48 protein-coding genes (1 of these 48 only partly in view) are annotated in these 54,878 nt (G+C 71.3%); 24 read left to right on the top strand and 24 right to left on the bottom strand.

What is annotated here, in order from left to right; genetic code table 11:
- Positions 1 to 307 precede the first annotated feature (307 nt).
- Genes VFW71_07950 through VFW71_07940 form a run of 3 tightly spaced genes read left to right on the top strand, consistent with a single transcriptional unit; the run spans position 308 to position 1,813 of the window.
- Positions 308 to 1,228 carry a type IV toxin-antitoxin system AbiEi family antitoxin domain-containing protein gene (locus VFW71_07950; GenBank protein ID HEU5002695.1) on the top strand — a complete coding sequence of 307 codons (921 nt, stop codon included), beginning with the start codon at positions 308 to 310 and terminating at the stop codon, positions 1,226 to 1,228.
- A gap of 22 nt (positions 1,229 to 1,250) precedes the next feature.
- A complete protein-coding gene (locus VFW71_07945; protein HEU5002694.1) occupies positions 1,251 to 1,496 on the top strand; it encodes a CopG family transcriptional regulator in 246 nt (81 codons plus the stop codon).
- Positions 1,490 to 1,813 carry a type II toxin-antitoxin system PemK/MazF family toxin gene (locus VFW71_07940; protein ID HEU5002693.1) on the top strand — a complete coding sequence of 108 codons (324 nt, stop codon included), beginning with the start codon at positions 1,490 to 1,492 and terminating at the stop codon, positions 1,811 to 1,813. The genes VFW71_07945 and VFW71_07940 overlap by 7 nt, the downstream gene beginning before the upstream one ends.
- A gap of 117 nt (positions 1,814 to 1,930) precedes the next feature.
- Here VFW71_07940 and VFW71_07935 read toward each other — a convergent pair whose 3' ends face one another.
- The 10 genes from VFW71_07935 to VFW71_07890 all read right to left on the bottom strand — a co-directional run bounded on the left by VFW71_07935 (position 1,931) and on the right by VFW71_07890 (position 13,072).
- Positions 1,931 to 2,830 carry a phosphoribosylaminoimidazolesuccinocarboxamide synthase gene (locus tag VFW71_07935; protein ID HEU5002692.1) on the bottom strand — a complete coding sequence of 300 codons (900 nt, stop codon included), beginning with the start codon at positions 2,828 to 2,830 and terminating at the stop codon, positions 1,931 to 1,933.
- 24 nt (positions 2,831 to 2,854) lie between these two features.
- A complete protein-coding gene (gene purB / locus VFW71_07930; protein HEU5002691.1) occupies positions 2,855 to 4,159 on the bottom strand; it encodes an adenylosuccinate lyase in 1,305 nt (434 codons plus the stop codon).
- Between the two features lie 31 nt (positions 4,160 to 4,190).
- Positions 4,191 to 4,673, bottom strand: coding sequence for a 5-(carboxyamino)imidazole ribonucleotide mutase (purE, locus tag VFW71_07925; protein ID HEU5002690.1), 483 nt, complete (start codon positions 4,671 to 4,673; stop codon positions 4,191 to 4,193).
- A complete protein-coding gene (gene purD / locus VFW71_07920) occupies positions 4,670 to 6,001 on the bottom strand; it encodes a phosphoribosylamine--glycine ligase (GenBank protein ID HEU5002689.1) in 1,332 nt (443 codons plus the stop codon). The genes purE and purD overlap by 4 nt, the downstream gene beginning before the upstream one ends.
- The gene (locus VFW71_07915; GenBank protein ID HEU5002688.1) at positions 5,998 to 7,299 is read right to left on the bottom strand and encodes an adenylosuccinate synthase; all 1,302 of its coding nucleotides are present in this window, start codon (positions 7,297 to 7,299) and stop codon (positions 5,998 to 6,000) included. The genes purD and VFW71_07915 overlap by 4 nt, the downstream gene beginning before the upstream one ends.
- 75 nt (positions 7,300 to 7,374) lie before the next feature.
- The gene (locus VFW71_07910) at positions 7,375 to 7,569 is read right to left on the bottom strand and encodes a dodecin family protein (protein HEU5002687.1); all 195 of its coding nucleotides are present in this window, start codon (positions 7,567 to 7,569) and stop codon (positions 7,375 to 7,377) included.
- A gap of 124 nt (positions 7,570 to 7,693) precedes the next feature.
- A complete protein-coding gene (locus VFW71_07905) occupies positions 7,694 to 8,683 on the bottom strand; it encodes a hypothetical protein (GenBank protein HEU5002686.1) in 990 nt (329 codons plus the stop codon).
- A 14-nt stretch (positions 8,684 to 8,697) separates the two neighbouring features.
- A complete protein-coding gene (locus VFW71_07900) occupies positions 8,698 to 9,300 on the bottom strand; it encodes a sigma-70 family RNA polymerase sigma factor (GenBank protein HEU5002685.1) in 603 nt (200 codons plus the stop codon).
- Between the two features lie 24 nt (positions 9,301 to 9,324).
- Entirely contained in the window at positions 9,325 to 10,803 is a 1,479-nt protein-coding gene (locus VFW71_07895; GenBank protein ID HEU5002684.1) for a protein kinase, read from the bottom strand.
- 19 nt (positions 10,804 to 10,822) lie between these two features.
- Positions 10,823 to 13,072, bottom strand: coding sequence for a DUF6049 family protein (locus tag VFW71_07890; GenBank protein ID HEU5002683.1), 2,250 nt, complete (start codon positions 13,070 to 13,072; stop codon positions 10,823 to 10,825).
- Between the two features lie 65 nt (positions 13,073 to 13,137).
- Between VFW71_07890 and VFW71_07885 the strand changes: the two genes are divergently transcribed.
- The 3 genes from VFW71_07885 (at position 13,138) to VFW71_07875 (ending at position 15,271) form a co-directional block, all read left to right on the top strand.
- The gene (locus VFW71_07885) at positions 13,138 to 13,788 is read left to right on the top strand and encodes a hypothetical protein (protein ID HEU5002682.1); all 651 of its coding nucleotides are present in this window, start codon (positions 13,138 to 13,140) and stop codon (positions 13,786 to 13,788) included.
- Entirely contained in the window at positions 13,785 to 14,558 is a 774-nt protein-coding gene (locus VFW71_07880) for a Type 1 glutamine amidotransferase-like domain-containing protein (protein HEU5002681.1), read from the top strand. The genes VFW71_07885 and VFW71_07880 overlap by 4 nt, the downstream gene beginning before the upstream one ends.
- Before the next feature lie 116 nt (positions 14,559 to 14,674).
- Positions 14,675 to 15,271, top strand: coding sequence for a hypothetical protein (locus VFW71_07875; GenBank protein HEU5002680.1), 597 nt, complete (start codon positions 14,675 to 14,677; stop codon positions 15,269 to 15,271).
- A 51-nt stretch (positions 15,272 to 15,322) separates the two neighbouring features.
- Here the strand turns inward: VFW71_07875 and VFW71_07870 are convergent, their stop codons facing one another.
- The gene (locus VFW71_07870; GenBank protein HEU5002679.1) at positions 15,323 to 16,315 is read right to left on the bottom strand and encodes a uroporphyrinogen decarboxylase family protein; all 993 of its coding nucleotides are present in this window, start codon (positions 16,313 to 16,315) and stop codon (positions 15,323 to 15,325) included.
- Between the two features lie 460 nt (positions 16,316 to 16,775).
- Between VFW71_07870 and VFW71_07865 the strand changes: the two genes are divergently transcribed.
- The 9 genes from VFW71_07865 to VFW71_07825 all read left to right on the top strand — a co-directional run bounded on the left by VFW71_07865 (position 16,776) and on the right by VFW71_07825 (position 25,867).
- On the top strand, positions 16,776 to 18,068 hold the full coding sequence (locus VFW71_07865) for a glycine/sarcosine/betaine reductase component B subunit (protein ID HEU5002678.1): 1,293 nt from the start codon (positions 16,776 to 16,778) through the stop codon (positions 18,066 to 18,068).
- Entirely contained in the window at positions 18,065 to 19,399 is a 1,335-nt protein-coding gene (locus VFW71_07860; protein ID HEU5002677.1) for a glycine/betaine/sarcosine/D-proline family reductase selenoprotein B, read from the top strand. The genes VFW71_07865 and VFW71_07860 overlap by 4 nt, the downstream gene beginning before the upstream one ends.
- A gap of 4 nt (positions 19,400 to 19,403) precedes the next feature.
- A complete protein-coding gene (gene grdC / locus VFW71_07855; GenBank protein ID HEU5002676.1) occupies positions 19,404 to 20,834 on the top strand; it encodes a glycine/sarcosine/betaine reductase complex component C subunit beta in 1,431 nt (476 codons plus the stop codon).
- Positions 20,835 to 20,907: 73 nt separating this feature from the next.
- Positions 20,908 to 21,372 carry a glycine/sarcosine/betaine reductase complex selenoprotein A gene (gene grdA / locus VFW71_07850; GenBank protein ID HEU5002675.1) on the top strand — a complete coding sequence of 155 codons (465 nt, stop codon included), beginning with the start codon at positions 20,908 to 20,910 and terminating at the stop codon, positions 21,370 to 21,372.
- Positions 21,373 to 21,403: 31 nt separating this feature from the next.
- A complete protein-coding gene (locus VFW71_07845; protein HEU5002674.1) occupies positions 21,404 to 22,084 on the top strand; it encodes an FxLYD domain-containing protein in 681 nt (226 codons plus the stop codon).
- Entirely contained in the window at positions 22,065 to 22,808 is a 744-nt protein-coding gene (locus VFW71_07840; protein HEU5002673.1) for a hypothetical protein, read from the top strand. Before VFW71_07845 ends, VFW71_07840 begins: the two co-directional genes overlap by 20 nt.
- 132 nt (positions 22,809 to 22,940) lie before the next feature.
- Positions 22,941 to 23,198: a hypothetical protein gene (locus tag VFW71_07835; GenBank protein ID HEU5002672.1), complete on the top strand. Its 258-nt coding sequence runs from the start codon at positions 22,941 to 22,943 to the stop codon at positions 23,196 to 23,198.
- A 41-nt stretch (positions 23,199 to 23,239) separates the two neighbouring features.
- The gene (locus VFW71_07830) at positions 23,240 to 24,793 is read left to right on the top strand and encodes an AAA family ATPase (GenBank protein ID HEU5002671.1); all 1,554 of its coding nucleotides are present in this window, start codon (positions 23,240 to 23,242) and stop codon (positions 24,791 to 24,793) included.
- A gap of 111 nt (positions 24,794 to 24,904) precedes the next feature.
- Complete coding sequence (locus VFW71_07825) at positions 24,905 to 25,867, top strand: type IV toxin-antitoxin system AbiEi family antitoxin domain-containing protein (GenBank protein HEU5002670.1); 963 nt, start codon at positions 24,905 to 24,907, stop codon at positions 25,865 to 25,867.
- Positions 25,868 to 25,931: 64 nt separating this feature from the next.
- Here the strand turns inward: VFW71_07825 and VFW71_07820 are convergent, their stop codons facing one another.
- Together VFW71_07820 and glgA are read right to left on the bottom strand one after the other, a co-directional pair.
- Positions 25,932 to 26,186 (bottom strand): hypothetical protein, encoded by a 255-nt coding sequence (locus VFW71_07820; protein ID HEU5002669.1) that lies wholly within the window; start codon positions 26,184 to 26,186, stop codon positions 25,932 to 25,934.
- Positions 26,187 to 26,285: 99 nt separating this feature from the next.
- Complete coding sequence (gene glgA / locus VFW71_07815) at positions 26,286 to 27,494, bottom strand: glycogen synthase (protein HEU5002668.1); 1,209 nt, start codon at positions 27,492 to 27,494, stop codon at positions 26,286 to 26,288.
- 302 nt (positions 27,495 to 27,796) lie between these two features.
- Here glgA and VFW71_07810 point away from each other — a divergent pair, with 302 nt between their 5' ends.
- From VFW71_07810 to glgB, 4 genes are read left to right on the top strand one after another with little or no spacing between them, the layout of a single operon-like run.
- A complete protein-coding gene (locus tag VFW71_07810) occupies positions 27,797 to 29,845 on the top strand; it encodes a maltotransferase domain-containing protein (GenBank protein ID HEU5002667.1) in 2,049 nt (682 codons plus the stop codon).
- 26 nt (positions 29,846 to 29,871) lie between these two features.
- Complete coding sequence (gene treS / locus VFW71_07805; protein ID HEU5002666.1) at positions 29,872 to 33,300, top strand: maltose alpha-D-glucosyltransferase; 3,429 nt, start codon at positions 29,872 to 29,874, stop codon at positions 33,298 to 33,300.
- Positions 33,301 to 35,439, top strand: a complete 2,139-nt coding sequence (gene malQ / locus VFW71_07800; protein ID HEU5002665.1) for a 4-alpha-glucanotransferase — start codon at positions 33,301 to 33,303, stop codon at positions 35,437 to 35,439.
- The gene (gene glgB, locus VFW71_07795) at positions 35,436 to 37,358 is read left to right on the top strand and encodes a 1,4-alpha-glucan branching protein GlgB (protein ID HEU5002664.1); all 1,923 of its coding nucleotides are present in this window, start codon (positions 35,436 to 35,438) and stop codon (positions 37,356 to 37,358) included. Before malQ ends, glgB begins: the two co-directional genes overlap by 4 nt.
- 242 nt (positions 37,359 to 37,600) lie before the next feature.
- Here glgB and VFW71_07790 read toward each other — a convergent pair whose 3' ends face one another.
- The 11 genes from VFW71_07790 to VFW71_07740 form a co-directional block, all read right to left on the bottom strand.
- Positions 37,601 to 37,981: a cupin domain-containing protein gene (locus tag VFW71_07790; GenBank protein ID HEU5002663.1), complete on the bottom strand. Its 381-nt coding sequence runs from the start codon at positions 37,979 to 37,981 to the stop codon at positions 37,601 to 37,603.
- 32 nt (positions 37,982 to 38,013) lie between these two features.
- Positions 38,014 to 38,724, bottom strand: coding sequence for an ABC transporter ATP-binding protein (locus VFW71_07785; protein ID HEU5002662.1), 711 nt, complete (start codon positions 38,722 to 38,724; stop codon positions 38,014 to 38,016).
- A complete protein-coding gene (locus VFW71_07780) occupies positions 38,725 to 39,495 on the bottom strand; it encodes an ABC transporter ATP-binding protein (GenBank protein ID HEU5002661.1) in 771 nt (256 codons plus the stop codon).
- A complete protein-coding gene (locus VFW71_07775; GenBank protein HEU5002660.1) occupies positions 39,492 to 40,391 on the bottom strand; it encodes a branched-chain amino acid ABC transporter permease in 900 nt (299 codons plus the stop codon). Before VFW71_07775 ends, VFW71_07780 begins: the two co-directional genes overlap by 4 nt.
- A gap of 20 nt (positions 40,392 to 40,411) precedes the next feature.
- Positions 40,412 to 41,320: a branched-chain amino acid ABC transporter permease gene (locus VFW71_07770; protein HEU5002659.1), complete on the bottom strand. Its 909-nt coding sequence runs from the start codon at positions 41,318 to 41,320 to the stop codon at positions 40,412 to 40,414.
- Positions 41,321 to 41,326: 6 nt separating this feature from the next.
- Entirely contained in the window at positions 41,327 to 42,583 is a 1,257-nt protein-coding gene (locus VFW71_07765; protein ID HEU5002658.1) for an ABC transporter substrate-binding protein, read from the bottom strand.
- 271 nt (positions 42,584 to 42,854) lie between these two features.
- A complete protein-coding gene (locus VFW71_07760; protein ID HEU5002657.1) occupies positions 42,855 to 43,163 on the bottom strand; it encodes a type II toxin-antitoxin system PemK/MazF family toxin in 309 nt (102 codons plus the stop codon).
- A complete protein-coding gene (locus VFW71_07755; protein ID HEU5002656.1) occupies positions 43,150 to 43,410 on the bottom strand; it encodes a ribbon-helix-helix protein, CopG family in 261 nt (86 codons plus the stop codon). Before VFW71_07755 ends, VFW71_07760 begins: the two co-directional genes overlap by 14 nt.
- A 35-nt stretch (positions 43,411 to 43,445) precedes the next feature.
- Complete coding sequence (locus VFW71_07750; protein ID HEU5002655.1) at positions 43,446 to 44,282, bottom strand: ABC transporter permease; 837 nt, start codon at positions 44,280 to 44,282, stop codon at positions 43,446 to 43,448.
- Between the two features lie 53 nt (positions 44,283 to 44,335).
- On the bottom strand, positions 44,336 to 45,388 hold the full coding sequence (locus VFW71_07745) for an ATP-binding cassette domain-containing protein (GenBank protein HEU5002654.1): 1,053 nt from the start codon (positions 45,386 to 45,388) through the stop codon (positions 44,336 to 44,338).
- A 72-nt stretch (positions 45,389 to 45,460) separates the two neighbouring features.
- Positions 45,461 to 46,120: a PadR family transcriptional regulator gene (locus VFW71_07740; GenBank protein ID HEU5002653.1), complete on the bottom strand. Its 660-nt coding sequence runs from the start codon at positions 46,118 to 46,120 to the stop codon at positions 45,461 to 45,463.
- A gap of 125 nt (positions 46,121 to 46,245) precedes the next feature.
- Here VFW71_07740 and glgX point away from each other — a divergent pair, with 125 nt between their 5' ends.
- The 5 genes from glgX to VFW71_07715 all read left to right on the top strand — a co-directional run.
- Complete coding sequence (gene glgX / locus VFW71_07735) at positions 46,246 to 48,447, top strand: glycogen debranching protein GlgX (protein ID HEU5002652.1); 2,202 nt, start codon at positions 46,246 to 46,248, stop codon at positions 48,445 to 48,447.
- Positions 48,448 to 48,567: 120 nt separating this feature from the next.
- The gene (glgP, locus tag VFW71_07730) at positions 48,568 to 51,147 is read left to right on the top strand and encodes an alpha-glucan family phosphorylase (protein ID HEU5002651.1); all 2,580 of its coding nucleotides are present in this window, start codon (positions 48,568 to 48,570) and stop codon (positions 51,145 to 51,147) included.
- 11 nt (positions 51,148 to 51,158) lie between these two features.
- On the top strand, positions 51,159 to 52,637 hold the full coding sequence (locus tag VFW71_07725; protein HEU5002650.1) for a SagB/ThcOx family dehydrogenase: 1,479 nt from the start codon (positions 51,159 to 51,161) through the stop codon (positions 52,635 to 52,637).
- Between the two features lie 107 nt (positions 52,638 to 52,744).
- Entirely contained in the window at positions 52,745 to 53,818 is a 1,074-nt protein-coding gene (locus VFW71_07720) for an ABC transporter substrate-binding protein (protein ID HEU5002649.1), read from the top strand.
- Positions 53,819 to 54,666: 848 nt separating this feature from the next.
- A protein-coding gene (locus VFW71_07715; GenBank protein ID HEU5002648.1) for a hypothetical protein crosses the window boundary here: on the top strand, positions 54,667 to 54,878 show its 5' portion. 607 nt of this gene lie beyond the right edge of the window; only the first 212 of its 819 coding nucleotides appear in the window; its start codon is at positions 54,667 to 54,669; its stop codon lies beyond the right edge, outside the window.

Raw genomic sequence — 54,878 nt, 5'->3', positions numbered from 1 at the left:
GACAGCTTGCCAGGGGGCCTTCTCACCCGTCAAGGGCCTTCGGTCTGCTTCGCAGACGGCCCTCGGTTGGTCCGGGAGGGGAAAGGCAAAGGCGAAGCAAACCGCCGCTTGACAGCCCGACCCTCATAGGTGTCCCACTGGGCGGGACGGATGTCCCCCAGTTGGTGCGCCGAGCCGGAGGTTGGCCCAAGGGCGTCGACGGACACAGGTGCTTATTAAGGGACGCCACTTTTTGTAGCGCACCGAATTCATAGCCTTTCTTGTCATACCCCCCTGCTTTACTGTCTCCATGGGCGCAGATCGAGACTTGGCGAAGCTAGCGGCGGAGCAGAACGGGCTCATCACTCGGGGACAGGCGCTGAGCCGAGGCCTCTCGGTCTCCGCCTTCTACCGGAGGGTGGCTGCCGGCGAATGGGTGACCATGTACCCGGGCGTGTTCCGGGCCGGGAGCTCGCCGACCGACTGGCTCCAGAGCCTGAAGGCAGCCACGATGGCGGTCCCGAACTCGCTGGCCTACGGCCTCAGTGCGGCTCGGCTTCTCGACCTGTCGGTCCCGACGGCCAAACTGGAGCTCGCCGTCCCGGTCCAACAGAGGCCCATGCGGGAGGTCACCCTTCACCGCACCGGCGAATTGGCCTGGACCGACCAGGACACGCATCTCGGGATCCCCACGATGTCGGTTGCCCGAACCCTCATAGCCCTGGCGGGCGTGGTACCCGAGGAGACCCTGGAGGCAATGCTCGACGCCGTCCTCGCCCGGCGGCTCGTGCCGCTTCCCTATCTGGTCCAGCGGTTCGAAGCCCTCGGCGCACGGGGTCGGAGAGGGGCTCGGGTGCTGGGCGATCTGCTCGCCGAGCGGGCGGGACAGACCCGCTTCGCCGATAGCCGGCCTCAGCGTGTGCTCTGGGCCCTCATCAACGAACGGGGCTGGACGGGGTGGTTCCAGGAGTACCGCATCGTGCTCGAAGACGGCCGGGTGATTTTTGTCGATGCTGCCTGCCCCGCGGTCCGCTTCGGCGTCGAGGTCGACAGCTTCGCCTGGCACTCGCAGATGAGCCAGTGGGGCTCGGACCACGAGCGGAACGCCGCCGCCATCGCCGAGGGATGGGACCTGCTGCCGGTGACGCCCTACCGCCTCTACAAGGAGCCCGAAAAGGTTGGAGACCTGATCGAGTTGGGGCTCCAGCGGCGAGGCTACCCGGCGACCGCGGTACCGACGCATGGTTGAGCATATGGAATACCATATGGCAATGGGGAGGCGGGAGGTGCTGGTTCAGCTCGACGACGAGCTTGTTGCCCGCCTCGACGCCTTAGCCCGTGAGAGGGGCGTGAGCCGGTCGATGCTCCTCCGGGAGGGCGCCCTAGCGGTTCTGGCGGTAAGCGAACTGGCCGCCGCCGACGCGCAGCTCCAGGAGGCCTATCGCCGCCAACCCCAGGACCCGGCGCTCATTGAGAGCGCTGGGCGGCTGGCGAGGGAGACGGCGCCGCCGTGGTAGCCAGGGGTGAGGTCTACTGGGCCGAGCTGGGACCACCTGTCGGCCGCAGACCCGTCTGCGTCCTGACACGGGATGCCGCCATCGCCGTGCTGCAGGCAGTCACCTGCGCGCCGGTCACGACCACCCTGCGGGGTATCCGCTCCGAACTGCAGATCGGTCCCACTGAAGGCATGACGCAGACGTGCGCGATCTCCTGCGACAACCTCCTCACCATCCCGAAGGCCTTGCTCGACGCAAGACCGGTGGGCAGGTTGGACGAGGCCCGCCGTGCTCATTTGGACCGGGCTCTCCGCTATGCCCTCGATATCCGTTATTGAGCTCGGGCACTCAGCGGGGGCCTCAACAGAGAACTAGGGGACATCCGTCCCGGGCTGCGGGACGAAAGTCCCCCGCCTCGGTTGGCCGGGGCCGGCGCCGGCGCCGGGGCCGGCGGGCTACGCGTCGAAGGTCCGGCCCGTGAGGCGCTCGTAGGCCTCCACGTAGCCCGCCCGGGTGCGCTCCACCACGTCCGGCGGCAGGTCGGGCGCCGGCGGGCTGTGGTCCCAGTCGGCAGCGTCCAGCCAGTCCCGCAGGTACTGCTTGTCGAGCGACGGCGGGTTCGAGCCCGGCTCCCACCGGTCGGCGGGCCAGAAGCGGGAGGAGTCGGGGGTCAGGACCTCGTCGGCCAGGGTCACCTCACCGGATGCCGGGTCCACCCCGAACTCGAACTTGGTGTCGGCCAGGATGATGCCCCGGTTGCGGGCATAGTCCGCCGCCCGGCGGTAGACCCCGACGGCGTAGTCCCGGGCGATCTTCAGGGTGCCGGGCGGGCAGAGGTCGGCGGCCTGGGCCTCGCTGATGTTCTCGTCGTGGCCGACGGTCGCCTTGGTGGCCGGCGTGAAGATGGGCTCGGGGAGCTGCTCGGCCTCCCGCATGCCGGGGGGCAGGGCGATGCCGCACACCGCACCGGTGCGTTTGTAGTCCTTCCAGCCCGAGCCGACAAGGTAGCCCCGCACGACGAACTCGACCGGCAGCATCTCGAGCCGGCGCACCACCATGTGGCGGCCGCCCAGGGCGGCGAGGTCCTCGCGCGCCGCCCGGGGGAGGTCCTCGAGCGGGGTGGGGACGTAGTGGTTGGGGCAGATGTCGGAGGTCGCCCCGAACCAGAAGATGCTCATGCCGGTCAGCAGGCGGCCCTTGTCCGGGATGCCCTGCGGCATGACGACGTCGTAGGCCGAGATGCGGTCGGAGGCGACGAAGAGGAGGTGGTCGGCGTCGAGGTCGAACAGCTCACGGACCTTGCCGGTGGCGAGGTGGGGCAGCGGCAGCGAGACGGAGGTGATGGCGGCGTTCATGACGGGACTCCCTTGACGAGATGACTAGGTTCCATCGAAGCTCTCCAGCCGGTCGATGACCGGTCCGGCGTGGCGCAGGTAGCGGGACGGGTCGAAGCAGGCATCGATCTGCTCGGGGGTGAGCAGCTCGCCGGCGGCGGAGGTGCGCAGGACGTCGCGCAGGTGGGTGCCCTCCCGCCAGGCCGCCATCGCCGACTCCTGCACGATGCGGTAGGCATGGTCGCGGCTGAGCCCGGCGTCGATGAGGGCCAGGAGCACCGACTGCGAGAACACCACGCCGCCCGAGGCCTCCAGGTTGGCCAGCATGCGCTCGGGGAAGACGCCCAGCGTCGCCAGGAGCTCGGTGGCCTCGGCCAGCATGAAGTCCAGCGCCATGCAGGCGTCAGGCAGGAACACGCGCTCCACCGAGGAGTGTGAGATGTCGCGCTCGTGCCACAGGGCGACGTTCTCATAGGCGGGGACGACCCCGGCCCGCACCACCCGGGCCAGGCCGCACAGGCGCTCCGCCCGCCAGGGGTTGCGCTTGTGGGGCATGGCGGACGAGCCCTTCTGGGCGCCCTCGGCAAACGACTCCTCCACCTCCCGGACCTCGGTGCGGGCCAGGTGGCGGATCTCGGTGAAGATGCGCTCGATCGAGGCGGCGACCCCGGCGAGGGCGGCGGCGTACTCGGCGTGGCGGTCCCGGGAGATCACCTGGGTGGAGACCGGGTCGGGCGCGAGGCCGAGGCGCTCGCAGACGTACTCCTCGATGTCGGGCGGGAGCTGGCTGTAGGTGCCGACCACGCCGGAGAGCTTGCCCACCGCCACGGTCTCCCGGGCACGGATCAGGCGCTCCCGGCCCCGGTCCAGCTCGAACGCCCAGCCGGCGGCCTTCAGGCCGAAGCTGGTGGGCTCGGCGTGGATCCCGTGGGTGCGGGCCACCATCGGGACGCCGGCGTAGCGCCGGGCGAGGGCGGCGGCGGTGTCGCGCGCCGCCCGGACGCCGGCCAGGAGGAGATCGGCAGCGGCCACCAGCTGGAGGGCGAGCCCGGTGTCGAGGACATCGGACGAGGTCATCCCGTAGTGCAGGTGGCGGGCGGCGGGGCCCACGTTCTCGGCGACATTGTCCAAGAAGGCGGCGACGTCGTGGCGGGTGACCCGCTCGATCTCGGCTACCCGGGTGAGATCGAACGCCGCCCGCGCTTTGATCTCGGCGAGGTCCCCGGCCGGGACCTCGCCCTTGATGACCCGGGCCTCCACCGCCAGGATCTCGATGCGCAGCCAGTGCCCGAGCTTGGCGTCCTCACTCCAGACCGCGGCCATCTCCGGGCGTGTGTAGCGCTCGATCAAATGAGGGACCCGATCAGCTCCGCAAGCCCGATCAAATCTTGAGCCCCTGGCTGAGCTCTTTCTTGAAGTTGCGCAGCTGCTTGCGCAGCTCGGGCCGGGCGAGGGCCAGCATCTGCACCGCCAGGATGGCGGCGTTGGTGGCGTTGGACAGCCCGACGGTGGCCACCGGGACCCCGGAGGGCATCTGGACGGTGGAGTACAGCGAGTCGGCACCGCCCAGCTGCTCGGTGAAGATCGGCACGCCGATGACCGGCAGGATGGTGTTGGCGGCCATGACCCCCGCCAGGTGGGCGGCCCGCCCGGCGGCGGCGATGATGATCTCGAGGCCCCGCTCCTCGGCGAGCTTGGCGTACTCGTGGGCCTGGTCGGGCGTCCGGTGGGCGCTGATCACATTGGATTCGTAGGGCACGCCGAAGCGTTCCAGGATCACGTTGGCCGCCTGCATCTTCGGCTGGTCGGAGAAGCTGCCCATCACGATGCCAACCAGGACGTCGCCGTCCTCCCCGTCTGTCATTGCTCTCCCGTCTCTCCCAATGGGGGGGCTCCGGGCCCCCTCTCCCCGCACCGGCCGATGTCCGACCGGTACCACATCCCCTCAAACCTGACGTGCGCCATGCCATCGTATGCCCGGTGGCATGCGATCTCCGAATCTTTCCCCAGCGCCGCCACCGCAAGCACGCGGCCGCCGTTGGTGACCAGCTCGCCGGCCGGCGTGCGGGTGGTGCCGGCCTGGAACACGGGCAGCCCGGTGACCGCGCTGGCTTCCGCCAACCCCTCGATGGGGCAGCCGCCCCGCACCGGGCCCGGGTAGCCCTCGGAGGCCGCCACGACCGCGACGCAGGTCTCCGGCCTCCAGTGCAGGGTCACCGCATCGAGGGTGCCCTCGGTGCACGCCAGGATGGGCTCCAGCAGGTCGGTCTCCAGCCGGGGCAGGAGGGCCTGGGTCTCGGGGTCGCCGAAGCGGCAGTTGAACTCGAGGACCTTCGGGCCGTCGCCGGTCAGCATGATCCCGGCGTAGATCATGCCGACGTAGGGCTCGCCGGCGCCGTGCCCGGGATGGGCGAGGGCGGCCACCACGGGCTCGAGGATCCCGGCGGCCACCGCCGAGGCCACCGCCGGCGTGCAGGCCGGCACCGGCGAGTGCGACCCCATGCCCCCGGTGTTCGGCCCCGTGTCGCCGTCGTGCGCCCGCTTGAAGTCCTGCGCCGCCTCCATCGGGAGGATGGTGCGCCCGTCGCAGAACGCCAGGACCGACAGCTCCACGCCGTCCAGCCGCTCCTCGATCAGCACCGAGGCACCGGCGTCGCCGAAGACGCCCCGCTCGAGGGCGTCGGAGATGGCCTCCGAGGCGGTGAAGAGGTCCTCGCACACCGTGACGCCCTTCCCGGCGGCCAGGCCGTCGGCCTTGACCACCACGCCGCCGCTGCGCTCCAGCAGCCCCCGGGCGAAGCTGACCGCTTCGGGCGGACGGGTGAACGAGGAGGCGGCCGCCGTCGGGATGCGTGCGGCCGCCATCAGGGCCTTCGCCCACGCCTTCGACCCCTCCAGGCGGGCACCCGCCGCCCCGGGACCGAACACCCGGATCCCCTCGGCCCGCAGGGTATCGGCCAGCCCGGCGACCAGGGGGGCCTCGGGGCCGACCACCACGAGATCGACCGCCGCCGAGGTCGCCAGGCCCACCAGGCCCTCGAGGTCCCCGACGCCGATGTTGAACACGTCGGCCATGCCGGCGATGCCCGGGTTCCCGGGGGCGCAGAACAGCGAGTCGACCAGCGGGCTGCGGGCAAGGCTCCAGGCGAGGGCGTGTTCCCGGCCCCCGCCGCCGACGAGCAGGACCCTCACGCCGGGACGGCGGACGGCGCCGGGCTCAGCCGGGAGATCGTCTCGGTGGCCTCGGGGCCGACGGAGATCTGGGTGATCGGGACCTGGCCCAGCTCCTCGAGGCGCTCGACGTAGGCCCGGGCCTCGGCGGGAAGGTCGGCGAAGGTCCTGACGTCCCCGATCTCGTTCTTCCACCCGGGGGCGTACTCGTAGACCGGCACCGCCTTGTGGAAGATCGTCTGGTGGGGCGGGAAGGAGTGGTAGGTGGTGCCCTCGTACTCGTAGCCGACGCAGATCGGGATGCGGTCGAAGGCGGAGAGGACGTCGAGCTTGGTGAGGAAGACCTCGGTCAGCGAGTTGAGCCGGGCGGCGTAACGGGCAATCACCGCGTCGTACCAGCCGCAGCGGCGCTTGCGCCCGGTGGTGGCGCCGTACTCGACCCCCCGATCCACCAGGAGCTCACCGTCGGGGCCGTGGTCCTCGCTCGGGAAGGGGCCTTCGCCCACCCGGGTGATGTACGCCTTGGTCACGCCGATGATGCGGTCAATGGCGAGGGGGCCGATCCCCGCCCCGGCGCACACCCCGCCGGCGACCGGGTTCGACGAGGTGACGAAGGGATAGGTCCCGTGGTCGAGGTCGAGCAGCGTCCCCTGGGCGCCCTCGAACAGCACGTTGAGCCCGGCGTCGAGGGCGGCGTGCACCTCGGCGACCGTGTCGGTGATGTGGGGCTTCAGGCGCTCGGCGTAGCCCAGGTACTCCTCGAGGATCTCGTCCTCCTTCATCGGCAGGCGGCCGAAGATCTTGGTGAGCACCAGGTTCTTCTCCCGCAGGGCCAGGCTGAGCTTCTCGGCGAAGATCTTGCGGTCCGAGAGGTCCTGGACCCGGATGCCGATGCGGCTGGCCTTGTCGGCGTAGGCCGGGCCGATGCCCCGGCGGGTGGTGCCCAGCTTGAGCTTGCCCAGGCGGCGCTCGGTCAGGCGGTCCAGCTCCCGGTGGTAGGGCATGATCAGGTGGGCGCTGCCCGAGATCCGCACCTTCTCGGAGGAGATCCCCCGGGCGGTGAGGGCGTCCATCTCCCCGACCAGCACCGACGGGTCGATGACCACCCCGGGACCGATGACCGGCGTGATGTGGGAGTACAGGACCCCGGCGGGCAGCAGGTGGAGCTTGAAGGTCTCCGAGCCGACGATGACCGTGTGGCCGGCGTTGTTGCCGCCCTGGTAGCGGACCACCATGTTCATCCGGTCGGCCATGAGGTGCGTGACCTTGCCTTTGCCCTCGTCCCCCCACTGGGTCCCGAGCAGGACGATCCCCGGCATGTCTCCTCCCTCGTTCTCGTTCGCCCCGCGCGGCCTCGTTTGGTGGTCAGTCGCAGGCGGGGGCGGCCCTGGGCGTCAGCGTTCGATGCGGAACTTGATGCGGACGTGCGCCAGGTATTCCGTGATCTCGTTGTTGGCGATAGTGCAGGAGGTACCGAGGATGTCCATCTCCTCGATGTTGCGCAGGGTCTTGGAGGCTTCAGCCAGCGCCTCCTGGGCAGCTTGGCGCCAGCTGTCGGCGGAGACGCCGACCAGTTCTATGGTCTTCACCACTGCCACCTGCATCACCTCCCGTCCGCTCCAACCCCGGATTGTACGTCGGGCGCTCCGGTTTAACCTCCGCTGTCGGCGGGACCGGGCGGGAGGGCCCGGTGCGGAGTCCGGCGGTCTTGTCTCAGGGCGCCAGCGAGGTGTGCGCCAGGAGCGAGCAGGCGGGTCTCGCCTGCACCCAGATCTCCAGGGAGGTGGGCGCGGCCGCCCCCGTGGCACCGGGCGGGAAGGCGGCCAGGACGATGAGCCAGGCGGGCTGGCCCTGGTAGGTGATCTCGGCGGCCTCCAGCGGGGCGGTGGGCGCAACGGCACCGGCCTCGGTCGCAGAGACGCAGCTCGACAGCGTGCCGAGGGGAATGGGCGCCAGGGGGGCCGCGGCGTTGGAGGTGAAGTCCGGAGCTTTGCCCGCCGACGGCACCGGGGGCGTGCCCACGTCGCCATTCACGTTCGTCGAAGCGGTCGGTTCCGGGGCTACGAGGGCACCGTTGATCGGGGCAGCCTGGGTTGCCCGGTTCTGCGCCTGACCGCCGATGACCCCGGCGGCAGCCGGCTGCGGGGTGGCCGTCAGGGCGGCCTCGAACTGGCGGGCGGTGGCCGGGATGCCGGCCGCCGTGAGCGACCGCACCGTGTCGCTCACGGCGGGCTGCTGGGCTACGTACACCGCCACGTCGCTCGTGCTGGCGAACGCCTTCGCCTGGATGGCCTGGGAGGCCCGGTGGCCGACCCCCGACGCGGTCACCGCCGCCTGGCCGCCCTGGAAGGCGGCGTAGCCGATCCCGGCCGCCAGCAGCCCGGCCACCGCCCCGCCGGCGGCGTAGACCTTCCAGGTCATGGCCTGGCGCCACCGGCTGAACCAGGGCCCGCCGCCCGGCGCCCGGCCTGTGGCCCCGGAGCGGGCCCCCGCCAGCACGGCGGTGCGCAGGGCGCTGGCCTCCGCGCCGGTCGGTGTGACCGCGGGGAGGGCGCCCACCGAGCGGACCACCCCCCGCAGCGACGCCTGGCGGGCGGCGCACTGCGAGCACGACGCCAGGTGGGCGTCGATCCGGGCCGCGGCGGCGCCGGAGTGCCCGTCGAGGTGGGCGCTCAGCGTCTCGGTATCGAGGTGGTCAGCCATGGTCCGTCGTCGTCTCAGTCATCGTGGTCGCTCATGGCACGCTCGGTATTGGACGGCCGCCCGGGCCCGCGGGTTCCCGGTTGGGGCGCCAACGTCTCGCACAGCGCCGCCCGGCCGCGGGCAATCCGGCTCTTCACGGTACCCACGGCGGCCCCGGTGGCCTCGGCGATCTCGTCGTAGGAGAGCCCGTAGAGGTCCCGCAGGATCACCGCCAGCCGCTGGTCCACGGGTAGGTGGCGCAGCGCCCAGTCGATGACCATCCGGTCGTCCGCCCGGCTGATGCCGTCGGGCACTGGCACCTCGATGGCCTCGGCGGGCAGGGGTGAGCGGGTACGTCGGCGGCCGAGATCGGTGCACGCGTTGACGGTCAGGCGGTACAGCCAGGTGGTGAACGCCGACTGGTGGCGGAACAACTTCGCCTTGCGGAAGACCGAGATGAAGACCTCCTGGGAGGCATCCAGGGCGTCGGCCCGGTTGCCCAGGATGCGGTAGGCGAGGCCGAAGACCCGGTTCTGGTGGCGGCGCAGCAGCACGTCGACCGCCTCGGACAGCCCGCGGTCGACGAAGCGCCGGATGAGTTCCTCGTCGCTCAGGCCCTCAAGGTCCGCGATCCACATCGCGGCACCAGTATGTGAGGCCGGCTAGCGCAGCGCTTTGATCTCCGAGACCTCGGCCGTGAACGAGCCGTCGGGGGCCGTCGGCAGCTTGGTGATCCACACCATCCAGTACTGGTGGGCGCCATCCTTGGAGACGTCGAAGGTCTGGGTGGCCCCGGCGGTGACGGCCGGTCCCGGGTCGCTCCAGGCCTTGCCGTCGTCCGAGTACCGGATGCTGCCCTGCCACCCGGGCGCGGGCGAGTCGACCTCGATCGAGCTGAGCGACTGGGACGAGCCCAAGTCGCCCCAGATGCCGACACCGCTGTATCCGAGATTGCCGAACGTGGCGTTGTTGTACGCCTGGGAGTGCCAGAAGGTGGAAGCGTTGCCGTCGAACGCCTGGCCCACCTGGTCCGGGTGCTCGGGCGAGTCGCCGGGCTCCTTCACCGCCCCGCCCGCCTGCAACGGGATCGGCTGGTGGCTGACCGCCGGGGCGGTGGTGGCCGGGGCCCCGCCGCCGGTGATGGCGGTCAGGTGGCCGGAGAGCTGCAGCACCCCGATGACGATGGCGATCGCCGCCAGGACCAGGAGGACGACAGGCGCCAACCAGCGGCCCTCGCTCCGGACGAAGGAGGGCACGTCGGAGGGGGCGGGCTCTGGGGGGCGGGGGGGCGGGGCGGTGGCCGGCGTGGGCGGGTGGAGGGCCCGGGACATCGAGGCGGAGCGCAGGAGCTGGCCCAGCTGGGCGGCGTCGGTGAAGCGCTCCTCGGGCTCCACGGCGAGGGCGCCGGCAACCGCGGCGTCCAGGTCCCGGGGGACGTCGGGCCGGAAGTCGCGGGGGTGCAGGCGACCGGGGCCGACGCCGGTCAGCTCCCGGCTGGCGCCCCGGGGCGAGCGCCCGGTCAGTGCCTTGAACAGGACGACGCCCAGCGCGTAGATGTCGGCGGCGGGGCTGGGGTCCTGGCCGTCCAGCACCTCGGGAGCCAGGAAGGACAGGGTGCCGATGAGGGCGCCGGTGGCCGTGAGGTCGCCGCCGAGGGCCGCGGCCCCGACGCCGAAGTCGCCCACCTTGACCTGGCCGGTCTGCGGCCCCGCCTCGGAGAACAGGATGTTGTCCGGCTTCAGGTCGCCGTGCACCACGCCGGCCCGGTGGGCGTAGGCGAGCGCCTCGCACACATCCGCCCCGATCGTCGCCACCCGGGCGGGCGGCAGGGGGCCGAGCCGGTCGAGGGCCTGGGCGAGCGAGCCGCCGGCGACGTACTCCATCACGATGTAGGGAGCCTCGTCGTGGTGGCCGGTGTCGTAGACCGCCAGGATCCCCGGGTGGGTGAGCGCACCGGCACCCCGGGCCTCTTGGCGGAACCGCTCGCACAACACCTCGTTGGAGAGGAGGTGCCGGTGGAGGATCTTGACGGCGACCGGACGCTCGAGCACCTCGTCCATCGCCTGCCATACGGCGGTCATCCCGCCTGAGCCGACCTCGGCCTCGAGCCGGTAGCGTCCGGCCAGCCTGACGTCGATCATGGCCTGAGTCTACCCACGGTCAGGGCGTTGCCGGCGGTGCCGACGGGGCTCCGGGAGCGATCAGCGGGAGGACGCCGGGAGTCTCCCCCGCTGCCGGTGCCGCTTCGGGATGCACCTCGGAACGCACCCTCCGGCGCACGACGCCGCGGGCCCAGGCAATCAGCAGGAACAGGGCGGCCGCTCCCATGATCACCAAGGCGACGATGTTGTACGCGGTGGACCGGACCAGCAGGCTGCCCCGGGTGATCAGCACGTTGGCCGGGGTGCGGACCTCGATCTGGACCGGGAACTGCCCGCTGAATTTGGCCGATGCGTGCACGACGATGATCTGCGCCCGCGGCTTCAGGGTTTGCATCAGGCAGGTTGCCTGGCCCGGCTTCTGCCCCGGGCAGGCGGAGCCCTGCGTGAAGGTGAGCCGGTCGGAGGCCAGGTAGAACATGACCGTCACCGGGTAGCCCAGGCCGGACTCGACCGCGAAGGGAATTTTGGCCTTCTGCGAGGTGATCGTGACCGTCGAGTTCCGATTGATCTGGATCTTGGCCAGCTCCGCCTTCACCCGGTTGGTGACGTAGGTGGCGAAGGGGCGCCCCTTGTCCGGGGTGGACCCCCGCCCCCACCACTCCTCGCCCTCGGCCACCAGGAGCCGCCGGGTCAGGTCGTTGACCAGCCTCGCCGGGGGTCCGATCGCCTCGAAGTCCGAGAGCCGCTTGCCGGCGGTGCGCAGGGCGTCGAAGTAGTCCTTGCCCGGGTCGCTCGGGCCGGCGGACACGACCGAGTCGGCGACGTCGATCGCCGGGGCGGTCCCCGTGGCGGCGAGCGCGTCGGGCGTCGCCCCCGCCATCCAGGGGGCACCGGAGCCGGATGTCAGCGCCGAGAGGACCCCGTCGAGGACCGTAGGGTCGGGGGACCAGTCGTTCGGGGCGACGGTGACCACCGCGCGGCTGACCGCAGGCTGCTCCTGCTCGATGGTGGCCGCCTCGGCCAGGAACTGTTGGCGGATCTGCACCGGGTCGAGGCCGTTGCCGCCGTCGCCGGGGGCAAGCCGCGAGGCCAGTGTCGAGTCCTCGACCAGGGCCCCCACCGAGGCGTGGTTCTTCGGGGCGACGGCGGTGATCTGGGCACTTGGGGTGAGCGGCACGACGCTGCTGGAGGCCAGCGACGGGGGGGCCAGGATCACGTCGGTGATGCCCAGCCCGGCGACCTCGGCCAGGGTGGCGTCGTCGAGCAGCCCGTCGGTGGGGAGCAGCCAGCCGGGCAGGGGGTTGACGCCGGGGAGGACCGCTTTGAGGGTGGAGGCGCCATCCCGGATCTGGTCGGCAACCGCCGACGTGAACCCGTTGGCCATGAGGGCGGGCAGCGGAGCCTGCGAGTACGGAGTGTTGATGATCCGGATGTTCGGCTGGGTCGCCAGGTGGAGGAGCGTCTGGATGGTGGCGGCCGCCTGTTGGACCACCGGGTCGTCGCCCGCCACCTGCTGGATGCCGGAGCGGGTCACGCGGGGGAATCCGTTGCCGGACGAGAGGATGGCGAGGCCGCCGAGGAACTCCCCGGTGGGGGCGAGGGCGACGTTGACGTTGGCGAACTCCGGCGACTGGAGAGCGGCGAGGATCCGGCCGATGCGCCCGCCCGGGGCGATGGCCTGCTCCAGCGAGCGCGAGGTCTCCTGGTCGCTGGGGTTGAAGGCCGCGGGGGCGTCCAGGGGGATCACCAGTCCGACCTGGAGCGGGTACTGCTCGGCGGTCTCCTGGAAATAGATCAGCTCGGTGGACAGGTACACGGTCGGGACGTTGCCGACGTCCACGGTCAGGCGCACCGGGTAGGCGCGGTCCGCCTGGCCGGAGGCCCGCTGGCGGAAGTAGGAGTACGTCGTGAGGGTGGTCTGGAGGTCGAGCACGAACCGCTTGGTCTGGCCCGGGTCGAGGGTGTCCGGGAAGGACTCAGAGTCCGCCCAGGCGCTGGTGAGACCCTTGCCGGCCAGCTGGTTGGAGAGCTCGGACCGGCTGCCCGGGGGCCGGTAGCCGTCGAGGTGGATGCTGAGGTTAGACACCGGCGCGGTGCCGTTGTTGGTGACGTCGACCGTGGCACTGACGTCGGTGGCGGGCCCCATCCACGTCGGGAAATCCACCAGCTTCATGGAGAGCGACGGGCCGGACGACGCCGCAGCGGCGGGCTGGGCGGTGAGGCCAATCGTGCCGGCGGGGACCAGCCATACGAGGGCCCACAAGAGGGCCCAGCAGCCCCACCGGCGCTGGAGGGCGGGCGACCGCATCACGGGGAGCTTATCGCCGCTGCCTGGAACTGGGTTTTCCTGGGCGTCCCTCTACAATTTCTCGCATGGGGGACCAGGCGGACTGCACCTTGCTGCGGGGCGGCTCCGCCGCCCGGGGCCGGGCCCACCTCGAGTCCGACCGGGTGCTCTTCCGGGGCGCCGCCCGGGCCTCGATCCTGTTCTCCGAGGTGACCTCCGCGACCGTTTCGGGCGAAGGGGATCTGGAGCTCGGCACGGCCTCCGGCCCGGTCACGCTGGCGGGCCTGGGGGCGAAGGCCCCCCGCTGGGCGCGGGCGATCCGGGAGCCCAAGAGCGTCCTGGAGAAGCTGGGCGTGCGGGCCGGGATGCGGGTCGAGCTGGTGGACCTCGAGGACGCCGCGTTCTCCCGGGAGCTTCTGGAGCGGGGTGCGGTGCTCATCTCCGATTCCGAGGGTGGGGGGCCGGCGGACGCGCTCTTCTTCCTGGTGGCCGACCCCGCGGCGCTGGGGCGGGTCGGCGCGCTGCGCGGCCGGCTCAGCCCCGCCGGCGCCCTCTGGCTTCTGCGGCCCAAGGGCCCGGGGGCGGCCGTCAAAGAGCTGGATGTGCTGGAGGCCGGCCGGGCCGCGGGCCTGGTGGACACCAAAGTGGTGGCCTTCTCGACGACGCTCTCGGCCGCCAAGTTCGTGATCCCGGTGGCGGAGCGGTCGGGGGCGGGGTCGAAGGGGCACGCGGGATGAGCCGGGTCTACGGCCTGTTCGGGTCAGGCGAGTTCCTCCCCTGGGCCACCACGGTGGACCGGGTGCTGGTCGCCCGGGCCGGGGGGCCGGAGGGCATCCGGGTGGGGGGGCCGGATGGCGCCCGGGTGCTGGTGGTCCCCACCGCCTCCGCCCCCGAGGGCGACACGGTGTTCGCCCGTTGGGCGGAGATGGGCATCGACCACTACCGGGGCATGGGCATGGCCCCCGAGCTGGCCGCGATCCGGGTCCGGGAGGACGCCGACCGGCCGGAGGTCGCCGCCCGGGTCGCGGGCGCCTCGTTGGTGTACTTCTCGGGGGGCAACCCGGCGTACCTGGCCCGGACCCTGAAGGGCACGGCGTTCTGGGCGGCGGTCGCCGGAGCGCTGGATGCCGGATGTGCCCTCGCCGGGTCGAGCGCCGGGATGAGCTTCCTCGGCGGCCGCACCTTCGACCCGGCCGCCCGGGTGCCGGGCGGGCTGCGGGTATGGGTGGATGGGCTCGGCCACTTCCCCCGGGCGCTGCTCGGCCCGCACTGGGACGCCGTGGACCGCTGGCTGCCGGGGGCCACGGGCATGATGCTGGCCGCCGTGCCCGAGGGGTGGTCCTTCATCGGGGTGGATGAGGACACCGCCGTCGTGGGCGACGGCAACCACTGGGAGGTCATGGGCAGGGGGACCGCCACCGTCCGTCGGGCGGGGGAAGACCCGGTGGTGGTGGCGTCGGGCGCATCGTTCGACCTTGCGCTTGTGGGCGATCCCACCGGCCTTTGACCTGAGCGAATCGTCCGGTTCGCTACGCCGCCTTTGCATCCTCCTCGCGAATATCGATAATGGCGCCTCGGGGAGCGGGTGATCGACCGGCGCAGAGCCGGAAGAGGGGGTCAGGGGTGAACAAGAAACTGCTGATGCTGCCTGTCGTCGCCTTGGTCTTGGTACTTGGCGTGGTCGCTGCCTTCGCCGAGAACGGCACCCCGCCGCCGGGCACGCCGGACGTGAACGGCAGCCTGTCGGACCTCTCCGGGCAGGTGAAGAGCGGGCTCCAGCAGGCCGACGGCACCGTGTCGGCCACGGTCTCCTCGACCGTGACCCAGGGCGACGGCACCCTGGACAGCGTGCAGGGCGACGCCGACGCCGCGCTCAAGGGCTCCAACGTCGATCCCTCGGCGGTCGACGCCCTGGTCACGCTCCTGGAAGGCACGCTCGGTCAGGTGGGCGACACCGTCTCCAAGACAGTGGACGGGTTCACCGTCACCCTCACCCGGACCGTCGACGGGTTCTCTGAGACCGTCACCACGGTGGTGGACGGCGTGCCCACGACGGTGAGCAAGACGCTCATCAGCGCGTCGGGGGTCATGAGCACGGTGTCGGGCGTCGGCCTGGGAGTGCAGCAGGACGTCACCGCCACCGTGAGCGACGTGCAGGCGCTCCTGAAGACCCTGGACATCGGCACCCTGCTGCCGGTCACGCCGACGGCGAAGGGCTAGGGCTTCCCGGCCGTTTGTCCGGCCGTTTGTCCGGCCGCTGCTCGGTGGCTGTTAGGCGGCTACGACCTCGCGCACCGCGGCCAGGTTCGCCTCCGGGGCCGTCACCGCCACGGAGCAGCCGGCGGACAGGATGACGCCGGCCCCGCCAGTGCCCTCCAGGGCGGCCCGCCCTTCGGCGACGACCCCCTCGGGCCGTGCGTGGACCATGGTGGTCTTCTGCCCGAGGCCGCCCATCGCGGTCCGCTGGGCACGGTCACGGCCCTCGGCCAGCGTGGGGTTGCCGGCGTCGTGCACCGACCAGCTCACCACCGGGAGGCCGAACAGGGGCGCCAGCCCGAAGTGGAGGTGGGCGCCGCACAGGTGCAGGATGTTGAGCCACGCCGCATCGGCCGGCGGGAGCTTGCCGATGACCTCGAGGTCGTGGGGGAGGGCGAGGGCCTCGTACTCCTCGGCGGTCATGAGGTCGGCGGAGGCGTACCCGGACACGGCGTAGAAGACGCCCGCTCCCCCGGCCTCGACCGAGGCGGTCGAGAAGCTGACCAGCGCCCGGCCGATCTTCTCGAGGGCGGGGCCGACGATCCCCGGATGGCTGCGCAGCATCGCCACGATGCCCTGGGGGTCTTTGCCGATGAGGTGGCCGGCGACGGTGATCGGCGAGAAGACGGTCTGGATGACCGGCACCCCGGCCCCCGCGGCCACCAGGCGGATCGCCTCGACCTGATCGGCGAAGGCCGGGTGCCCGGCATCCACCTCAGGCAAGGTGGCGAAATCGTCCAGTTCCTTCACGGCCGGGGAGACCAGGGCGGGCGACTCGGTGGCGTTGCCGCTCGCCCGGTACTCGGAGCCGAAGGCCTCGGCGAAGCAGCTCGCCCGGGGCTGCAGCTTCACGAAGTCCCACCCGTGGCGGCGGGCGCGGTCGATGGTGATGTCGGCGAGCTTGGTGGGCGACCACTCCTCGAGGAATGTGTGGCCCCACCAGGTGAAGGGCGGCCGGTCCGGCGTGCCGAGCTCGAGGGCGGTGCGGAGGCGGGTGACGGAGTCCATGGCCGCCAGTGTATGCGGGCGTCGCGCGGAGGCCGGCGGATGGCTAGGGGCAGGCGAGGGCGGGAAGGGGTGTTCGGTTGGCCGGGATGAGATGCTCCTATAGATAGTCGTGCCGCGGCGGCGACATCATTCGGGGGACGTTTGTCCCGCTACCCGGGACGAAAGTCCCCCACCTCAGCGGACGCAGGTCGCCGCCCACATCATCGTGGTCACTTTGCCCGGTTTTTGGGGGCAAATCGACCTCGATGCTGCCCGCTTGGCTGGCGCGGAGGGCCGGCCCGGCATACCTGCACGAGTGGTACAGCCAGGAGATGTACTGCTCCGCCAACTTTGCCGGAGGCGACCTGAGCCGGGCCGCTAGGCAGGCTAAACGCGGTGTTCATACCGTTTGAGCCGTAATAATGTCGGATGGTCCGCCCGCGGCGGGCTCCCGGCCCGGGCCCGGTACCATTTCGTGCTCATGGGAACCAACGGAACCGCACAAAGGCCGGTCGTGCTGCGCCGGCTGGTGCACGCCGTGCGCGAGGTCGCCCTCGGGGACGCGACCCGGCTCGCGGGCGGCGTGCTGACCGTGTCGCGCGCCGAGCTGTTGGCCCTGGGCGCCAGCCCGGCCCTGAAGGCGGTCGGCATCTCCGTCGTGTCCCCCGGGCAGAGCGCCCGGATCGTGAAGGTGCTCGACGCCGTCGAGCCCCGGGCCAAGAACTCGGGCGAGGGCATCTTCCCCGGGTTCGTCGGCCCGGCAGCCGCCCAGGGCAGGGGGGAGACCCACGTGCTGCGAGGAGCGGCGGTGGTGGCCGCCGGGTACCTGCCCCGGGCACAGGAGGCACTGGTCGAGATGTCGGGGCCGGCGGCAGAGCGCTCGCCGCTCGGGCTCACCCACAATGTCGTCGTGACCTTCGAGCCGGCCGATGGGGCCGCCTGGGACGAGGTGGACCGGGCCGTGCGCCGGGCGGTACTCCGCATCGCCGCCCGGCTGGGTGCCGCCGGGCGGGGCGAATCGCCGGACACCGTCGAGGAGCTCGCCGCACCCGGCGCCCCCCGGGCAGGCCTGCCCCGGGTGGGCGCCATCACCAACTTGCAGACCCAGGGCGCCTTCAAGGATGTCTTCTTCTACGGCCGCAGCCTGGCGGGCAGCCCGCCGGCACCGGTCGATCCCACCGAGGTCGACGACGGCGCCATCGTCAGCGGCCAGTACGGTCACCCCGGCTTGCGCAACCCCACCTACGTCCACCAGAACCATCCGGTGGTCGCCGCCCTGCGGGCAGCCGACGGGAACGAACTCAGCTTCGGGGGCCTGGTGCTGTGCCCCGAGCCGGTGGAGCAGGGGGCCAAGGAGCTCGCCGCCGCCCACGCCGCCCGGCTGGCCGCCACTCTCGGCTGGGACGCCGCCATCATCACGAAGGAAGGCGGGGGCAATGCCGACTCGGATATCTCCTTGAAGATGGATGCGCTGGAGGAGCTGGGGATCCTGGGGGTCGGGCTCTTCGCCGAGATGTCCGGGCCGGAGGGGACGGCACCGCCGCTGGTGTCGCCACCCTCGTCCGCCACCGCCATGATCTCGACCGGCAACTACGACGAGCGCGTCGTCCTGGGCGCTGTGGAGACCGCGGTGGGGGCCGAGCGCTTCGACCTCCTCGACACCGGGGCCGCCGAGGCGATGGAGGTGCCCATGGCAGTGCTGGTCGCCTCGCTCAGCCCCCTCGGTTGGGGCCGCCTGAGCGCCGCGGGAGCGGATACCGTGGGAGCGTCATGAGAGTCGTCCACTACATCAACCAGTTCTTTGCCGGCGTCGGGGGCGAGGACCAGGCCACCGTGGGGCCGCAGTCCAGGCCGGGCGCGGTCGGTCCCGGCCGCAAGCTGGCGGCCACGCTGGCCGGGCTGGGCGACTTCGAGCTGGTGGCCACCGTCTTCTGCGGCGACGACTACGCCGCCTCCGAGCATGGCGCCGCGGCCGAGATCCTGGCCCTCGCCCAGGAGGCGGGGGCCGAGGTGATCGTCGCCGGACCGGCCTTCGGCAGCGGCCGCTACGGCATCGCCTGCGGCCGTGTGGCGGCGGCAGCGGCGGGCGCTGGCCTCGTGGCGGTCGCCGGGATGGATCCGGCCAACCCTGGGCTGCCCGAGGTGGCCCCGGCGGTGGCCGTGAACTCGGGCGACGCCGCCCGGCACATGGCCCAGGCGCTGGAGCGGATGGCGAAAGCGGCTGCGCTGCTGACCACGGGTGGCACCCCGGGCGATGCCGAGGGGGTGATCGCCGCCGGAGGGGGTGCGGGCGCCCGGCGCAACAGCGTCGCCGACCGCACGGCCGCCGAGCGGGGCGTCCTGCTTGCCCTGCGCCGGCTGAACGGGGGCAAGGAGACCGAGATCCGGCTGCCCGACTTCGGGGCGGTGACCCCGGCGAGCCCCGTCGCCGACCCGGGCGACGCCCTGGTCGCCATCCTCACCGAGGGCGCCCTCGTGCCCATGGGGAACCCGGACCGCCTGGAGTCCGCCCGGGCCAAGCACTGGTTCCGCTATGCCCTCGAGGGCCGGGACACGCTGCCGACGGGGGAGTACCAGTCGGTCCACGGTGGCTTCTCGACCGTGATCGCCAACGCCGACCCCCACCGGATGCTGCCGCTGGATGTCGCCCGGGAGCTGGAGGAGGCCGGGCGCATCCGGGCCCTCCACCCCGAGTACCTCACCACGGCGGGCAACGGGACGGCGGTGGCCGACGCCACCCACTTCGGCGTGGAATGGGCCGCCGAGCTGCGCCAGGCGGGCGTCCAGGCGGCGATCCTGACCTCGACGTGAGGGACCGGCACGCGTTGCGGGGCAACGCTCGCGAAAGAGTTGGAGAGGGCGGGAATCCCGACCGCCCTGCTGTGCAACCTCGTCCCGATCGCCCAGCGGGTGGGGGCGCCGCGCATCGTGCCGACCCGGGGCATCCCATACCCCACCGGCGACCCCGCCCTCGACCCCGCCGCCGAGCGGGCCTGGCGCCGCCGGCTGGTCGAGACCGCCCTGTTCGCGGTCTCCACCGAGGTGCACCGCCCCACGGTCTTCCCGGTGTTGGAAACCGCGCTGGAACCAAGTTTGGAACACTGAAGGCGTGAACCTCCCCGTCGTCCCTGCCACCGGGCAGATCCTGGCGCACACCCCGGGCCTCGCCCGTCACGGCTCCAAGCCGATGCGGGAGCTGCCCCGCGACCCGGAGGTCGAGGCGGCCTTCCTGCGATCGCTGCGCAGCTTCGACGAGGCGGTCGGCTATGCGCCCCACCAGGCCTACCTCGGCTCGATCCATCCCCGCGACCTGCCCGCCCGGCCCTGGACCGGCTCCGGGCTGCCCGGGGCGGAGCGCTTCGTGCCGGGCGGTGAGGTCATGCCCGAGGACGAGTTCCTCGCTCTGCTGGCGTGCATGGACCAGTTCGGGCTCGTGGTCCTCGACCGGGACTTCGCCGAGGCGGCGGCCACCCGGTTGGCCCAGCACCCCCTGGCGAAGGCGCTGGATCTCGACCGGATCGTCGGGGCGGCGGGCGACGTCGAGGCGGTGGCGTCCGAGCCCGGCGCTCTCCCCCTGCACGTCGAGCGGGATCGCCTGGTGGGCGCCATGCGGGCCGCCCACCACGAGGACGCCTCGCTGGCGGCCGAGGTGCTGCTGGAGAACCTGGCCGGCAAAGCGACCGGCGCCCTGGCCCTGCTGCACCTGCTGGCGGACCACGACATCGATCCCCACTCGGTGGACTACGTGCTCGGCTGCTCGGAGGAGGGCGTCGGTGACCGCTACCAGCGGGGCGGCGGCAACATGGCCAAGGCCATCGCCGAGGCGGCCGGCCTGTCCGAGGCGTCGGGGGCCGATGTGAAGAACTTCTGCGCCGCCCCGGTCCCCGCCCTGGTGGTGGCCGCCAGCCTGGTGGCTGCGGGCGTGTTCCGCACCGTGGCGGTGGTGGGCGGGGGATCGCTGCCCAAGCTGGGCATGAAGTTCCAGGGCCACCTGAAGCACGGGATGCCGGTGCTGGAGGACGTCATCGGCGGGTCCGCCGCGCTGGTGGCCGCCGACGACGGGCGCTCGCCCCGGCTGCGCCTGGACCACGTCGGGCGCCACAAGGTGTCCGCCGGGTCGTCCAACCCGCAGATCATGGAGGCGCTGGGCATCGAGCCGCTCGCGGCGATGGGCCTGAAGATGACCGACGTCGACGACTACGCCACCGAGCTGCACAACCCGGAGATCACCGAGCCGCAGGGCTCGGGCAATGTCCCCGAGCGCAACTACAAGACGCTGGCTGCCCTGGCCGCCCGGCGGGGAGATATCGAGCGGGCGCAGATCGACGCCTTCGTGGCGGAGCGGGGCATGCCGGGCTACGCCCCCACCCAGGGCCACCTCGCCTCGGCGCTGTGCTATCTCCCCCACGCCGTCGACCGCCTGACCCGCGGCCCGGCATCTCGCGTGCATATGATTGCGAAAGGAAGCCTGTTCCTCGGTCGGATGACACAGGCCTCCGACGGCATGAGCGTCCTGCTGGAACGCAACGGGATCTCCTGACCGTCACCCACACGGATCGGTGCCCGGGGGTTCGCCGCGGGCTGGGAGGCAGTGAAGGGGGGTGAGATCTCCGGTGTTCGACGGCAAGTTCGTGATCGCTCTGGGCGAGCGCGACGGTGTGGCCGGGCCCGCCATCGCCGCCTGTGCGCAGGCAGCGGGCAATGAGGTGGTGTTCCAGGCGACCGAATGCTTCGTTTGAACTGCTTCAGGGGCAATGGACCTGGGAACGCAGGAAGCCATCCTCCGGTTCGTCAACCAGCATGGGGCCGAGAAGATCCTCGTGCTGCTGGGGGCGCCGGACGGCGAGAGCGCCGAGATCGCGGCGGAAACCGTGATCATGGGTGACCCCACCTACGCCGGTCCATTGACCGAGACCCAGTTGGGTCTCGACACGTACCACATCCTGGAGGACGAGGTTCGGAGCTGGGTCCCGGAGACCGTCTACGAAGAGCAGATCGGTGTGATGGCCGACGTGCTCGACGCAGCCGAGATCGCCACCGCCGTGCGCGGGATGCGGGAGCGCCGGGGCGCCGCATGAGCCAGCGTCGCAATCGGCAGGGCAGTGACCCATGCCCGCGCGGCTGAGGGGGGCTCTGCTGATCGCCGTGCTGCTCGTGGCGGGAGCCTGCGGGTCCACGTCCTCCATCAGCAAGCATCTCTCCAGCGCCGAACCGCACATCGTGACGATCTCGTCGATCAACGTGGTGTCGAGCACGGTCGGGCCGGTCGTCGTGGGCGAGGTGCACAACCTCTCACCGGCCGCCATCAGCGGGGTCCAGCTCACCACGTCGGTGACCATCGGCAAGGGAGCCCCGGGCGAGCCCATGGAGGCCACCACGCTGCTGCACGTGGTGCCCGGGGGCGGCCATGCCTCGTTCTCGATCCCCTTCCCCGAGGTGCATGGCACCGCCACGGCGGTGAAGGCGAATGTGCAGGCGGAGCCCATCATTGCCATCCCGTACGCCCCGCTCAGCGTCACACTGCAGAACAGGATCTCGCTGGGCCATGACATCGAGGTGACGGGCACGGTGACGAACTCGTCCGGCAAGGCCGTAACCTTCCCCAACGTGGTGGCCACCTTCTACAACCGTTCGGGGGCGGTGGTCGGCGCCGCCCACAGCGTGGGCACCAGCGACACGGTCACGCCGGGCGCCACGGCACCCTTCGACATCATCCTGGTGGACGACGGGCCTCTGGTGTCCCACTACTCGCTAGCTGCGGAGGGTCAGGTTGTCGCTCCGAGCCAATGAGCCCGAGCCCACCCCGCTGGTCCCCGTCCCGATGTCCACGGGGCGCCGGATCCTGCTGATCGCGGGGGTCATCTCGGCGATCCTCATCGTCGGGGTGGGCGTCGCCGCCGCCTTCGGCAAGCTGCAGTTGCCCTTCGTCGGCAAGCCCACCGTGACCCAGGAGGACTCCCTGTACGGCTGGACCATCACCTTCCCGCGGGAGTGGGCGAAACAGAAGGCGCCGATCCAGGTGGACACGATCCGTTTCGAGTCCGACGGCGACGGCGTGGGGGTGCGGGTGCAGGCCCAGTTCCTGAAGGAACCGGTGAACGCCGCCCGGGCGAAGACCCAAGACATGCAGAAGGAGCTCAACACCCTCGAGGGGCCGAACGCCAGCGGGCGGCCGGACGCCACCATCATCTCCGGGCCGGACTACGGCACGATCAACGGTGCGGTCTCGGTCCACTACATCGTGGACTTCACCGACTTCAGCAGCGGTGTGCCGGTCAAGCTGCAGGACTCGGACTACTTCATCTTCAACGGGGCCAACCTCGAGATCGTCACCTTGGAGTGCGACAAGAAGAACTTCGCCAAGCACCAGGACGATTTCGAGGCGGCCATCAAGACGTTCCACAGCCGCCACATGGTGGAGGGCGTGACGCCGACACCGTCGCCGGGGGCCACACCGTCGGTGACGGGCACGGCCGGATCGGCACCCCTCGTGCCCGTCCCGTCAGCCTCCTAGGGGTTCCCGCCAGATCCCCATCAGAGGATTGTTGACGCCCCGCCGGGTGCCCGTTTATCGTACGGGGACCACGATCCCGGGTGCTGCTCGAGCACCCCTCAGGGGCCAGGAACGGCCCACAGGGGCAGACACATGGAGGTAGTGCTCCTCGCAGCCCTCGGGCTTCTGGCATTGTTCCTGGCCATCGTCCTCATCCTGCTGATCGTGATCGGCCGGAACCTGAAGTCGATGGCCGCCCTGGTGTCGCGGGCATCGGCGCTGGCGGAGACCGTCTCGACCGAGGGGCAGCCACAGATCGGCCCCGCCCCCAAGCGGAGCATGAAGGAGATCTTCGCCGTCCTTCCCAGCCTCATCAAGAAGGCGGACGCCCTCAAGAAGCTGCAGCAGTAGCCCACGGGCAGCCTCCCCGCCCACCGGAAGGAGCAAGCACAGTGCCGAGCTGGCTAAAAATCCTCTGGAACCCGGCCTTCATCATTGCCGCGGTCGTCATCGTCGGCGGCTCGCTGGTGGCCCTGCGCCAGTCCAAGAAGCAGATGACCCACAAGTTGAGCAGCTTCGCCCCGAAGTCGGTGAAGCTCAACGTCGACCAGCCCACGGTGACCTTCTCCGACGTCGCCGGGCTGGACGATGTGGTGGCCGAGCTGAAAGAGGTGAAGGACTACCTCACCGACCCCACCCGGTTCTCGGCGCTGGGGGCGCAGTTACCCCGGGGGTTGCTGCTCTACGGGCCGCCCGGATCGGGCAAGACCCTGATGGCCCGGGCGCTGGCGGGCGAGACCGGGGCACCGTTCTACTCGGTGTCCGCCTCCAGCTTCGTCGAGGTGTACGTCGGCGTGGGGGCCGCCCGGGTGCGCCAGCTCTTCGAGGAGGCCAAGAAGAACACCCCGTCGATCGTCTTCATCGACGAGCTGGACGCCGTCGGGCGCCGGCGCAGCGCCGACGTCGGCGGGGACCGGGAGTTCGACCACACGCTCAACCAGCTGCTGGTGGAGCTGGACGGCTTCGCCATGTCACACGGTGTCGTGCTCATCGGGGCCACGAACCGGCCCGAGCTCATCGACCCCGCCCTCCTGCGCCCCGGGCGCTTCGACCGGCGCATCCACGTGGACAAGCCCGACGTGGGGGGACGGCTGGCCATCCTCCGGCTGCACGCCTCCCGGCGGCCGTTCTCCGGGCAGGTCGACTGGATGTCGGTGGCCAGACGCACCCCGGGCCTGAGCGGCGCCGAGCTGGCCAACATCATCAACGAGGCCTCCTTCCTCGCCGCCCGCCAGCACCGGGAGCGGATCACCCAGGAGGAGGTCGAGGAGGCCGTCGAGCGGGTGGTGACCGGCCAGCGCTCCAACAAGCCGATCTCCGACGACCAGAAGCGCCTCATCGCCTACCACGAGGCCGGCCACGCCCTCCTCTCGCTGCTCCTGCGCGGGATCCGGCCGGTGGCCCGGGTGTCGATCATCGGGCGGATGGGGGGCCTCGGGCGGTCGAACTGGTCGGCGAGCGACGACGGTGAGGTCATGACCCGCCGGGAGCTGATGTCACAGCTCATGGTGCTGCTCGGGGGCCGGGCGGCCGAGAAGATCACCTTCGGCGAGCCCTCCACCCGGGCCGAGGACGACCTGGAGCAGGCCTGGGAACTGGCCCGGCGGATGGTCAACAAGTGGGGCATGACCGACCGGCTGGACGAGGACGACAGCGACTACGCCCCCCGGCACGCCGACCGCGACGGGCGGGACCCGACGCCCGAGCGGGAGGCCAAGGCCCTCATCATGAAGGCCGAGCAGGCTGCCCGGAGCATCCTGTCGGACAACAAGGAGCGCCTGGCGGCCATCGCCGACGGGCTCATCCGCAAAGAGACCCTGATCCGCAGCGAGATCGCCCACCTGGCGGGGCTGCAGAGCCTGATCCCCGAGGAGGACCGGGACCTGTCCTACGAGCCGGAGGAGTCCCCCGGCCTGGCCCCGGTACGGGAGCTGCCCTTCCGCTAGCCCCCCTGGGGCTGGCCGCCGGGTAACGTTTTTATCACCTGCTGATAAAAACGTTACAGAGAGTGCAGGGATACCCCCTGGATTGTCATACCCCCCTGCTTAGCTGTAGCGGTGAACACCGGAGTCCAGCAGGCGATCCAGAGGCGGGCCGAGTTGCAGCACGGCCTGATCACCCGGCCCCAGGCCCTCGCTCGGGGGATGAAGAGCGCCGACATCCAGCGCCACGTCGCCCGGGGGCACTGGGTGGTAGCCGGCCGGGGGGTCTACCGGGTGGGCGGCGCCCCCCGCACGTACGAGCAGTCGGTGCAGGCGGCCACACTCGCCGTGCGGGGGTCGGTCGCGTGCCTGCGGAGCGCCGCTTGGCTCTATAAGCTGCCCATCGGATTGGATGATGACTTCGAGGAAATCGAGATCGCAATCGTCCAGCGCACGCGGGAGCGCAGCATCAAGCACCTGACCGTTTTCCGGGTGGAAGCCCTTGATCTCGCCGATCGCTCCCGGCCGTTGGGGGTGCCGGCCACCTCGATCTCCCGGACGGTGCTCGACCTCCCCGAGGTGCTGGACCAGAAGGTGGCGGGGAAGGTCCTTGACCACGTCCTCGCCCGGAAACGCACCACCCTCGACTACCTGGGCAAGCGGCTCGCAGCCCTGGCGGCGGTAGGGGCGGACCGGGGGCTTGCCGCCGCGCTGCTCGCCGAGCGGCAGGGGCGCAGGCACCATCCGGACAGCTGGTACCAGGCCCGCCTGGTGGAGCTTGTCCGGAGGCTCGGGCTGGAGGGCTGGCTCGAAGAGCACGAGGTGGTCCTGCCCAACGGGAAGCGGCGCCGCCTGGACCTCGCCTTCGTCCTGCTCTTCCTGGGGATCGAGGTGGTCAGCTACCTGCACCACTCGCAACTGGTGGAGTGGGCCGCCGACCAGGCCCGCAACAACGAGCTGGTGGGCCTCGGGTGGTGGATCCTCTACATCACGACGTACGACATAGAGCACGACCCCGACGGTGTGGCGCAGCAGATCCTCGCTGCGGTGGCCCGGCTCACCGCCCTCCGGAACAAGATCGCAGACGACGCCGGGTAACGTTTTTATCACCTGCTGATAAAAACGTTCCAGAGAGTGCAGCGACGCCCGGCCGCACGGCCCCTCAGGGCACCATGTGGTGCAGGAACCACTGGGCGAAGGGATCGCCCTCGGGCCGGCCGCTCTCCAGGTCCACCGCTGAGCGGTCGATGCCGGTCCCCCGCCAGCCGCACGTGCAGCACGGCACCACCGCCTGCAGGCGGCGCCCGGCGAGAGCCGCCTCGAGGCTCCCGGCGAGGTCGTACGGGATGGGGGCGTACTCCAGCGGGCGGCCGTCCTCGGTCACATACTCCCGGAAGAACTCATGGCCGCCGGTCATAGCGCCAAGTCTCGCCCTAACCACCCGCCCTCGTCCACGTCCCGGCGCTGGTCGGGGCCACCCACTTCGGCAGAATGGCGGAACACCCTGGAGGCTAGCTCACCCGATCAGCGACTCGTACAGCGCAATGGTCTTGCGGCCCGCTACCTTCCAGGTGAAATGCTCGATCACCCGGCGGCGGCCCGCCCGGCCCATCTCGGCCGCCCGGGCGGGGTCGGCCAGCACCTCATTGATCCGGTGCGCCAGCTCCTTGGCGAAGGCGACCGGGTCCTCCGGCCCCTGCCCGTCGGCGGCGGGCCGGTAGGGGACCAGCAGCCCGGTGACGCCGTCCTCGACGACCTCGGGGATGCCGCCGGTGGCGGTGGCCACCACGGGGACCTCGCACGCCATGGCCTCGAGGTTGACGATGCCGAGCGGCTCGTAGATCGACGGGCAGCAGAAGACGGTGGCGTGGCTGAGGACCTGGATGATCGCGGCGCTCTCCAGGACGTCGGACAGCCAGATGACGCCGGGCCGCTGGGCCTGCAGGTCGGCCACCTTGGCCTCGGTCTCGGCGGCGATCGCCGGGGTGTCCGGGGCACTGGCGCAGAGGACGAGCTGAGCAGCGGGGTCGAGCTCGGCGGCGGCGTCCAGGAGGTGGGTGATGCCCTTCTGGCGGGTGATGCGGCCCACGAACACCACGCTGGGCTGGGCCGGGTCAATGCCGTGCGCCTCGAGGATGGCGGTGCCCGGGTCCGGCCGGTACTCGGAGGCGTTCACCCCGTTGTGGATCACCCGGACGGTCTCGGGTGCCACCATCGGGTAGCACTCGAGGATGTCCCGGCGCATCTGGGCGGAGACCGCGATCACCGCGTCCGCCGACTCGATGGCGGTGCGCTCGCAGAAGCTGGACAGGGCGTAGCCGCCGGCGCCCAGCTGCTCCGCCTTCCAGGTGCGCTTTGGCTCCAGGCTGTGACTGGTCATCACGTGCGGAATGCCGTTGAGCAGCTTCCCGGCGTGGCCCCCGAGGTTGGCGTACCAGGTGTGGCTGTGAAGGATGTCGACACCGCCGAGGCCGGCAGCCATGGCCAGGTTGACCATGACGGTCTCCAGTGTGGCGAGGTTCTCCGGCGCATCGGGTCCGGCGTTCGGGACGCCGAAGGCGCGCACCTCGGGGCTCCCCGGCGGGCCCGGCTCCCGGGGCTGGCCGAAGCACCGGACCTCGACCGCGATGTGCCGGGCGAGCTCGGCGGCCAGGTGGGCCACGTGCACGCCCGCCCCGCCGTAGACCTCGGGCGGGTACTCCCGGGTCATCAGAGCAACCTTCATGAGGTGGTGGTCCTTCTCCGATCTGGGTAGGTTCTACCCGGAACACGGCCGAGGTGCTCCTGGGCGGGCAGGTTACAGCCCTCGGTCCGGCAACCCGGGCCCCAAACCGGGCCCCAAAAGGGGAAAGCTACGGCTATGGGGACAACGAACGTCATGGAACGCGCCGCAGACCCCTGCCGGCAGGTGCCTCTCGGTATCATCGACCCTCCAGGGCAGGCGGGGCGCCGCGGCGCCGCCCCCGGCGCCAGCCGGGTCCCGGGCTGGGCCCCCACCACCCCAGACCCGCACAATCAAGGAGACAGATGAGCATCGACCAGGACGGCCGGCGGCGCGTGGTCATCGAGGGGCTGTCCCCTGCGGTGGACTGCGGGCAGTTCCCGGCGAAGCGGATCGCAGGCAAGCCTGTGGTGGTCACCGCCGACGTCTTCGCCGACGGCCACGACGAGCTGGTTGCGGACATGGCGTGGCGCCGGGAGGATGGCGGGACGGGGGCCCGGGCGGGCGGCGAGGTGGTCATGGAGGCCCTGGGCAACGACCGGTGGGCGGCGACGTTCCTCCCCGAGGCGCCCGGGCGCTACCAGTACAGGATCACGGGCTGGATCGACCGCTTCGCCACCTGGCGGCGGGGCTTCCGCAAGAAGCTGGACGCCGGGATATCGCCGGCGGACCTGTCGGTGGAGCTGCTGATCGGGGCCGACCTGGTCGACGCCGCCGCCAAGCGGGCGGTCAACCTGCCGGCGGGCGGCCCGCCGCGGGGGGCGCGCAAGACCGGGCGGGCGGGGCGCGTACCGGAGGCCGAGCAGCTGCGGGCCTATGTCGAGCGGCTGAGCGAGGAGCCTGACGCCGACCCCGAGGCAGCCTTCGAGGACGATCTCGCCGCCCTGATGGCCGCCTACCCGGACACCGAGCTGGCGGTCTCCACGGCGCCGTACCCGGTGGTGGTCGACCGGCCGAGGGCGGGCTTCAGCGCGTGGTACGAGCTGTTCCCCCGCTCGACGTCCGCCGATCCGCGCCGCCACGGCACCTTCGCCGACGTGGAGGCCCGACTGCCCTACGTCGCCGGGATGGGCTTCGATGTGCTCTACCTGCCGCCGATCCACCCCATCGGCACGACGCACCGCAAGGGGGTGAACAACAACCCGCAAGCGCGCCCGTCCGACCCGGGGAGCCCGTGGGCCATCGGCGGGAAGAAGGGTGGCCACACCGCCGTGCACCCGGATCTCGGGACCCTGGCGGACTTCGACCACCTGGTCGCCGCCACCGAGCGGTTCGGGATGGAGATCGCCCTGGACTTCGCCATCCAGTGCTCGCCTGACCACCCGTGGGTCAAGGAGCACCCGGAATGGTTCCGGCGCCGGCCGGACGGCACGCTGCAGTACGCCGAGAACCCACCCAAGAAGTACGAGGACATCTACCCCGTCGACTTCGAGTCCGAGTCCTGGGAGGAGCTCTGGGAGGCCCTGGCCGAGGTGGTCGAGTTCTGGATCGGCCACGGGGTGAAGATCTTCCGGGTGGACAACCCGCACACCAAGGCGTTCGCCTTCTGGGACTGGCTGATCAGCCGGGTGCACGCCGACCACCCCGATGTCCTCTTCCTGGCCGAGGCCTTCACCCGGCCCCGGGTGATGCAGCGCCTGGCGAAGCTGGGCTTCACCCAGTCCTACACCTACTTCACCTGGCGCACCACCAAGGCGGAGCTGACCGAGTACGCCACCGAGGTCTTCTCGCCGCCGCTGTCGGACTACTTCCGGGCCAACTTCTGGCCCAACACGCCCGACATCCTGGCGGTGCAGCTGCAGTCCGGCGGGCGGGCGGGCTTCATCGCCCGGCTGGTGCTGGCCGCCTGCCTGTCGCCCTCGTTCGGCATCTACGGCCCGGCCTTCGAGCTGGGCGAGCGGACCCCGATCGCGCCCGGCTCGGAAGAGTACGCGCACTCGGAGAAGTACGAGATCCGCACCTGGGACCTCGCCCGGATGGACAGCCTGAGCGAGCTGGTGGCCCAGGTGAACCGGGCACGCCGCCAGCACCCCGCCCTGCAGGGGCCGCCGCCGGTTTTCGAGACCATCGACAACGACCAGCTCATCGCCTGGTCGAAGGTGAGCGAGGACGGCACCGACGTCGTCATCGTGGTGGTCAACCTGGACCCGGTCTACGCCCAGAGCGGCTGGCTCACCCTGGACCTGGAGCCGCTCGGCCTCCCGGTGGATGCGCCCTACGTGGTGGAGGACCTGCTGACCGGGTCCCGCTTCCCCTGGAGCGGCCCCACCAACTTCATCCGCCTCGACCCCATCGCCCTGCCCGCCCACATCCTGGCCGTCCGCCCACCCGCGCGGCCCGCCGACGAGCCGTGACGGCACCGGCGCCCCCTACCGGCATTGTGCCGGCCCTAAGGACGGTCCCGCCCGGGTCGGCCAGCGGCAACCCGCTCTGGTACAAGGACGCCATCATCTATGAGGTGCCGGTCAGGGCGTTCGCCGACAGCGACGGCGACGGCATCGGGGACTTCCGGGGGCTGACCTCCAAGCTCGACTACCTGGAGAACCTCGGGGTCACGGCGATCTGGCTCCTGCCGTTCTATCCCTCGCCCCTGCGCGACGACGGCTACGACATCAGCGACTACCTCGACATCCACCCGGCGTACGGGACCCTCCGGGACTTCAAGACCTTCCTCCGGGAGGCCCGGTGGCGGGGCCTGAAGGTGATCACCGAGCTGGTGCTCAACCACACCTCCGACCAGCATCCCTGGTTCCAGCGCGCCCGGCGGGCGGCGCCCGGCAGCCGGGAGCGGGACTTCTACGTGTGGAGCGACACCCCTGACCGCTACGCCGACACCCGGATCATCTTCAAGGACACCGAGACCTCGAACTGGTCCTGGGACCCCGTCGCCGGCGCCTATTACTGGCACCGCTTCTTCTCCCACCAGCCCGACCTGAACTACGACAACCCCGAGGTGCGCCGGGCGATGTTCTCGGTGGTGGACTTCTGGCTGGAGATGGGGGTGGACGGGCTGCGCCTCGACGCGGTGCCCTACCTTATCGAGCGGGAGGGGACCAGCTGCGAGAACCTGCCCGAGACCCACGCCTACCTGCGCGACCTGCGCCGCCACGTGGACGCCCACTACAAGGACCGCATGCTGCTGGCCGAGGCCAACCAGTGGCCGGAGGACGCCGGGGCCTACTTCGGCGGCGACGACGAGTGCCACATGGCGTTCCACTTCCCGCTGATGCCCCGGCTGTTCATGTCGATCCGCATGGAGGACCGCTTCCCGGTGCTCGACATCCTGGGCCAGACCCCCGCCATCCCACCCTCGGCGCAGTGGGCCGTGTTCCTGCGCAACCACGACGAGCTCACCCTCGAGATGGTGACCGACGAGGAGCGGGACTACATGTACCGGGTCTACGCCCACGACCCGCAGGCCCGGATCAACGTCGGCATCCGGCGCCGGCTGGCGCCCCTTTTGAGCGGCGACCGCAAGACCATCGAGCTGATGAACGGCCTGCTGTTCTCCATGCCGGGCACGCCGGTGGCCTACTACGGCGACGAGATCGGCATGGGCGACAACATCTACCTGGGCGACCGCAACGGGGTGCGCACCCCGATGCAGTGGAGCGGCGACCGCAACGCCGGCTTCTCCCGGGCGAACCCCCAGAGCCTCTACCTGCCGGTGGTGATCGACCCCGAGTACCACGCCCAGGCGGTCAACGTCGAGAGCCAGCTCAACAACTCCAGCTCGCTGTTGTGGTGGACCAAACGCCTCATCAACCTGCGCCGCCGGTACCGGGCCTTCGGGCGGGGATCGCTCGAGTTCCTGTACCCGGAGAATCACAAGGTGCTGGCGTACACCCGCACCCTCCGGGACGAGGACGGCTCCGAGGAGGTGATCCTGGTGGTCGCCAACCTCTCGCGGTTCATGCAGTACGTGGAGCTCGACCTGGGGGGCTACCGGGGACGCCAGCCCGTGGAGCTGTTCGGCCAGACCAAGATGCCGGGCGTCGGCGACCACGCCTACCCGCTCACCCTCGGCCCGCACGCCTTCTACTGGTTCGCCCTCGAGGCGCCGCTGCCCACCGACCGGGACACCAGCCGGGAGACACCGCTGCCGGTCATCGCGGTGCCCGGGCCGTGGGAGGACATCTTCAGCCGGCGGACGAGGGCGGCGCTGGAGGCGGTCCTGCCCGACTACCTCATGGGGCGGCGCTGGTTCGGGGCCAAGGCGCTCACCATCGCCTCGGCGCAGGTGATCGATGCCATCCCCGTGCCCCTTGCCGGCGCCGGCGGCGCTGCGGGCACCGCCGGCCCGGGGAGCAACGGTGAGCGGGCATCCCGGGGGCCGGCGAAGGGCGCAGCCCCCATTGCCGGGATGCTGACCCTGGTCCAGGTGGAATACGTCGAAGGCGACGCGCAGGTCTACTGCATGCCCCTGGCGGCGACGCCCGCCCAGCGCAGCGACGACCACCGCCGGGCGGTGGCGGAGACCGCGGTCGCCCGCCTGCGCACCGCCGATGGCGATTGGATGCTGTACGACGCGTTGTGGGACAAGGAATTCTCCTCGGCGCTGCTGGGCGTGGTGGCCCGCCACCGCAACCTGCCCGGCCAGGTCGGCCGCCTGCTGGCCTCCGCCACCAAGGCGTTCCGCCCGGCGGTGGGCAAGAACATGGCCGCCCTCGAGCCCGTGCCCTTGGCCGTCGAGCAGTCCAACAGCTCGGTGATCTTCGGCGACAAACTCTTCTTCAAGCTGTTCCGCCGCCTGGAGGAGGGCGTCAACCCGGACCTCGAGGTGGGCCGGTTCCTCACCGAGGGTCCGGGCTTCGAGCACGTCCCGGCGGTCCTCGGGGCGCTGGAGTACCGCCGGGGGCGCTCCGAGCCGATGACCATGGGCATCCTGCAGCCGCTGGTGGCCAACAGCGGCGACGCCTGGCACTACACGCTGGACTCCCTCGGCCGGTTCTTCGAGGAGGCCATCGTCCGGCACCCCGAGATCGGCGAACCTCCCATCCCCGAGGGCCTCTCGGTGTTCGGCGCCGCCGGCCTGGATCCCCCCCAGCTGGCCCGGGAGACCATGGCCGACTACCTGGAGCGGGCCCGCCTGCTGGGCCGGCGCACCGCCGAGCTGCACCTGGCCCTGGCGTCCAACGACGCCGACCCGGCCTTCGCCCCGGAGCCGATCACCGCCTTCTACCAGCGCTCGATCTACCAGTCGCTGCGGGCGACCACGGTGCAGAACTTCCGGCTGCTGCGCTCCCGGCGGGACCGCATCCCGGAGGCGGTGCAGATCCTCGACCTGGAGAGCGAGGTCGTGAAACGGCTCCAGCGGGTGATGGAGCCGAAGATCGCCGCCAGCCGGATCCGCATCCACGGCGACTACCACCTGGGCCAGGTCCTCTACACCGGCAAGGACTTCAACATCATCGACTTCGAGGGCGAACCCGCCCGCCCGCTGTCCGAACGCCGGATCAAGCGCTCGCCGCTGCAGGACGTCGCCGGGATGCTGCGCTCGATGCACTACGCGGCGTACAGCTCGCTGTACGGGCGGCTGGCAGGGATCGCGGCCGGCCAGGACACCTCCGTGCTGGAGCACTGGGTGCGCTTCTGGTACGTGTGGGCGGCGGGGTCGTTCCTGGGCGCCTACCTGAAGGTGGCGGGCGGCGCCGACTTCATCCCGGTGCAGCCCGCCGACACCGAGACGCTGCTGCACACCTTCCTGCTGGGCAAGGCGATGTACGAGGTCGGCTACGAGGCGAACAACCGGCCGGCCTGGATCAAGATCCCCATCCAGGGCGTGCTGGCACTCCTCGAGGAGGAGTAGGTGCAGGCCCGGGCCACGGTGCGCGAGTTGGCCCGGCTGTGGGGCGTTCAGGAGAGTTACCGGGACACCGAGGGGCGCATCCGCAAGGCCTCGGACGAGGCGCTGGTGGCGGTCGCCGCCGCCTTGGGCGCGCCGATCCCGGAGGCGGGAGCCACCACCCGGGAGGTCGAGGCCGCGATGGGCGCCCGGCGGCGCGAGATCTGGCGCCAGGTGGTCGAGCCGGTACTCGTCGCACGCGACGGGGTGCTGGCGTCGGTGCTCCTGCGGGTAGCGCAGCGGGAGGCGTCGGGCACCGCCCGGTTCGCCATCACGCCCGAGGACGGCCCGGTGATCTCGGTCGCCGGGGACCTCGACGTCCGGCACCTGAGCGCCATGGCCGGGGTGGACGGGGCCGTGCACATCCAGATCCAGGTCCCGGTACGGCTCCGCCTGCCGACGGGCTACCACCGGCTCGAGGTCTCGGCCGCCGGGCTCTCCGGCTCCGCCCTGATCATCTCGGCCCCGTCGCGGGCCCCCTCCGGCCACGGCGACCGCCTGTGGGGCGTGTTCGCCCCGCTCTACGCCCTGCACTCCGCCCACTCCATCGGGCTGGGCGACCTGGGCGACCTGCACGACCTCCTGGAGTTCATCGGTGGGCTCGGGGGGTCGCTGGTGGCCACGCTGCCGCTCCTCGCCACATTCCTGGACGAGCCGCTGGAGCCGAGCCCCTACTCGCCGGTCTCGCGCCTGTTCTGGAACGAGGCCTACCTCGACCTGCGGGCGGTGCCCGAGGTGGCGGCGTCGGATGCCGCCCGGGCCGCGCTGGAGGAAGCGCAGCGGCGCTTCGGGATCCCCGACGGCCCCGACCCCGGGTGGGTGGACTACCGGGCGGTCGCCGCTGCGAAGCGGGGGGTGCTCGAGGTGGCACTGCGGTCGCAGGGCGGGACGGACGGGCGCCGCCGGGGCGCCCTCGAGGCCCTGGCGGCTTCCCGGCCGGCCCTCGACGCCTACGCCACCTTCCGGGCCGCCTGCGAGCACTTCCGGTCGCCGTGGCCGTGCTGGCCGGGCGAGGCCGCAGCGGGCCGGCTCGGGCCCGGCGAGGTGCCACCCGAGGCCCGGGCGTACCACCGCGTCGCCCAGCTCCTGACCGAGGAGCAGATCGGGGGGGCGGTGGCCGGCACCGGGGCGGCGCTGCTCTTCGACCTGCCCCTGGGCGGCCACCCGGCCGGGTACGACGTGTGGGCGCACCAGGACCTGTTCCTGCGGGGCCTCACCACCGGTGCGCCCCCCGACGCCCTCAACCGGGGCGGCCAGGACTGGGGCAACCCGCCGCTGCACCCCGACCGGCTGCGCTCGACCGGGTACGCCTACCCCATCGCCTGCGTCCGCCACCTGCTGGCCCACAGCGGGGCGCTCCGCATCGACCACGTGATGGGCCTGCACCGGGCCTACGTCCTCCCCCGGCGGGACCTGGCGGGCGACGGGGCGTACCTGCGCTACCACCCAGACGAGGCGTATGCCATCCTCTGCCTCGAAGCCCACCGGGCGCGCGGGGGGGCCGGGGCGCTCCTGGTGGGCGAAGACCTGGGCACCGTGCCCGACTACGTGCGCCGGGCGATGGCCTCCCGGGGGATCCTGCGCTGCTATGTCGGGCAGTTCGCCACCGAGGAGGAGGGCATCGCCGGGCCGGGCCTGCGCCCGGTGCCCGCCGAGACCTTCGCCACCCTGAACACCCACGACGTGGCCTCGTTCGCCGCCTGGTGGCATGGCGACGACATCGACCAGGCCCGTGATCTGGGGCTCTTCACGCCCGAGCAGGCGGCTGGCCAGGCGACGGAGCGCTCAGCGGCGAAGGCGGCGGTGGTGGTGGCGCTGCGCCGGGCCGGCCTGCTCGAGGGCGGCGATGATCCGGCGTCTGGGGAGGCCGTGTTCGACGCCTGGGTGGCGTGGCTGGGGCGCTCGCCCGGCCGGGCCGTGGCGCTGGCCCTGGAAGATTTGTGGGGCGAACGCAGCCCGCAGAACATCCCGGGGACGACGAGCGAATACCCCAACTGGCAGCGACGTGCGGCCCATTCGATGGAGTCGATCCGTTGTATGCCCATGGTAGTGGGTAGGCTGCAAGCTATAGACCGCGCACGCCGAGATGGGATGCAACCATGAGCAAATCGATGGCTCCACCACGCCGCAGCCTGCTGACCGCAGATGATGTGTACCTCTTCAACGAGGGCACCCACAGCCGGCTGCAGGACCATATGGGCGCCCACGAGGTGACCTTCGGGGGCGAGCGGGGGACCGCGTTTGCCGTCTGGGCGCCCAACGCCGAGGGCGTCTGGGTGACCGGTGACTTCAACGGGTGGTCGAAGACCTCGCACCCGCTGGAGGCCCGGGAGAACTCCGGCATCTGGGAGGGGTTCATCCCCGGGGTGCGCAGGGGGGCCGTGTACAAGTACCACGTCGCCTCCCGTTACGCCATGTACCGGGCGGACAAGGCCGACCCCTTCGCCCTGTGCGCCGAGGTGCCGCCCCGCACCGCCTCGATGGTGTGGGACCTCGACTACACCTGGGGCGACGCGGCCTGGATGGCGGGCCGCGGGCGCCTGAACGCCCTCGATGCCCCCCAGTCGATCTACGAGGTCCACATCGGGTCCTGGATGCGGGTGCCCGAGGAGGGCAGCCGGCCGCTCACCTACCGCGAGCTGGCCCCGAGGCTGTGTGAGTACGTCGAGCGCATGGGCTTCACCCACGTCGAGTTCCTGCCGGTCATGGAGCACCCGTTCTTCGGCTCGTGGGGCTACCAGACCACCGGGTACTTCGCCCCCACCAGCCGCTACGGGACCCCGCAGGACTTCATGCACCTCATCGACACGCTGCACCAGCACGGCATCGGCGTGATCCTGGACTGGGTGCCGTCCCACTTCCCCACCGACGAGCACGGGCTGGGGTTCTTCGACGGCACGCACCTGTTCGAGCACTCCGACCCGCGCAAGGGCTTCCACCCGGACTGGAACAGCTTCATCTTCAACTACGGGCGCAACGAGGTGCGCAGCTTCCTCACCTCCAGCGCGATGCACTGGCTGTCCACCTACCACGCCGACGGGCTCAGGGTGGATGCGGTCGCCTCCATGCTCTACCTCGACTACTCGAGGAAGGCCGGGGAGTGGATCCCCAACGAGCACGGGGGCCGGGAGAACCTCGAGGCGCTGGGCTTCCTGCGCAAGCTGAACGAGACCGTCTACCGGGCCGAGCCGTCGGTGCAGACCACCGCCGAGGAGTCGACCGCCTGGCCGATGGTGTCCAAGCCCACCTACGTCGGGGGCCTAGGGTTCGGCTTCAAGTGGGACATGGGCTGGATGCACGACACCCTGAGCTATATGTCCCTGGACCCCATCCACCGCCGCTTCCACCACAACCTGCTGACCTTCCGCATGCTGTACGCCTACGCGGAGAACTACGTGCTGCCGCTGTCGCACGACGAGATCACGCACGGCAAAGGCTCCCTGCTGGGCAAGATGCCGGGCGACGAGCAGCAGCGGTTCGCCAACCTGCGGGCGCTGTTCGGCTACATGTGGGCCGAGGCGGGCAAGAAGCTGCTGTTCATGGGCGGCGAGATCGCCCAGTGGAACGAGTGGTACCACGAGACCTCGATCGACTGGCACCTGCTGGCCTACGGGCCGCACGCGGGCGTGCAGCGCTGGGTGCGGGACCTGAACCAGGCCTACCGCTCCGAGCCCGCCCTGTACGAGCTGGACTGCGACCCGGCGGGATTCGAGTGGGTGGACGCCAACGACACCGAGGCCTCGGTCATCAGCCTGCTGCGCAAGTCCCGGTCAGGCGACACCGTGCTGGTGGTGTGCAACTTCACGCCGGTGGACCGCTCGGACTACGAGGTCGGCGTGCCCGTGGGCGGCTGGTGGCGGGAGATCCTGAACTCGAACGCCGCCGACTACGGCGGCACCGGGCTGGGGAATGCGGGCGGCGTGGCGTCGGCGCCGGTCAGCGTGCACGGGCGGCCGCACTCCCTGCGCCTGACGCTGCCGGGCCTGTCGTGCCTGTACTTCAAGGCGCCGGCGGCGGGCTGAGGGCGGCCGGGCGGGGCGGCCGGGCGGTCGGAGGGCCTGCTGAGCCATACCTGCACGCGTGGTACAGCCAGGGGATGTACCACTCCACCAACTATGCCGGCGGAGGCGTGGCGATGTCCGATTTCCACCAGCCCGGCGCCCCGGCCGTCGGAGCCGGGGGGGGTGGGACCTCATGCAAGACGCCGATCTGGGCCGGATCCCGGTCGTCGTACGGATGATGACCCGCTGTTCGGGTCCGGATGTCAGCCCCCGGAATATTCCTCGTCACTGACGTGCTCCCCCCACTCGGCCTCGCCTTCGGCCATCGAGAGGTGGGTCATGAAGTGGTCCGGCGCCGCCCCGTGCCAGTGCCACTCGCCGCCCGGGGTCCGCACGACGTCGCCCGGCCGGATCGTCGCGGCCGGCCCGCCCCGGGACTGCACCCGGCCCTCCCCCTCCGTCACGTACAGGCTCTGGCCGATGGCGTGGCGGTGCCAAGCCGTGCGGGCGCCCGGCGAGAAGTGGATGGCCGCCACGCCCATGGGATCCGGTGCCTGGCCCTGGGCGATGGGGTCGATCCACACATCGCCGGTGAACCAGGCGGCGGGTCCCTTGGTGGTCGGGGGTCTCTTTTGCACTTCCATGGCACGTCCTCCTGTCTCGGGTGAGGTGAGGGTCACAACCCAAGGTAGGCGGTCCGCACCTCGGCGTTGTCGAGCAACTCCGCGCCTGAGCCGCTGAGGGTCGTCCGGCCGGACTCCATCACGTACGCCCGGTCCGCCCGGGCCAGGGCCTGGCGAGCGTTCTGCTCCACCAGCAGCACCGAGGTCTCGTCGCTGCGGATCCCCGCCACCAGGCCGAACACCTCCTCGACCAGGATCGGCGCCAGGCCCAGGGAGGGCTCGTCCAGCAACAGGAGTCGGGGCTTCGCCAGCAGGCCTCGGGCCAGGGCCAGCACCTGCTGCTCGCCGCCCGACAGGTTGCCCGCCAGCTCGTCCCGGCGCCGGCCGAGGATGGGGAACCGCCCCAGGGCCTCGTCCAGCTCCCGGGCGAGCGCCGACCGGTCCCGGCGGCGCCAGCCGCCCAGGTCGAGGTTCTCCCGCACCGTCATCCGGGCGAACACCTCCCGGCCCTCGGGGACCTGGACCAGGCCGGCGGCCACGATGGCCGGGGGCTTGAGACGGGCCAGATCCCGGCCCGCAAACAAGGCGCTGCCCGAGCGGGGCCGCACCAGGCCGCTGAGGCACGACAACATCGTGGACTTGCCGGCGCCGTTGGCCCCGATCACCGCTACCACCTCCCCGGCGTCGACGGTCAAGGAGGCATCGACCACCGCCTGCACGGCGCCGTAGGACACCGCCAGGCGCCCCACCTCAAGGAGGGCCACCTACTCCCCCACCGCACTCGTGCCCAAATAGGCTTCGGCCACCGCCTCGTCCCGCAGCACCTCGGTCGGGGTGCCGTCGGCGATCTTGCGGCCGTAGTTGAGGACCGCCACCTTGGTGCACACGTCGAGGATGAGGCGCAGGTGGTGCTCGACCAGAACGACGGTCAGGCCCCCGGCGTGCAGCTCGGCGAACAGGACACCGAGGTCGGCCATCTCGGCTTCGTTCATGCCGGCGGCGGGCTCGTCGAGGATCAGCAGCCGGGGGTGCAGGGCCAGTGCCCGGGCGAGCTCCAATCGGCGCTGCTGCCCGTACGCCAGCTCGCCGGCGGTCCGGTCCCCGGCGCCGGGCAGGCCGACCCTCGCCAGCAGGGCCCGCGCCTCCTCCACCCGGGCGGCACGGTCGGAACGGGCGGCAGGCATGGCGAGGAACTCGGCGATCGTCCCCGGGCCGGGCCGCTGCTGCATGCCCGCCAGCACGTTCTCCAGGACGCTGAGGCCGCCGAACAACCGCACCCGCTGGAAGGTGCGGGCGACGCCGGTCCGGGCCAGGCGGTGGGAGGGCCAGGCGGTCACATCCTGGCCGGCGAAGGCGATCCTCCCGGCGTCGGCCCGCTGAAAGCGGCTGACGAGGTCCACCAGGGTGGTCTTGCCCGACCCGTTGGGGCCGATCAGCCCGTAGAAGTCGCCCTCCTCGACGCTGAGGTCCACGCCGTCCACCGCCTTGACGCCGCCGAAGTGGCGGGCGACGCCGGCGGCCTCGAGGAGGCTCACACCCGCTCCCGGCGGCCGACTGCCCGGCGGAGCAGGTGACCGACGCCGGAGCGGCGGCGGCCCGTGATGAGGCCGGCGGGGCGGAAGATCGTCAGCAGCAGCAACAGGGCGCCGTACACCGCGTCCCGGTAGAGCTGGGCGAAGCGGGTCACCTCGGGGACCGTGGTGAGCAGGCCGGCGCCCAGGATCGGCCCGGCCACGTGCCCGATGCCGCCCAGGGTGGCGAACACCAGGACGCCCACCACCCGCTGGAAGGTGTACAGCGAGGTGTCGATGAAGAAGTTGGTCCGGGCCTCCAGCGCCCCGGCGTACCCGGCGAGCACCGCCCCGAGCACAAAGGCAAGGAGCCGGTAGCGGGCGACGTCGATGCCCTGGGCCTCGGCGGCCAGGGGGTCCTCCCGGATGGCGTCCCAGGCCGTGCCCAGCCTCGTCTGCCACAGCCGCCAGCAGAGCGCCGTGACCACCGCCAGCGAGATGAACGTGGGCAGCGTCGAGAGGCTGGCGTCCGGGATGGTGAGGCCTTGGCCCTGGCCGGTGGCCGGGATGTTGAGGATGGCCGCCACCACCACCTGGCCGAAGCCGAGGGTGGCGATGGCGAGGTAGATGCCCGAGAGGCGCAGCGTCGGGACGCCGATCGGGATCGCCACCAGGCCGGCCGCCAGCGCGCCGGCGACCAGGGCGGGCAGCACCGCCACATGGGCGTTGAGGTGCAGGAGCACCGAGGTGTAGGCCCCCACCGCCATGAAGCCGACGTTGGCCAGCGTGAGCATGCCCGCCCGCAGGGTGAGGTACATCGACAGGGTCAGCAGGGCGTTGATCCCGATCTGGCCGAGCAGCAGCTGGTGGGCCTGGTAGAAGCCCACGGGGTCGGTGAAGAGCTGGATGAAGAACTGCACGCCCGTGGCCCCCGGGGGGGTCAGACCCGCCGCAGGGCCTGGCCCCGGAACAGACCGTTGGGGAAGGCGATCAGGGCCAGGAAGAGGGCGGCGAACGCAACCCCGAACGACACGCTGGAGCCGAAGATGACGAGGGCGGCGACCTCGGCGAGGCCGAGCAGGTAGCCGGCGACCACCGCCCCCCGGACCGACCCCATCGTCCCGAGCACGATGACGGCGAGGCCCTTCAGCTCGATCTGGTCCCGCCCCATGAACGGGTTGATGTCGTGCTGGGTGAGCCCGTACAGGATGCCCGCCAGCGCCCCGAGCGCCGAGGAGATGACGAGCGTCCAGGCGATCACCGCATCGACGTCGATGCCCATGAGCTGGGCGGCCCGGGGGTTCTCGGCCACCGCCCGCACGGCCCGGCCCGCCCGGGAGCGGCGCACCAGGACCTCCAGGCCACCGGCCAGGGCGATGCTGAGGATCAGCGTGGCGACCTTGGCATCCGGTATCACGATGCCGCCCAGAGAGAACGACCCGGACAGCGCCACGGTGGCCGGGAGGGCCCGGGAGTTGGCGCCGAAACGCACCTCGGCCAGGTTGATGAACACCAGCGAGAGCCCGAGGGTGGTGAGCAGGGCGCTCAGGGGCGGAGCCCCCCGCGCCCGGAGCGGGCGCAGGGCCACCCGGTCGATCCCGAACCCGATGGCGGCACACGCCAGGGTGGCGGCAACCAGGGCCAGGACGAACGGCAGGCCGAAGGTGACCGCGAACGTGTACGCCAGCACCGCCCCCACCATGAACACCGCCGAATGGGCGAGGTTCAGGATGTCGAGCACCCCGAACACCAGGGTGTAGCCCGCCGCGAACAGCGCGTAGATGCTGCCCGCGAAGATCCCGTTCAGTGCCTGCGAGACCCAGGTGTGCGCCGAGGCGGCGACCAGCACCGGGGGCTACGAGGGCTGCACGGTGGACACCAGGGTGAAGCCGCCCTTGCCGTCCATGGCCACGACGTAGATCGGCTGGTGCACGTCGTGGTCGGACGTGAAGCTGAACGGCCCGAGCGGGGTGTCCAGCGAGACGCTCCCCAGGGCGTTCTTGAGGGCGCTGCGGTCAGCCGCCACGCTGGTGAACTTCAGGCTGGCCTTCTTGGCGGCGGCGGCGAACAGCTCGACGGCGGTGTAGGCCTGGGCGGCGAACTGGTCGGGGTTGGCGTTGTACTTGGCCTTGTAGGCGTTGACGAAGGCGGTGTTCACGGTGGTGGTGGTCCCGAGGAACCAGGCACTGCCCGACTGGGCGCCGAGCCCGCCTGCCCCGGCCTGGGCGGACACCGACGACGAGTTGAAGCCGTTGCCGCCCAGGATCGGGCCGGTGTAGTGCTGGGTGCGGAGCTCGACGATGAGCTTCGGCGGCACGGCGCCAACGCCGGAGATGACCACGAAGTCGGGCTTCTTGCCCACCATGTCGGTGACGTAGGTGGAGAAGTCGGTGGTGGCCTTGGGGAACGACTCCGCGGCGACCTCTTTGATCCCGTCGGCGGTGAAGGCGGCCCTGAAGATCCCGGCGCCGTCCGAGGAGAACTTGTCGTCGTTGGTGAAGGCGAGGGCGACAGTGTGCGGCGAGTGCTGCTGGATGAAGACCTTGAGGTTGGCCGGGATGGCGGCTGCCTCACCGAGGCTGTCGCGGAAGATCCACTTGCAGTCGTAGGGGCAGTTGCCCACGATGCCGTTGCCGGTGTTCGAGGGGGCGATCACCGGGGTCATGGCGGCGTCGGCCACCGGGTGGGCGCCGACCGCGGTGTTGGACAGCGTCGGGCCGATGATGCCGTCCACCTGGCCCTGCTGGATCAGCTCCTGGAACTGCTGGGCGCCCTGGTCCTTGTCCGAGGCGTCGTCCCGGATGTCGACGCTGATCTGGCCGCCGTTGACCTTGGAGGCGTTCAACTGCTCCTCGGCGAGCATGATGCCGTTCTTCTGCTGCGGGCCGTAGATCGACCCCGCCCCGGTGAGCGACAGCACGGCGCCGAGCTTGATGGTCTTGCCGGTGTAGTCCGTACCGGTGTTCGTCGAGCTGGCCTTCTTACCGCAGGCGGTGAGGACGAGGGCCACGGCGGCGAACAGCGCCAGGCCGGTGCGGGCGGGATGAGGGAAGCGCTCCCCCAGCCCCTGCCGGATGGTCGTGACGGCGGCCCTGCCCTGCCCATTCCCCATGGTGCCCCCCTCCCGCTCGGCGCGGCCTTTCCCCTCCGCGCACCCGCGTACTAGAAGCACAAAGTGGGCCGGGGATACAACTCCGGGCGTGCACCGAGCCTGCCCGGGTCGGGCGCAGGCGCGCCGCCGGATGGCCCTCGCCGCCGTTCCGCGCAACATTTGCCCTGGAATGCACGGCTTTGGTTGCGCAGAACCTGTACCGGACCAGTCCGGTGGGTCCGGTGGCGGGAGCTCCGGTCCGGGGCTTCGACCGACCGCCCCGGCCGTGGCCTCAGCAGTCGGTCGCGGCGGCGAGCACCCGGCAGGCCTCGGCCAGGCGGGAGGCGGAAAGGGCGGTCACCTTCCGCCGGAACACCTGCCGCGGCAGGGTGTGCAGGTTGTCGAAGTTCACGACGCACTCGGTGGGCACCTGGTCGAGGGCGGGTGTCAGGCGAAGCTCGGAGACCAGGCCCCGCTCGGTCCGGGTCAGGGCTGCGACGACAACGGCGCCGATACGGTCGGCGACCGGGTCCCGGGTCAACACCAGTACCGGGCGATCGCCGCCGGGGGTGGCGGCGAACCAGATCTCACCCCGCTGCATGGGCGTCCCCGGGCCAGTCCGACCAATCCTCGGCGGGACCCCACTCGGCCACGCTGGCGAGGGCCCGCTCCCCGTCCTCCAGGGGCCGAGCCTCCCAGCGGGCGGCATCCTGCTCGGCGGCGAGGCGGAGCAGATGCCGTCGGACCGCCTCCCGGACGAGCTCGGAACGATCGATGCCGAGGCGCTCGGACCACGTCCGGACAGCCTCGGCATCGGCATCGTCGATCCTGAAGCTGAGCATCGTCATACAAAAAGCTTATCGTGTATGACAGTGCCAAGGCGCTACGCCTTGCGGTACCTGGCCACCGCCAGCGGGGCGAAGGCGACCACGAGGGCGGCCGACCAGATCAGCGCCCGCACCACGAAGTAGCCGGTCGGGTGGCCGAGGGCAGCCTTCGCCCCCGAGCCGAGGGTCAGTGCCCGCACGGCGTCCACCATCATCGTGATCGGCTGGTTGGCGGCGAAGCTCTGCATCCAGCCGGGCATCGAGGACACCGGCACGTAGGCGCTGGAGACGAAGGTGAACGGGAACACCATGAACCCGATCCCCTGGGCGGCCTGCGGCGTGCCCGAGATCATGCCCAGGGCGATGAACAGCCAGTCGAAGGCGATCCCGAAGATCAGGCACAGCCCGAGGGCCCCCACGGCCGCGGGCACCGAGCCGTGCAGGCGGAAGCCCACCAGGAAGCCGATGACGGTGGTGATCACCAGGCTCCACGCCAGGATGCCGAGGTCGGCAAGCACCCGGCCGGTGAGGGCGGCGGAGCGGGGGATCGGCAGGGAGCGGAGCCGGTCCACGAAGCCCTGCTGCAGGTCCTCGGCCACCGCCGCCGCCGAGCCCATGCCCCCGAACAGCACCGAGGTGGCGATAAAGCCGGGCACCAGGAAGTCGACGTAGCTGAGGCCGCCGGCCGAGATGGCGCCGCCGAAGACGTAGCGGAACAACAGGAGGAACATCGCCCCCTGCAGCGTGCCGACCACGACCAGCTGCGGGGTGCGGAGGAACTTCAGGATGCCCCGGCGGGCGATCTCCAGCGTGCTGACCCCGAGGCCCGCCTGGTGGGCCGAGGGCACCGAGGCCGGGCGTACGAGGTCCGGCGTTGCAGCTCGAATAGCCATTTCGTTACGCTCCTTCCGTAATAACGCCAGAGGGGTGGGGGCGGGTCGGCGGGTCAGGCGGCATGCTCGGCGCGGCGGGCCTTGCGCCTGCCGCCCCGGCCGCCCCGGCCTCCCCCGCTGCGCCCCTTGCCGTTGCCGTTGGCAGCGGGGTTGTCCAGGGTCTGGCCGGTGAGGGCGAGGAACACCTCGTCCAGCTTCGGGTGGCGCACGGCGATGTCCTCCAGCGCCCCGCCGACGGCGTAGAGCTTGGGCAGGTCGGCGATCAGCTGGTCGGTGCCGGCCGCCACGCTGACGCTCACCCGACGGGTGGCCTCGTCGATGGCGGGCTCCCCGTTGCTCAGGGTGGCCATGGCGGCGGCGACGCCGGGCAGGTCGGCGGCGTCCCGGACGTGGACCTCCACCACGCTGCGGCCCGCCCGCTGCTTCAGCTCGCTGGGGGTGCCGGCGGCGACCGCCTTGCCGTGGTCGATGATGACGATGCGGCTGGCCAGGTGGTCGGCCTCGTCCAGGTACTGGGTGGTGAGCAGCACATCGGTGCCCTGCTCGACCAGGCGGCGGATGGCCTCCCACAGGTCGATGCGCGCCCGGGGGTCGAGCCCGGTGGTGGGCTCGTCGAGGAGGAGCAGCCGGGGGACGCCCACGAGGCTGGCACCCAGGTCGAGCTTGCGCCGCATGCCCCCGGAGTACGTGCGGACCAGGCGGTCGGCTGCATCGGTCAGGCCCATCTGCTCAAGGACGGAGTCGGTGCTCGCCAGGGCCTGGGAGCGGGACTGGCCGAACAACCGGGCCACCATCCGCAGGTTCTCCCGCCCGGTCATCGTGGGCTCGACGGCGGCGTACTGGCCGGCCAGGCCCACCATCGAGCGCACGTACTCGGGCTCCTTGAAGACGTCGTGGCCGGCCACCCGCAGGGTGCCGCCGTCGGGCCGCACCAGGGTGGCCACCGAGCGGATGAACGTGGTCTTGCCTGCCCCGTTCGGGCCCAGGACCGCCAGCACCTGGCCCGGCTCGGCGACCAGGTCCAGCCCGGCGAGGGCCTGGGTCGTGCCGTAGGCCTTGGTCAGGCCGGCGGCTTCGATGATCGGGGCTTCGGTGATCGGGCTCACGGTGCCTCCTTCCTCCATTCGGTCATGCGGTGAGGGCACGGTTCCTTGTGGTTGACGTTCGGCGACTGCGGTTTATGACGACGGAGCGGTCGGGAATTCATCGGCCAGAAGGGCCTCGGGTGGGAAGCGGGGCCGGCTGCTGCGGCCATGCCACTCGTGCCACTGGTCCAGGCCGTCCAGCGACCCGGACTCGATGTCCTTCACCAGGAGCCGGACCCAGTCGAGCTCGGCCTCGTACAGGGTGATCATGTACTCCGCCTCAAGACCGTGGATCCGGGGCAGCCCGCTGGCCTCCATCTCCTGCAGCACCGCCCGCATGGCGGTCATCCAGAACTGCAGGGCGGTGCAGCGCTCCTGCAGGGCGACCAGGGCATCCTCGGGGGTGAGCCCGCCGATGAACGACAGGGCAGCCTCGAACTGGAGGTACTCCTTGGCGGGCCGGGCGACGAGGTCGGTGAGCCAGTCGTCGAACTCCCGCCGCCCGGAGTCGGTGACCTCGTAGACCGTGCGCTCCGGGCGCCGCCCGTCCCGGATGGTCTCGGTGGCATGGATGAGGCCCCGCTTCTCGAGCGACTCCACCACCGAGTACAGCGACCCGTAGTTGAGCTTCACGCTCTCGTGCTTGGCCCGGACCCGCAACGTCTGGGCCACCTCGTAGGGGTGCATCGGCCGTTCCTGGAGGCAGGCGAGCACCGCCAGGGCGAGTGGGTTGGAGCGTCGTGGCGGTGCCATGCCTAGAGATTACTCGGAATCGAATAGAAGTCAATACCTTATTTGGGCTCGGACATCTCGCCCGCCCCGGTAAAGGCCCAGCGGGGATGCGGCCGGGTTGACAGGCCGGGGCGCCGCCCGGGATCGTGTGGCCCGACGTGTCTCGTGAACCGCCCGCCCGCCGGACCGAGCTCAGGGTCTGGCCCGGAACGCCCTCCCCGTTGGGAGCCACGTGGGACGGGGAGGGTGTGAACTTCGCCCTCTGGTCCCCGCATGCCCACGCGGTCGAGCTCTGCCTGTTCCCCGACCCTGCCGGCCCCGCCGGGGCCCACCCGATCGTGGGCGAGGAGCGGGTCCGCCTGACCGAGCGCACCGACTTCGTGTGGCACGGCTACCTGCCCGACGTCCGGCCTGGTCAGCTCTACGGCTTCCGGGTCCACGGTCACTACGCCCCGGCCGAGGGGCTGCGTTTCAACCCCAACAAGCTGCTGCTCGATCCCTACGCCCGCTCGCTCAGCGGCCCGATCCAGCTGTCGGCGGACTGTTTCGGCTACGTGCTGGGCGACCCGGACGAGGACCTGTCGTGCAGCACCACGGACAGCGCCCCGCGCCTGCCCAAGTCGGTCGTGGTGGACCCGGCCTTCTCCTGGGGCAACGATCGGGCGCCCCGGACGCCCTGGAACCGCACCGTCATCTACGAGTGCCATGTCAAAGGCCTGACGGCCGCCCACCCCGGCCTGGCGCCGGAGCTGCGGGGGACCTACCTGGGGATGGGGTCGGAGCCGGTCATCGACCACCTGAAGGAGCTGGGCGTGACCGCCGTCGAGCTGCTCCCGGTCCACCAGGCGGTGACCGGCTGGCACCTGGCGAAGCTGCGCCTGAGCGAGTACTGGGGCTACAACACCATCGCCTTCTTCGCCCCTGAGGTGCGCTATGCCAGCCAGCCCGGCCGCCAGGTCTATGAGTTCAAGTCCATGGTGCGGGCGCTGCACCGGGCCGGGATCGAGGTGCTCCTCGACGTGGTGTACAACCACACCGGCGAGGGCAGCGAGCGGGGGCCGACGCTGTGCTTCCGGGGGGTGGACAACCTCGACTACTACCGGCTGAACCCCGAGGACCGGCGGCGCTCGGCAGATGTCACCGGCACGGGAAACACGCTGAACGCCTCCCATCCCCGGGTGGTGCAGCTCATCTGCGACAGCCTGCGGTACTGGGTGGAGGAGATGCACGTCGACGGGTTCCGCTTCGACCTCGCCCCGGCGCTGGCGCGGGCCAACGGCGGGGTGGACATGGCGGGGGTCTTCTACACCGCCGTAGGCCAGGACCCGGTGCTGTCGAAGGTGAAGCTGATCGCCGAGCCCTGGGACCTGGGGGCCGACGGCTACCGCCTGGGCGGGTTCCCCGCCGGGTGGGCGGAGTGGAACGGCAAGTACCGGGACTGCATCCGGCGGTTCTGGCGGGGGGACAAGGGGGTTGTGCCCGAACTGGCCTCCCGGCTGGCGGGCTCGAGCGACGTCTTCGCCGCCAGCGGGCGGGGAACCTACGCCAGCATCAACTTCATCACCGCCCACGACGGCTTCACCCTGGCCGACCTGGTGTCCTACGAGCACAAGCACAACGAGGCCAACGGCGAGGAGAACCGGGACGGCAGCGACCACAACCTGAGCCGCAACTGGGGGGCCGAGGGGCCGACGGCCTCGGCGTGGACCAACCGGATGCGGGACCGCATGCGCCGCAACCTGATGGCCACCCTGCTGCTGTCGCAGGGGGTGCCGATGCTGCTGGCGGGCGACGAGATGGGCAACTCCCAGAGGGGGAACAACAACGCCTACTGCCAGGACAATCCCACCGGCTGGGTGAACTGGGACCTCAGCCCGGAGGACCGCCGGCTCATGGCCTTGACCGCCCAGGCGATCGAGCGGCTGCGGGCCAACCCCGTGCTGCGCCGGCGCACGTTCTTCACCGGGTCGCCGCACCCGAAAGCGGGGCCCCGGTCGCACGCCGGGGCACGCACCAAGGACCTCACGTGGATCCGCCCGGACGGCCAGGAGATGACCATCGCCGACTGGGCCACCGAGGACAACCAGGTCCTGGGCATGCTGATCCGGGGCCAGGCGAGCGACGACGTCGATGAGCGCGGCCGGCCGGTCTACGGCGACACCATCTTCCTGCTCATGAACGGGGGCGCCCGGACCCGCTACTTCGTCCTCCCGAAGCTGCCCACCCAGGGCATCTGGGAAGAGCTCCTGAACACGAACCACCCCGGCCCGTCCCGGCCGGTGAAGACGCCGGCGCTCAACTTGTTGAGCTACTCGCTCATGCTGCTGCGCTACCTGGAAACTCGCTGAAACCCGCGGGAAACCGATGGCCGCCAAGCGGTTTGGATAAACTCCGGCACTGGACAGCCTGACGACGACCGGGTCGCCGAGTCCACACCGGCCCCGCACCGAAGGTTAGGTTACGAAACCATGGCTAGAGCCCTTCGCAGCTTCACCGTCCGTGCCGATCTGCCCCCTGCCCTGGCGGGGCTGCGGGACATCGCCATGAACCTGCGCTGGTCGTGGGATGCCCGCTCCCAGGACCTGTTCCGGTGGGCGGACCAGGCGAAGTGGGAGGCGGCGGGGCAGGACCCCACCCGGCTGCTGGGGATGATCGACCAGGACCGCCTGGAGGCCCTCGCCCGGGACCGGAGCTTCCTCACGTTCCTGCAGGAGGTGCACGACGACCTCATGCACCACCTGGAGCGCCCCCGGTGGTTCAGCGAGCGCCCGGACCTGGCCCTGCGGTCGGTGGCGTACTTCTCACCCGAGTTCGGCATCGCCGCCGCCCTGCCGCAGTACTCGGGCGGCCTGGGCGTGCTGGCCGGCGACCACGTCAAGGCCGCCGGGAGCCTGGGCCTGCCCCTGGTGGGCGTCGGCCTGTTCTACCGGAAGGGCTACTTCCGCCAGGAGCTCAATGTGGACGGCTGGCAGATCGAGCGCTACCCGACGCTCGACCCCGAGGAGCTGGGCCTGCAGATCGTCGGCCGGGTCACGGTGGACCTGGGCGGCCTGGCGGTGGGGGCCCGGGTGGTCAAGGCCCACGTGGGCCGGGTCCCGCTCTACCTCCTGGACACCGCCATCGACGAGAACGACGAGGAGGCCCGCAGCATCACCGACAACCTGTACGGCGGCGGCGAGGAGCACCGCCTCCAGCAGGAGATCCTGCTGGGCATCGGCGGCGTCCGGGCGCTGCAGGTGGTGGGCGAAGCGCCCCAGGTCTTCCACATCAACGAGGGCCATGCCGGGTTCCTGGCCCTGGAGCGGCTCCGCAGCCTGATCCTGGACGAGGGCCTCGCGTTCCCCGAGGCGGTGGAGGTCGTCCGATCCGGGGCGGTCTTCACCACCCATACGCCGGTGCCCGCCGGCATCGACCGCTTCCCCCGGTACCTCATCGAGCGCTACTTCAGCGCCTGGGCGCAGGAGTGCGGCGTCCCGTTCTCCCAGGTGATGGAGCTGGGCCGGGAGCCGGGCGGCTCGGACGACGTCTTCAACATGGCGGTGCTGTCCTTCCGGCTCTCGGGGTACTGCAACGGGGTCGCCAAGCTGCACGGGCAGACCAGCCGCAGGATGTTCCAGCACCTGTGGCCCGACGTCTCCTTCGACGAGATCCCCATCCACTCGATCACCAACGGCATCCACGCCCCCACCTGGGTCTCCAAGGAGATGAGCACGCTGCTGGACCGCTACGTGCTGCCCGAGTGGTGGGACGGGGGGCCGGAGCGCTGGGCCCGCCTGGACGACGCCTCGGACGAGGACATCTGGCGTATCCGGGAGCAGTGCCGGGAGCGGCTGGTGGGCTTCGTGCGCGCCCGGCTGCGCTCCGCCCGCCTCGCCCAGGGGATCAGCCCGGGCGACCTCGCCTGGTGCGACGACGTCTTCGACCCCGGCGTGCTCACCATCGGCTTCTCCCGGCGCTTCGCCGGCTACAAGCGGCCGACGCTGCTGCTCAGCCAGCCCGAGCGGCTGAAGGCGCTCCTGAACCACCCCGACCGCCCGGTCCAGATCCTGTTCGCCGGCAAGGCGCACCCCGCCGACGAGCCCGGCAAGCAGATGATCCGGGCGATCTTCAACTTCGCCCAGGACCCCGAGGTGCGCCGGCGGATCGCTTTCCTGGAGGACTACGACATCTCCATGGCCAAGGTGCTCTGCCAGGGCGTCGACCTGTGGCTGAACACGCCCCGGCGGCCTCTGGAGGCATCGGGGACCAGCGGCGAGAAGGCGGCTCTCAACGGCGTGCTCAACTGCTCGATCCTCGACGGCTGGTGGGACGAGATGTACGACGGGACCAACGGCTGGGCCATCCTCTCGGTGGAAGGCTACGAGGACCTGGCCCGCCGGGACCAGGTGGAGGCCTCCAACCTGTTCGACGTGCTGGAGCGCCGGATCGTCCCGCTGTTCTACGACCGCAAGGCCCGCTCGGTGCCCCGGGGCTGGGTGCGGCGGATCCGGTCGTCGCTCAAGGCCCTCGGCCCCAAGGTCAGCGCCTCCCGCATGGTGCGGGAGTACGTCGCCTGGGCCTACGAGCCCGCCTCCCGGAGGAGCGAAGCCCTGGCGGAGAACGGGTACGAGCGGGGCCGGGCGCTGGCGGCGTGGAAGGCCCGGGTGCTACGGGATTGGGACCAGATCGGCATCGAGGAGGAGGTGGACGAGGAGGCACCCGGCCCAGCCCTGGGGGCGCCGGTGTCCGTGCGGGCCCGGGTCCACCTGGGGTCACTCTCGCCCGACGACGTCGCCGTGCAGCTGGTCCACGGGCCCCTGGATGGCACCGACGAGCTGCAGTCCGAGATCATCGAGACCATGGTGGTGACGCCGGTGCTGGCGGTGGTCGGTGGTGGGGCCCGGACCGACGAAGGCACCTGGGCCTACGAGGGGTCCTTCACCTGCGAGCACCCCGGCCGCTACGGCTACGCCCTCCGGGTGATCCCGGCGCACCCCGACCTCATCACCTTCGCCGAGGTGGGCTGCGTGTCCTGGGCGGGGCTGGGCCGGGGATTGCGGATCGACTGAGCCTGCTGGCGTTGGGAATCCTGGAGTACCACGAGGCGTCGAAGCATTCGCCGGAGAGCGTCCGCCGGTCCCGGCGCCGCCTGGACTGGGCCAACAAGCCGGCCCCTTACAAGGACTACGAGCCCGGCCTGGCGGAGTACCCGCTGGCATGGCCGCCACCGCCGTCGGGGCCGGGCCCCGTGGAGGGTGGCTTCCTGAAGAGCGGATTCCTCGGCCGGCTGCTGAATCTGGGAGCCGGGGTCCTGCGGAAGCGGGCGGTGCCCGGCACGGAGACCATCGAGTTCCGCACCTACGCCTCGGCGGGTGGGCTGTACCCGGTGGAGATCTACGCCGCCGTGGGCGGGGTGGCGGGCCTTCCACCCGGGCTCTTCCACTACCACCCCCGCCGCCGGGCCCTGGTCCGGCTCGGGGAGGGCGACTGGCGGGGCACCCTGGCGGCGGCCACGGCGGGGGAGCCAGCGGTGGGGGAGGCCCCCGTGGTGCTGGCGCTCACCGGCATGCCCTGGCGGACCGCATGGAAGTACGGCCCCCGGGGATTCCGTCACCTGTACTGGGACGCCGGGATGATCCTGGCGAACCTGCTGGCGATCTCCTCGGCGGCGGGGGTGACGGCCCGGGTGGTGCTGGGCTTCGACGACGGTGCCGTCAGCGATCTCCTGGGCCTCGACGGGACCCGGGAGGTGCCACTGGCGGTGCTCGCGGTCGGGGCGGGGGCACCGGCGCCGCCGGCCGGCCCCGTTCCGCCCCTGCGTGCCGCCTGGGCTCCCCTGTCCGGGGAGGAGATCGACCAGCCGGAGATCCTGGCGGCCCAAGCTTCCGGGGGCTTGGCGGGCGATGAGGTGGCTCGGTGGCGGGCAGGCGGGGGGCGTCGGGCAGTGGCCGGAAGGGAGCCGGGTGGTGAGCCGGGGAGGGAGCCGGGCGGCGGCCGCGGGATAAGCCTGGAGCGGGCCATCCGCCGGCGGGGCTCGGCCCGGTCCTTTGACCGGTTGCCCGTCCCGCTCGGGATGCTGGCCGACATCCTGGCGGCGGCCACGGGCGGGATCCCCACCGACCTGACCCCGGCGGGCGAACGGCGAGTGGTCCCCTACTTCATCGCCAACCGGGTGGAGCTGCTCGACCCCGGGGCCTACGCCTACGACGGGGACCTGCGGATGCTGGACCTGGGCGACTTCGCCCGAGCGGCGGGCTTCCTGTGCCTGGAGCAGCGCCTCGGCCGCGATGCCGCCGCCACCCACTTCCTCATGGCCGACCTGCCGGCGATGCTGGGGGCGTTGGGCGATCGAGGGTACCGGGTGGCGCAACTGGAGGCGGGGATCGTCGGGGGCCGGATCTACCTGGCGGCCTCCCGGCACGGGCTGGGCGCCACCGGGCTGACGTTCTATGACGACGAGGTCAGCGAGTTCTTGGCGCACGTGGGCGCCCCGGGCCTCAGCCCCATGCTGGCGGTGGCGGTCGGGCCCGCCACCCGCCGGCTGTTGCCGCTGGCGTGACGGATCCGCAGCTCGCACCCCGCCGGGTGCCACCGGGTATGCGTCCGACCAGCAAGAATGTGGCCGGTTAAAGCGCCGTGCCGATACCTACCTGTGAGAGCCCGCCGATGACCCCGCGCCCGTTCCGCACAATGACCCTGCTTGCCTGCGTGGCGGTGCTGCTCGCCGCGTGCACGAGCAAGAGTCCGAGCCATCCCGGTGCCTCGTCCGGCGGGCCGAGCGGCAGCAACGGGACAGCATCGGTGCTGCGCCTCGGGTACAACCCGTCCCTGATCCAGGCCACGGCGCTGATCGGCATGCAGGACGGCATCTTCAACCAGGGGATCTCCACCGAGGGTCACACGGCCCTGCAGCCCAGCACCTACGCCACCGCGGCTACCGAGGTGAGTGCCCTCCAGTCCGGGTCACTGGATGCCGGCTACCTGGACCCGAACTCGGCGATCGCCGCCTTCGAAGCGACCGGCGGCGGGATCAAGATCATCTCGGGGGCAACCTCGGGCGGCTCCTACCTCATGACCACCTACTTCGCCCAGAAGGTGGCCACGAACCTGCGGGGCGCCAAGATCGCGGTGCCCGAGCAAGGAACCTCGGACGACGTCGCGCTGCGCACCTACCTGGCCGATGGCGGAGTCAAGGTGGGCACGGGCGGGGTGAACATCGTCTATGAGCCGATGTCAAGCATCGTGGCGCAGTACGGCCACGGCCTGACCGGCGCCTGGGTGGACGAGGAGTGGGCCAGCCGGATGCAGATCGAGCACGGCGCCACGGTCTTCGTGGACGAGGGCCAGTCGCCGCTCTGGCCAACGACCACCTACCCGACCGCCGTCCTGGTGGCCCGCACCTCGTACATCAACCAGTACCCGGACACCATCAGCAACCTGCTGATCGGCCAGGTGGTGGCCAACGACCGGGTCAAGATCCAGACCCCCCAGAACGAGACCGACGCGGCGGCAGCCATCAAGACCACCACCGGGCAGACGATCAACCAGAGCGAGTCCGACCTCGCCTGGAGCCACCTGAGCTTCACCGACGATCCCAACACCACGGCGATCCAGACCGACGCCACCAAGGCCCAGAAGCTTGGGCTGATCAAGACCGCCAACCTCGCGGGGATTTTCGACCTCCAGCCGCTGAACGCCGTGCTGCAGGCGGCCAACGAGCCGCAGGTGGCCGGGGGGTAGCGCCGCCGGTTGGACCTCGAGTACAGGGGTCGGTCCGAGGAAACGCCAGGGTGGCTCGCATGTCTTCGCTTTCCGCGCAACATATGCCGTGGGATACCGGGGTTTTGGTGCGCGGTTCCATGCCCGGGGTGCCAGCGCTGCCTGCTGGCGCACTGGTCGTGCTCACTGGGCTGGACCTTCGACCCGGCCGATCCGGCCGTCCTGGGCGTCCGGCTGGTCGAGTGACTGCGGGCGGCGGGTGGAACCGGTAGGCTCGGCCACCGGGCAACGGTTTGCGTGATGTGCGTAATCAGCGTCATGGGTGAGAACCGGGTGGGGCGGACGTGAGCGGACCAGATGACGGCGGAGAGGCGCACGGGCCCGACGCCGCGCCTCCAGAACGGCCCCCGGAACAGGGCCCCGAGCAGCCCCCCGGGCGCCAGGACTTCGATTGGGCCGCCCGGTGGGCGAGCCTGACCGAGGCGACCACGCCGCCGCCTCCTGTACCGCCGGCAACGGACCCCGGTGGGGCGCTGCCCCCGGGGTGGGGCGAAGGGGGGGCATCGCCAACACCGTTGGCGCCGGCGCCTCCCGCCCCGGGCCACCAGCCGTACCCGTCACCGGGAGAAGCACCGGCGTGGCCTCCGCCGGGTCAGCCGGGACCGCCCCCCGGGTGGGGCCCGCCGCCACCAGGTTGGGGCCCACCGCATGCCGGGTATCCGCCCCCTCCCGGGTATCCGCCTCCTCCCGGATACGGGCCGCCGTCACCGGGATATGGCCCGCCGCCAGGCTGGGGCCAAATACCGCCTCCGGGGTGGGGCCCTCCGCCCCCGGGATGGGGCCCGCCCCCGCACGGGTGGGGTGCGGCGATGCCGCCCGGCATCCCGCCGCTCTACCCGATGGGGGTCGGCCAGATCGTCGATGCCTCGATCAAGCTCTACCGGCAGCACTGGAGGATGTTGATCCGGATCGTGGCCATCCCGCTGGCCGTGCTCGAGTTCCTCCGGGCGTTGCTGCTCCAGCACTACGTCACGACGGGCGTCAGCCTGAGCCCCTTCACGCCGCAGACGTCCAACAGCAC

Source organism: Actinomycetota bacterium (assembly GCA_035765775.1).
GTDB lineage: Bacteria > Actinomycetota > CADDZG01 > JAHWKV01 > JAOPZY01 > DASTWV01.
This window is presented reverse-complemented; position numbering and strand designations above follow the sequence as displayed.

Coding starts and splice junctions, on each gene's coding strand:
- VFW71_07810 (HEU5002667.1), top strand. CDS start 27,797: ATGAGCATCGACCAGGACGGCCGGCGGCGCGTGGTCATCGAGGGGCTG.
- VFW71_07755 (HEU5002656.1), bottom strand. CDS start 43,410: ATGACGATGCTCAGCTTCAGGATCGACGATGCCGATGCCGAGGCTGTC.
- VFW71_07720 (HEU5002649.1), top strand. CDS start 52,745: ATGACCCCGCGCCCGTTCCGCACAATGACCCTGCTTGCCTGCGTGGCG.
- purE (HEU5002690.1), bottom strand. CDS start 4,673: ATGACAGACGGGGAGGACGGCGACGTCCTGGTTGGCATCGTGATGGGC.
- VFW71_07900 (HEU5002685.1), bottom strand. CDS start 9,300: ATGTGGATCGCGGACCTTGAGGGCCTGAGCGACGAGGAACTCATCCGG.
- VFW71_07935 (HEU5002692.1), bottom strand. CDS start 2,830: ATGAACGCCGCCATCACCTCCGTCTCGCTGCCGCTGCCCCACCTCGCC.
- VFW71_07765 (HEU5002658.1), bottom strand. CDS start 42,583: ATGGGGAATGGGCAGGGCAGGGCCGCCGTCACGACCATCCGGCAGGGG.
- VFW71_07880 (HEU5002681.1), top strand. CDS start 13,785: ATGAGCCGGGTCTACGGCCTGTTCGGGTCAGGCGAGTTCCTCCCCTGG.
- VFW71_07945 (HEU5002694.1), top strand. CDS start 1,251: ATGGGGAGGCGGGAGGTGCTGGTTCAGCTCGACGACGAGCTTGTTGCC.
- VFW71_07870 (HEU5002679.1), bottom strand. CDS start 16,315: ATGGACTCCGTCACCCGCCTCCGCACCGCCCTCGAGCTCGGCACGCCG.
- VFW71_07835 (HEU5002672.1), top strand. CDS start 22,941: ATGGAGGTAGTGCTCCTCGCAGCCCTCGGGCTTCTGGCATTGTTCCTG.
- VFW71_07865 (HEU5002678.1), top strand. CDS start 16,776: ATGGGAACCAACGGAACCGCACAAAGGCCGGTCGTGCTGCGCCGGCTG.
- VFW71_07845 (HEU5002674.1), top strand. CDS start 21,404: ATGCCCGCGCGGCTGAGGGGGGCTCTGCTGATCGCCGTGCTGCTCGTG.
- VFW71_07895 (HEU5002684.1), bottom strand. CDS start 10,803: ATGATCGACGTCAGGCTGGCCGGACGCTACCGGCTCGAGGCCGAGGTC.
- glgA (HEU5002668.1), bottom strand. CDS start 27,494: ATGAAGGTTGCTCTGATGACCCGGGAGTACCCGCCCGAGGTCTACGGC.
- VFW71_07750 (HEU5002655.1), bottom strand. CDS start 44,282: ATGGCTATTCGAGCTGCAACGCCGGACCTCGTACGCCCGGCCTCGGTG.
- VFW71_07905 (HEU5002686.1), bottom strand. CDS start 8,683: ATGGCTGACCACCTCGATACCGAGACGCTGAGCGCCCACCTCGACGGG.
- glgB (HEU5002664.1), top strand. CDS start 35,436: ATGAGCAAATCGATGGCTCCACCACGCCGCAGCCTGCTGACCGCAGAT.
- VFW71_07760 (HEU5002657.1), bottom strand. CDS start 43,163: ATGCAGCGGGGTGAGATCTGGTTCGCCGCCACCCCCGGCGGCGATCGC.
- VFW71_07885 (HEU5002682.1), top strand. CDS start 13,138: ATGGGGGACCAGGCGGACTGCACCTTGCTGCGGGGCGGCTCCGCCGCC.
- VFW71_07890 (HEU5002683.1), bottom strand. CDS start 13,072: ATGCGGTCGCCCGCCCTCCAGCGCCGGTGGGGCTGCTGGGCCCTCTTG.
- VFW71_07820 (HEU5002669.1), bottom strand. CDS start 26,186: ATGACCGGCGGCCATGAGTTCTTCCGGGAGTATGTGACCGAGGACGGC.
- VFW71_07790 (HEU5002663.1), bottom strand. CDS start 37,981: ATGGAAGTGCAAAAGAGACCCCCGACCACCAAGGGACCCGCCGCCTGG.
- glgP (HEU5002651.1), top strand. CDS start 48,568: ATGGCTAGAGCCCTTCGCAGCTTCACCGTCCGTGCCGATCTGCCCCCT.
- VFW71_07740 (HEU5002653.1), bottom strand. CDS start 46,120: ATGGCACCGCCACGACGCTCCAACCCACTCGCCCTGGCGGTGCTCGCC.
- VFW71_07915 (HEU5002688.1), bottom strand. CDS start 7,299: ATGCCGGGGATCGTCCTGCTCGGGACCCAGTGGGGGGACGAGGGCAAA.